General features: G+C 64.5%; 52 protein-coding genes (1 of these 52 only partly in view). 5 read left to right on the top strand and 47 right to left on the bottom strand.

From position 1 onward, the window contains the following. From JSV08_05130 to JSV08_05040, 19 genes are all read right to left on the bottom strand, one after another. A protein-coding gene (locus JSV08_05130; protein UCF81797.1) for an HAD family hydrolase crosses the window boundary here: on the bottom strand, positions 1 to 683 show its 5' portion. It extends 109 nt beyond the left edge of the window; 683 of the gene's 792 nt are visible here — the first part of the coding sequence; it begins with the start codon at positions 681 to 683; the stop codon falls past the left edge of the window. 76 nt (positions 684 to 759) lie between these two features. Next, positions 760 to 1,716, bottom strand: coding sequence for a carbamate kinase (locus tag JSV08_05125; GenBank protein ID UCF81796.1), 957 nt, complete (start codon positions 1,714 to 1,716; stop codon positions 760 to 762). A 34-nt stretch (positions 1,717 to 1,750) separates the two neighbouring features. Then, complete coding sequence (gene coaBC / locus JSV08_05120) at positions 1,751 to 3,010, bottom strand: bifunctional phosphopantothenoylcysteine decarboxylase/phosphopantothenate--cysteine ligase CoaBC (protein ID UCF81795.1); 1,260 nt, start codon at positions 3,008 to 3,010, stop codon at positions 1,751 to 1,753. After that, complete coding sequence (locus JSV08_05115) at positions 3,003 to 3,275, bottom strand: DNA-directed RNA polymerase subunit omega (GenBank protein ID UCF81794.1); 273 nt, start codon at positions 3,273 to 3,275, stop codon at positions 3,003 to 3,005. The genes coaBC and JSV08_05115 overlap by 8 nt, the downstream gene beginning before the upstream one ends. A gap of 90 nt (positions 3,276 to 3,365) precedes the next feature. Next, positions 3,366 to 3,992 (bottom strand): guanylate kinase, encoded by a 627-nt coding sequence (gmk, locus tag JSV08_05110; protein UCF81793.1) that lies wholly within the window; start codon positions 3,990 to 3,992, stop codon positions 3,366 to 3,368. 50 nt (positions 3,993 to 4,042) lie between these two features. Then, positions 4,043 to 4,936, bottom strand: a complete 894-nt coding sequence (locus JSV08_05105) for a YicC family protein (GenBank protein UCF81792.1) — start codon at positions 4,934 to 4,936, stop codon at positions 4,043 to 4,045. A gap of 15 nt (positions 4,937 to 4,951) precedes the next feature. Next, positions 4,952 to 5,635 carry a DUF374 domain-containing protein gene (locus tag JSV08_05100; GenBank protein ID UCF81791.1) on the bottom strand — a complete coding sequence of 228 codons (684 nt, stop codon included), beginning with the start codon at positions 5,633 to 5,635 and terminating at the stop codon, positions 4,952 to 4,954. Positions 5,636 to 5,637: 2 nt separating this feature from the next. Beyond that, complete coding sequence (locus tag JSV08_05095) at positions 5,638 to 6,237, bottom strand: hypothetical protein (protein UCF81790.1); 600 nt, start codon at positions 6,235 to 6,237, stop codon at positions 5,638 to 5,640. Further along, complete coding sequence (locus tag JSV08_05090; protein ID UCF81789.1) at positions 6,234 to 6,470, bottom strand: hypothetical protein; 237 nt, start codon at positions 6,468 to 6,470, stop codon at positions 6,234 to 6,236. Before JSV08_05090 ends, JSV08_05095 begins: the two co-directional genes overlap by 4 nt. Continuing rightward, entirely contained in the window at positions 6,467 to 7,639 is a 1,173-nt protein-coding gene (gene lpxB / locus JSV08_05085; protein ID UCF81788.1) for a lipid-A-disaccharide synthase, read from the bottom strand. Before lpxB ends, JSV08_05090 begins: the two co-directional genes overlap by 4 nt. After that, a complete protein-coding gene (locus JSV08_05080) occupies positions 7,621 to 9,111 on the bottom strand; it encodes a hypothetical protein (protein ID UCF81787.1) in 1,491 nt (496 codons plus the stop codon). The genes lpxB and JSV08_05080 overlap by 19 nt, the downstream gene beginning before the upstream one ends. A 1-nt stretch (position 9,112) precedes the next feature. Next, on the bottom strand, positions 9,113 to 9,940 hold the full coding sequence (locus JSV08_05075; protein ID UCF81786.1) for a TIGR02757 family protein: 828 nt from the start codon (positions 9,938 to 9,940) through the stop codon (positions 9,113 to 9,115). A gap of 5 nt (positions 9,941 to 9,945) precedes the next feature. Then, the gene (locus JSV08_05070) at positions 9,946 to 11,748 is read right to left on the bottom strand and encodes a M2 family metallopeptidase (GenBank protein ID UCF81785.1); all 1,803 of its coding nucleotides are present in this window, start codon (positions 11,746 to 11,748) and stop codon (positions 9,946 to 9,948) included. Continuing rightward, a complete protein-coding gene (locus tag JSV08_05065; GenBank protein UCF81837.1) occupies positions 11,745 to 12,713 on the bottom strand; it encodes an acetyl-CoA carboxylase carboxyltransferase subunit alpha in 969 nt (322 codons plus the stop codon). Before JSV08_05065 ends, JSV08_05070 begins: the two co-directional genes overlap by 4 nt. A gap of 76 nt (positions 12,714 to 12,789) precedes the next feature. Beyond that, positions 12,790 to 13,680, bottom strand: coding sequence for an aminotransferase class IV family protein (locus tag JSV08_05060; protein ID UCF81784.1), 891 nt, complete (start codon positions 13,678 to 13,680; stop codon positions 12,790 to 12,792). Between the two features lie 84 nt (positions 13,681 to 13,764). After that, positions 13,765 to 15,216, bottom strand: a complete 1,452-nt coding sequence (gene gatB / locus JSV08_05055) for an Asp-tRNA(Asn)/Glu-tRNA(Gln) amidotransferase subunit GatB (protein UCF81783.1) — start codon at positions 15,214 to 15,216, stop codon at positions 13,765 to 13,767. Further along, positions 15,216 to 15,707, bottom strand: coding sequence for a purine-binding chemotaxis protein CheW (locus JSV08_05050; protein ID UCF81782.1), 492 nt, complete (start codon positions 15,705 to 15,707; stop codon positions 15,216 to 15,218). Before JSV08_05050 ends, gatB begins: the two co-directional genes overlap by 1 nt. 13 nt (positions 15,708 to 15,720) lie before the next feature. Beyond that, a complete protein-coding gene (locus tag JSV08_05045) occupies positions 15,721 to 17,178 on the bottom strand; it encodes a methyl-accepting chemotaxis protein (protein UCF81836.1) in 1,458 nt (485 codons plus the stop codon). An 854-nt stretch (positions 17,179 to 18,032) separates the two neighbouring features. Further along, positions 18,033 to 19,226: an aminomethyltransferase family protein gene (locus JSV08_05040; GenBank protein UCF81781.1), complete on the bottom strand. Its 1,194-nt coding sequence runs from the start codon at positions 19,224 to 19,226 to the stop codon at positions 18,033 to 18,035. 155 nt (positions 19,227 to 19,381) lie between these two features. Between JSV08_05040 and JSV08_05035 the strand changes: the two genes are divergently transcribed. Beyond that, on the top strand, positions 19,382 to 20,971 hold the full coding sequence (locus tag JSV08_05035) for an NAD(P)/FAD-dependent oxidoreductase (protein ID UCF81780.1): 1,590 nt from the start codon (positions 19,382 to 19,384) through the stop codon (positions 20,969 to 20,971). A gap of 115 nt (positions 20,972 to 21,086) precedes the next feature. Here the strand turns inward: JSV08_05035 and scpB are convergent, their stop codons facing one another. The 4 genes from scpB to JSV08_05015 are packed head-to-tail and all read right to left on the bottom strand — an operon-like array spanning position 21,087 to position 24,148. Next, complete coding sequence (gene scpB, locus JSV08_05030) at positions 21,087 to 21,758, bottom strand: SMC-Scp complex subunit ScpB (protein ID UCF81779.1); 672 nt, start codon at positions 21,756 to 21,758, stop codon at positions 21,087 to 21,089. Next, positions 21,745 to 22,506 (bottom strand): segregation/condensation protein A, encoded by a 762-nt coding sequence (locus tag JSV08_05025; protein ID UCF81778.1) that lies wholly within the window; start codon positions 22,504 to 22,506, stop codon positions 21,745 to 21,747. Before JSV08_05025 ends, scpB begins: the two co-directional genes overlap by 14 nt. Further along, a complete protein-coding gene (gene trpS / locus JSV08_05020) occupies positions 22,503 to 23,519 on the bottom strand; it encodes a tryptophan--tRNA ligase (GenBank protein ID UCF81777.1) in 1,017 nt (338 codons plus the stop codon). The genes JSV08_05025 and trpS overlap by 4 nt, the downstream gene beginning before the upstream one ends. Next, positions 23,516 to 24,148 carry a site-2 protease family protein gene (locus JSV08_05015; protein UCF81776.1) on the bottom strand — a complete coding sequence of 211 codons (633 nt, stop codon included), beginning with the start codon at positions 24,146 to 24,148 and terminating at the stop codon, positions 23,516 to 23,518. Before JSV08_05015 ends, trpS begins: the two co-directional genes overlap by 4 nt. A 93-nt stretch (positions 24,149 to 24,241) precedes the next feature. On the opposite strand from JSV08_05015, the gene rpoN reads away from it, so the two are divergent. Further along, the gene (gene rpoN / locus JSV08_05010) at positions 24,242 to 25,840 is read left to right on the top strand and encodes an RNA polymerase factor sigma-54 (protein ID UCF81775.1); all 1,599 of its coding nucleotides are present in this window, start codon (positions 24,242 to 24,244) and stop codon (positions 25,838 to 25,840) included. Positions 25,841 to 25,871: 31 nt separating this feature from the next. Here rpoN and JSV08_05005 read toward each other — a convergent pair whose 3' ends face one another. The 15 genes from JSV08_05005 to JSV08_04935 all read right to left on the bottom strand — a co-directional run bounded on the left by JSV08_05005 (position 25,872) and on the right by JSV08_04935 (position 45,357). Next, positions 25,872 to 27,524, bottom strand: coding sequence for a hypothetical protein (locus JSV08_05005; protein ID UCF81774.1), 1,653 nt, complete (start codon positions 27,522 to 27,524; stop codon positions 25,872 to 25,874). A 251-nt stretch (positions 27,525 to 27,775) separates the two neighbouring features. Continuing rightward, positions 27,776 to 28,276, bottom strand: a complete 501-nt coding sequence (locus JSV08_05000) for a cyclic nucleotide-binding domain-containing protein (protein UCF81773.1) — start codon at positions 28,274 to 28,276, stop codon at positions 27,776 to 27,778. Positions 28,277 to 28,286: 10 nt separating this feature from the next. Further along, the gene (locus JSV08_04995; GenBank protein ID UCF81772.1) at positions 28,287 to 29,360 is read right to left on the bottom strand and encodes a type IV pilus twitching motility protein PilT; all 1,074 of its coding nucleotides are present in this window, start codon (positions 29,358 to 29,360) and stop codon (positions 28,287 to 28,289) included. 77 nt (positions 29,361 to 29,437) lie between these two features. Next, a complete protein-coding gene (locus JSV08_04990; GenBank protein UCF81771.1) occupies positions 29,438 to 32,884 on the bottom strand; it encodes a S8 family serine peptidase in 3,447 nt (1,148 codons plus the stop codon). A gap of 147 nt (positions 32,885 to 33,031) precedes the next feature. After that, the gene (locus JSV08_04985; GenBank protein ID UCF81770.1) at positions 33,032 to 33,829 is read right to left on the bottom strand and encodes a prolipoprotein diacylglyceryl transferase; all 798 of its coding nucleotides are present in this window, start codon (positions 33,827 to 33,829) and stop codon (positions 33,032 to 33,034) included. A 3-nt stretch (positions 33,830 to 33,832) separates the two neighbouring features. Continuing rightward, a complete protein-coding gene (lspA, locus tag JSV08_04980; protein UCF81769.1) occupies positions 33,833 to 34,345 on the bottom strand; it encodes a signal peptidase II in 513 nt (170 codons plus the stop codon). Positions 34,346 to 34,350: 5 nt separating this feature from the next. Continuing rightward, on the bottom strand, positions 34,351 to 37,191 hold the full coding sequence (gene ileS / locus JSV08_04975; GenBank protein UCF81768.1) for an isoleucine--tRNA ligase: 2,841 nt from the start codon (positions 37,189 to 37,191) through the stop codon (positions 34,351 to 34,353). Positions 37,192 to 37,298: 107 nt separating this feature from the next. Next, positions 37,299 to 38,042 carry a pyridoxine 5'-phosphate synthase gene (locus tag JSV08_04970; protein UCF81767.1) on the bottom strand — a complete coding sequence of 248 codons (744 nt, stop codon included), beginning with the start codon at positions 38,040 to 38,042 and terminating at the stop codon, positions 37,299 to 37,301. Between the two features lie 145 nt (positions 38,043 to 38,187). Further along, positions 38,188 to 39,753 (bottom strand): Gldg family protein, encoded by a 1,566-nt coding sequence (locus JSV08_04965; GenBank protein ID UCF81766.1) that lies wholly within the window; start codon positions 39,751 to 39,753, stop codon positions 38,188 to 38,190. Next, positions 39,741 to 40,529 (bottom strand): ABC transporter permease subunit, encoded by a 789-nt coding sequence (locus JSV08_04960; GenBank protein UCF81765.1) that lies wholly within the window; start codon positions 40,527 to 40,529, stop codon positions 39,741 to 39,743. The genes JSV08_04965 and JSV08_04960 overlap by 13 nt, the downstream gene beginning before the upstream one ends. Before the next feature lie 6 nt (positions 40,530 to 40,535). Further along, a complete protein-coding gene (locus JSV08_04955) occupies positions 40,536 to 41,468 on the bottom strand; it encodes an ATP-binding cassette domain-containing protein (GenBank protein ID UCF81764.1) in 933 nt (310 codons plus the stop codon). A gap of 89 nt (positions 41,469 to 41,557) precedes the next feature. After that, positions 41,558 to 42,655 carry an alanine--glyoxylate aminotransferase family protein gene (locus tag JSV08_04950; protein UCF81763.1) on the bottom strand — a complete coding sequence of 366 codons (1,098 nt, stop codon included), beginning with the start codon at positions 42,653 to 42,655 and terminating at the stop codon, positions 41,558 to 41,560. A 75-nt stretch (positions 42,656 to 42,730) separates the two neighbouring features. Next, positions 42,731 to 43,348 carry a riboflavin synthase gene (locus JSV08_04945; GenBank protein UCF81762.1) on the bottom strand — a complete coding sequence of 206 codons (618 nt, stop codon included), beginning with the start codon at positions 43,346 to 43,348 and terminating at the stop codon, positions 42,731 to 42,733. Then, positions 43,348 to 44,487, bottom strand: coding sequence for a bifunctional diaminohydroxyphosphoribosylaminopyrimidine deaminase/5-amino-6-(5-phosphoribosylamino)uracil reductase RibD (gene ribD / locus JSV08_04940; GenBank protein ID UCF81761.1), 1,140 nt, complete (start codon positions 44,485 to 44,487; stop codon positions 43,348 to 43,350). Before ribD ends, JSV08_04945 begins: the two co-directional genes overlap by 1 nt. Positions 44,488 to 44,565: 78 nt before the next feature. Beyond that, complete coding sequence (locus tag JSV08_04935; protein UCF81760.1) at positions 44,566 to 45,357, bottom strand: tetratricopeptide repeat protein; 792 nt, start codon at positions 45,355 to 45,357, stop codon at positions 44,566 to 44,568. A 207-nt stretch (positions 45,358 to 45,564) separates the two neighbouring features. Here JSV08_04935 and JSV08_04930 point away from each other — a divergent pair, with 207 nt between their 5' ends. Then, a complete protein-coding gene (locus JSV08_04930) occupies positions 45,565 to 46,821 on the top strand; it encodes a protein kinase (GenBank protein UCF81759.1) in 1,257 nt (418 codons plus the stop codon). Between the two features lie 89 nt (positions 46,822 to 46,910). On the opposite strand, the gene JSV08_04925 is transcribed toward JSV08_04930, so the two are convergent. The 9 genes from JSV08_04925 to JSV08_04885 all read right to left on the bottom strand — a co-directional run bounded on the left by JSV08_04925 (position 46,911) and on the right by JSV08_04885 (position 55,062). Further along, complete coding sequence (locus JSV08_04925) at positions 46,911 to 47,942, bottom strand: glycoside hydrolase family 3 protein (protein UCF81758.1); 1,032 nt, start codon at positions 47,940 to 47,942, stop codon at positions 46,911 to 46,913. Continuing rightward, the gene (lnt, locus tag JSV08_04920; GenBank protein UCF81757.1) at positions 47,939 to 49,525 is read right to left on the bottom strand and encodes an apolipoprotein N-acyltransferase; all 1,587 of its coding nucleotides are present in this window, start codon (positions 49,523 to 49,525) and stop codon (positions 47,939 to 47,941) included. The genes JSV08_04925 and lnt overlap by 4 nt, the downstream gene beginning before the upstream one ends. 103 nt (positions 49,526 to 49,628) lie before the next feature. Continuing rightward, a complete protein-coding gene (locus JSV08_04915) occupies positions 49,629 to 50,573 on the bottom strand; it encodes an ankyrin repeat domain-containing protein (GenBank protein UCF81756.1) in 945 nt (314 codons plus the stop codon). A 73-nt stretch (positions 50,574 to 50,646) separates the two neighbouring features. After that, the gene (locus tag JSV08_04910) at positions 50,647 to 51,882 is read right to left on the bottom strand and encodes a molybdopterin molybdotransferase MoeA (protein UCF81755.1); all 1,236 of its coding nucleotides are present in this window, start codon (positions 51,880 to 51,882) and stop codon (positions 50,647 to 50,649) included. Between the two features lie 8 nt (positions 51,883 to 51,890). Further along, positions 51,891 to 52,571, bottom strand: a complete 681-nt coding sequence (purQ, locus tag JSV08_04905) for a phosphoribosylformylglycinamidine synthase subunit PurQ (GenBank protein UCF81754.1) — start codon at positions 52,569 to 52,571, stop codon at positions 51,891 to 51,893. A 28-nt stretch (positions 52,572 to 52,599) separates the two neighbouring features. Beyond that, entirely contained in the window at positions 52,600 to 53,040 is a 441-nt protein-coding gene (locus tag JSV08_04900) for a cupin domain-containing protein (protein ID UCF81753.1), read from the bottom strand. Positions 53,041 to 53,071: 31 nt separating this feature from the next. Next, positions 53,072 to 53,320: a phosphoribosylformylglycinamidine synthase subunit PurS gene (gene purS / locus JSV08_04895; protein UCF81752.1), complete on the bottom strand. Its 249-nt coding sequence runs from the start codon at positions 53,318 to 53,320 to the stop codon at positions 53,072 to 53,074. A gap of 48 nt (positions 53,321 to 53,368) precedes the next feature. Next, positions 53,369 to 54,799: a sodium:solute symporter family protein gene (locus JSV08_04890; GenBank protein UCF81751.1), complete on the bottom strand. Its 1,431-nt coding sequence runs from the start codon at positions 54,797 to 54,799 to the stop codon at positions 53,369 to 53,371. Beyond that, a complete protein-coding gene (locus tag JSV08_04885) occupies positions 54,796 to 55,062 on the bottom strand; it encodes a hypothetical protein (GenBank protein UCF81750.1) in 267 nt (88 codons plus the stop codon). Before JSV08_04885 ends, JSV08_04890 begins: the two co-directional genes overlap by 4 nt. A gap of 134 nt (positions 55,063 to 55,196) precedes the next feature. Between JSV08_04885 and rsmD the strand changes: the two genes are divergently transcribed. After that, a complete protein-coding gene (rsmD, locus tag JSV08_04880) occupies positions 55,197 to 55,859 on the top strand; it encodes a 16S rRNA (guanine(966)-N(2))-methyltransferase RsmD (protein UCF81749.1) in 663 nt (220 codons plus the stop codon). Positions 55,860 to 55,938: 79 nt separating this feature from the next. Beyond that, the coding region (locus tag JSV08_04875) for a hypothetical protein (GenBank protein ID UCF81748.1) at positions 55,939 to 57,178 on the top strand (1,240 nt) is incomplete at its 3' end.

Raw genomic sequence — 57,178 nt, 5'->3', positions numbered from 1 at the left:
TCGACAAGGACCGGGGTCATCCCGGCCGCCGCGGCGCCCTCAAGCTCGTTCCCGCCGCCGTCGCCGACGTAGAGGCACTCGAAGGGCTGCAGACGTAGCTTGTGGCACACGCGCTTGTAGAGACGGGGGTCGGGCTTTCGCGCGCCCTCACGACACGAAAAGATCGAGGCGTTGAAATACGGAGCAAGCGGCGTCTCGAACCACCCGCTGGCCGCCGTCTGGTAGCAGTCGCTCATGAGGGCGAGGAGCAGGTCGCACTTTCTGATCGCGCGGACGGTATCGAGCGCGTCGGGCTTGAAGTTTTGGAACATGCCGAGCACGAACGACTCGTTAATCCTGACGGCCTCCTGCACCCCTTCGTCCCGCGCCTCGAGGCCGAGAGCTTCCAAAACGAAGCGGATGTTGTCCTCGAGCGAGGCGAATTTTCCCACCAGGCGCTCGTGGCGCGAACGAAACCATGCGTCTAAAAAACCGCTCCCCGACGCGCCCACGGCGTCCGCCATCCGCTCCACCATCGCGCGGTAGCTCTCCAGTGGCAGCACCTCGACAAGCGTTCCGAACAGGTCGAAAACCACGGCGCGAAAAGGCATCTTCCCCGACGTGCCCACGATCTCGCGCCCCCCGATCATAACGGGCGCGCTTCCAGGATAAAGCCTCGGAGGGCCCGGTGCGTCTCGTCTCATAGGGGTTTATTATAGCCCGTAACGGAAGAAAGGGTTAGGGACGCGGTGCGGTCACCCACCGCAAGGGGGAGCCGGCTCACCCACTCCTCACAATCCTCGTGCCGCTTTGGCCCCGCAGGGCGCGCTTCCAGGCCCGGGCGGAGGTAATGAGCACCTCGCGCCCGCGGCCCCGCCGAATGAACGAGAGCGTCGACTCGATCTTGGGCCCCATGCTTCCCGGCGGGAAATGCCCTTCGCGCAGGTGGCGGCGCGCCTCGCGCGCGGTCATTCGCAGAAGGTTTTCCTGACGCGGCGTGCCGAAGTGAAGCGCCACCTGCGGCACTTCGGTGAAATTTACGAGCCACGCGGCGTCGAGGGCGTGGGCAAAAAGCGCCGCCGTCCAGTCCTTGTCCACCACGGCCTCCACGCCGCGCAGCTCGCCCCGGCGGGTGCGGACGACGGGAATGCCCCCGCCTCCTCCGGCAAAGACGGAATAACCCGCGTCCAAAAGGAGGCGCACGGCGGCCAGGTCCAGAATCTCCAGGGGCTTGGGCGACGCGGCCACGCGGCGAAACCCGCGCCCCTCCACCTCCACCATCGGCCAGCCCTTTTCCTGCTGAAGGTGCCGCGCGCGGTAGCGCGTGTAGTAGGGGCCGATGGGCTTCGTGGGGCGGCGGAAGGCCGGGTCACGCGCGTCCACGCGCACCACGGTGAGCACCGTCACGACCGGCGACGACTTCTTCCGCCGCGCCAGCTCGTTGCGAAGCGCCTTCTCGAGAAGATAGCCCATCTCCCCCTTGGTCTTCGCCACGCAGTAGTCGAGCGTGACGGGCGGAAGCTTCGTGACGGCCTCCTCGGAGCGCAGGAGCTCGTTGCCCGCCTGCGGGCCGTTTCCGTGCACCACGAGGAGGCGGGAGCCGCCTTTCAGGATGTCCCCCATGATGCGCGCCGCCTGGGCCGCGAGGCGCTCCTGCTCCTCCTGCGTTCCGTCTATATTGGCCGGAAGTATTGCGTTTCCACCGAACGCGAAAACCGTGAGGCGCCGTTTCTTCATCAGAATACGCGTGAAGGCCGACGAGAAATGATTTCTATGAATTCTTTGAAGAGGGTTTTTCCCGCTTCCCGCGGGCGGCGCTTCGCCCCCGGCCCAGGGCCTCCTCGACGGCGTCCCATATGCGTCCGGCGACCTCGGCCTTCGAGCCCCGCTCAATCCGGACGCGGCGCCCGGAAGCAAGAAGGAGGATTCCCTCGTTTTCGTCACTCTCGAACCCGACGCCGTTCTTGGACACGGGATTGGCCAAAACGGCGTCGAGGTGCTTCTTGCGCAACTTGCCAAGCGCCCCCTGCTCCAGCCGGGAAGATTCCTCGGCCGCGAAGCCGAGCGTCCAGACGCGCTTTCGAAGCGGCGCCGTATCCTCAAGGATGTCGCGGACGGGCGCCATCGCGACCGTTTGGGGCAAATCCCGTTTCTTGGCCTTCGTGCGCCGCGGCGTTTTCGGGCGGACGTCCGAGACGGCCGCGGCCATCACGAGAACGTCCGCCTTGTCCCGGCCCGCCGCGGGCTTGCGAAGGAGCTTCTTGAGGGCGGCGAACATTTCCTCGCCCGAGGTGACGCGGACGACTTCGACCCCCGCCGGAGGCACGAGGGGCGTCGGGCCGGAAATGAGCGCCACGTTCGCGCCGCGGCGGTAGGCCCCCTCGGCGAGGGCGTAGCCCATCTTGCCCGACGAGCGGTTCGAAAAAACGCGCACGCGGTCGAGCGGCTCGGCCGTAGCACCCGCCGTGACGAGGACGTTCTTTCCGGCAAGCCGCCCCCGGGCCAAGTGATGCTCCACCGCGTTTGCGATGCCTTCGACCTCGGCCAGCCGGCCGACGCCCTCCTCGCCGCAGGCCATGACGCCCGGCGCGGGGGCGACGAACCTGACGCCGCGCGCTTCGAGCGTCTTGCAATTTTCGCGCACCGCCGGATGCCTCCACATCGAAGGGTTCATGGCGGGCGCCACCATGACGGGCCCCTCGAATGCGAGGCAGAGCGTCGTGAGAGAATCGTCGGCGATCCCGCAGGCCATCTTCGCGAGCACGTTGGCGGTGGCGGGGGCGACGACGAGGGCTTCGCCCCAGCGGGCGAGGCCCACGTGCTCGACCGACCACTCCTCCGGCTGCTCGAGCGCATGGGTGGTCACGCGCTCGCCCGAGAGCGTCTCGAACGTAAGCGGCGAAACGAACGCCTGCGCCGCCCGCGTCATGACGACGCGCACGCGGTGACCGCGGCGGCGGAACTCCCGCACCAGGTCGGCCGCCCGGTAGGCGGCGATGCTTCCCGTGACGCCCAAAACGACGTTACTCATCCCGGGCCTTGTCCTCGTGCGGAAGCGACGCGGCCGGAGCGCGCCGAGAAGAATCTTCTTGGCCGGCCTCGGAAGCGAATCCCCCGGACTTCGCCGGCGGCCGGGGATTCGAAACGTCCACGCGGACGAGCCCCCGGCGAATTTCCTCGTACGCGATATCAAGGGGCCGCTTGAGCTTTCCCCCGAGATCAATGAGAGGGTGGCTCCCCTGAAGCAGGATTTTGGCCCGCTCGGCCACCACGCGGGTCAGAAGGTACCGGCTCATACCTGCTTGCTCAGACAAATCGGAAAGCCCGTCGGACTTTTCCGCAGACTCTGAAGGATTTTCCTTCTTGCTCATATGTGCATGACTCCTTTAGGAGGCGTTCGAGAGCTCACGGACAAAACGCTTCACCCTAGGTTCTTGTTTCACGCGGCGGAGGCGCTCGGCCTCGACGATGGCCCGAAGCGCCGCCGCGCACTCGCCAATCCTTTCGTTCACGACGATGTAATCGTAGCGCGGCCAGGCGCGCACGAATTTTTTCGCATCCCGCATCCTTCGCTCAAATTCCTCGGGCGAGATCCCTCCGCGGCCCCGAAGGCGGCGGCGGAGGTCCGAAACTGCCGGCGGTATCATCAGCGCGAGCACCACGTGCGCGCGGCCCCGAAGCGCCGCGCGGACGGCCCGCGCCCCCCTGGGATCGACCTCCAGGAGCACGTCCCGCCCCGCCCGAAGCGCCCGCTCCACAGGCTCCCTCGGCGTCCCGTAGAGACAGCCGTGCACCTCGGCCCATTCGAGGAATCTTCCCTGCTTCACCCTCCGCCGAAACATTTTCTCCGAAAGAAAGCGATAGTCGCGGCCTTCCCTTTCGCCCCGGCGGGGCGGCCTCGTGGTGCAGGAGACGGAAAAAGCCAAACGGTTCACCCGCCGCAGAAGGCGCTTGCGGATCGTCGTCTTTCCGCTTCCCGACGGAGCCGAGAGCACGAAGGCGATGCCCCTCATCCGCGCAGCGCGCGGAGTAATCCTTTTTTTTCCAACCCTCGAGGGTGGGGTCATTCGATGTTGCGCGCCTGTTCGCGGAGCCGCTCGATGCTGGTTCGCAATTGCAGAACTATGGGCATGAGGTTGTCAAAACGGGCCTTCACGGAGAGGGTGTTGGCCTCGCGGTGCATCTCCTGGAGCAGAAAATCGAGCGATCGTCCGGCGTCCCTCTCCTCCGAATCGATGAGGGTGCGAAATTGGCCGAGGTGGCTGCGCAGGCGCGCCACCTCCTCGGCGATGTCGCTCCGCTCGGCGTAGAGAGCCGCCTCGCGCAGTATGCGCTCGTCGTCGGCCTGGAAATCCCCGGCCTCAGACCACTCGCGGAGGCGGTCGGAAAGCTTCTGCGCGTGGGCCGCGACCATGCCGTCGGCGCGCGCGCCGATCGCGTCTACGGTCTGCTCCAAAGCATCGAGGTGGGTGAAGAATTCCCGCTCAAGCGCCTTGCCCTCGGCGCGCTTCATCGAGAGCGCGCCTTCGAGCGCCTCGTCGAGCGCGGCGAAAATCACGGACTTGTCCTCTTCCCGAAGCTCGATTTCACAAGGCAGGACTTCGACGGCGCCCTGCACCCGGAGCGCCTCGGCGAACGGCACGCGCTCGCGGACGCCGAGGTCCTTGCGGAGCTCGTTCACTTCCTGCAGCCACGCTTTGACGAGCGGCGCGGATACGCGCAGCTGCGCCGGCGCCTCTTCCAGGGACTCGATCCGAAGCACCGCGTCCACCTTGCCGCGCGAAAACGCCTTCTCCAGCCGAGCCCGCGCCTCCGGCTCGAGGGACTCGAACGGCTCGTTGAGGTTCACGCGAACCTCGAGATGGCGGTGGTTGAGAGAGCGGACGCTCGCCGTCGCCCGAAAGCGCTTGCTCTGCGCCCCCCCACGGCCAAAACCCGTCATGCTACGAAGAGGCATGGTCTTTCCTGCTCCCTAGGCTGCGCCTCGCATCGCCCATGACGCTTCACTACACGCTCCGGTCCGCATAGTCCGTGAGCTCGTTGAGCGCGCGCTCCAGTGCGGCGCGCTTTTCCTCCAAGAGCGCCTCGCCCGCGTCCCGCGGCACGAGGATGGGCTCTCCGTAAACGAAGAGTCCCCGCGAGAACGGATACGGCAACAGAAACCGGTCCCACGATGAGAAGACTTTTTTTTTGAGGCGGAAAAGGAAGCGGGCAGAATCGGCGCCCCGCTCAAGCGGGCCGCCTGCACGACACCCGGCTGCGCGCGGTGGCGCGGCCCGCGCGGGCCGTCGGGCGTAAAGCCCACGGTCGTGCCGCCCTGGAGCGCGCGCACCACCTCGCGCAGCGCCGTCACGCCGCCCCGCGTGCTGGAGCCCCGGAGGACCCTGTGGCCGAAGCACTCCATGGTGCGGCCGATGAGCTCGCCGTCCCGGTGGCGGCTGACGAGCGTGGTGATGCCCTCCGGCCTGTCCCGGTAGGCGTAGCGCATAATAAAGAGGCGGGCGTGCCAGAACGCGAGGATGAAAGACCTGCGCTCCCGGAGCAGCGCGTCCATGCGCTCGGCGCCCTCGCTGCGAAGACGCATCGAGCGGTACAAAAAGCGCATGTATGCACTCGCAATCCTGGGGACGACGGCGAGTATGAGGGCGTCTCGCACCGTCACGCTCCTTCCTCGCCCTTCCCGCCTGCGCCGGCACGTTGTTCCACCCGCTGCAAAACGGCCTCCCAGACGTCCGCAACCTCCAGGCGCTCCGCCCACTCCGAGACGTAGGTCCGGTCCACCTCGTCACCAGAGATTTTGAGGATTCCGGCAACGTCGCGCAGGTGCTTGTCGGAAGAGCCTTTTTTGTAGAAATCCAGCTTGGCCAGGATGACGTCCTCGGGCGAGGCGAAATAAACCTTCTGATCGGCGATAACGGGCAGGCGCCGGCGGCGCTGGAATTGGCGCTTGTCGAACGGCTGCCCCTTCGAAACTACGAAGTCAATCTTCAGTGCGGAGGGAATATGAATCACATTGAACATGCGTTTTTGGCGCACGGCATCCAGAGCCATCGTTTCATCGAAATAAAAATCCTTTTCCGGAAAGGAAGACTTGAGGGCGTACACTTGGTCTTCCCGCAGCTTCACAACGATGTCCACGTCATGGGTTTCGCGGACTTCCCCATAGTACATCGAGGCCACGGAGCCGGCCACGACGTATTCCACCCCGACGCGCTCCAGCGCCTGCGCGGCGAAACACAAAAGCTCATTCGGATTCACGCCCCCCGTCCGTATCGCCTATGAATTTCTTCCAGGAGCGCCCGGTCCGACCACTGGGGGTGATTTTCCCGAAGGTAGGCCTCGATGCGGGAGCGAGCGCTTTCCCAAACTTCGGAGGCGAGGCGCAGCCGCTCCGCTCCGCTCATACGGCGCAGGATCTCGGCCACGCGGTCGTCCACCACCTCGATGCGGCGCGGGTCAATTCTCGACTTGTTTGTCAAGACAAGTTTCACAGCCGCCTCCCCTCGGAGGCCGCGGCCTCCTCCACCGTGCGCAGCACCCACTCGGCTGCGCGCCGGGCCGCGCCCGATTCGCCGAGCGCTTTCCGCACTTTTTCGAGTCCCTTCAGCATCACTTCGCGCCGTGTCGAGTCCTCCAAAATGGCGCGCACCTCGCGGGCGAGCGGCCTCGCCCGAAATTTCTCCTGAATCAACTCCGGCACCACCGCCTCCCCGGCGAGCAGGTTGGCCATCGCAATCCAGGGAACGTCCACAATTCGCCGCGCCACAAAATAGCTCAGCCTCGAAAGGCCGTACACCACGACCATGGGAACCCCGAGCAAGGCCGCCTCCACCGTGGCCGTTCCCGACGTCACCATGGCCGCATCCGCCGCATTCAGAACATTATACACGCAGTCGCGGGAGAGGGCAATGCGCAGGCGCTCCGCCCGGCGCCATGCCGGGTGAGCGGGGATAAAGCCGCGCTCGAGCGTCGGGGCGGAGGAGAGGACAAACTGCATCTCGGGGCGCTCCTCCGCGAGGCGCGCCGCGGCGCCGAGCATTCCCTCGATGTGGCGCCGCACCTCGCTCTCGCGGCTGCCCGGAAGCACGGCCACCGTGGGCCTTCCTGGGTCCAGGCCGGCGGACTCGAGAAAATCCTCACGCGAGGCAGTCGGGCGCGCCTCGTCCACAAGCGGATGGCCCACGTAGACGGCCTCGACGCCCGCGTCGCGGTAGAACTCCTCCTCGAACGGGAAAATCACGAGCACCCGCCGCGCGAACGCCGCGATGTCGTGGACGCGCCCCCGGCGCCAGGCCCACACCTGCGGGCTGATGAAATACACGATGGGGATGTCGGGCGCGCGGACCCGTATCTCGCGCCCGAGGCGGAGGTTGAAGTCGGGAAAATCCACCAGCACGACGCCGTCGGGCCGCCTCGCGGCCACCGCATCGGCCATCTCCTGAAGAACCCTCCGATATAACGGAAGTTTTCTTACAGCCTCCGTGAGCCCTACTACGCCCATGTCGCGCGCGTGGTGGAGTACCTCGAAGCCCTGCGCGGCGCACTGGTCGCCCGCGACGCCGAAGGCGCGCACGTCGGGGCGCATTTGCCGAACGGCCCGCAAGAGGCTCGCCGCGTGCGCGTCCCCGGAGGCCTCGCCCGCTAAAAGAAAGAGTTCCATTCCACCGAAAGCCGTCCCGTCAGATAATCCAGGGAAACGTCGCCGGGAGGCGCCTCGACTTCGAAGCTCGCGTGCTCGATGCGGGCGAGCGCTTCGAGAACGGCCGGGGGCACCGATTCCTTGCGCCCCACGAGCGCCGCCAGGTCTTCGAGCGCGCGGAGGCTCTCCGAAAGCGGCGCGCCCCGGAGTTCGACGCGAAAGAGCTCCCAGGCCGGAGCGGGCGAGCGCGGAATCTCCAGAAGCGAATCGAGCCGGCCGCACTCAAGCGACGCGACGATAAGCCCCTCGCGCTCGGCGTAGCACGGCTCGATCATCCCGAGCGAAAAGCTCGCCACGGTGAAGCCGTCCCTCTTCTCCCGGCGAATCTCCGGAGACAAAATGCCGCCGCTCTGCTCCTCCACGAGCCACGTCCCAAGGTATAGAAGCGAGTTCAGGAATCCCGAAAGCTCTTTCTGCCTCGCGGGCTCCGGGACGAAATAAAGGGCGGTCCCGGGGAGCGTCGCACCTCCTTCGGGAGCGAAGACGCACAGTGCGCGCAGCGCCGCGACCGCGTCGAGCGCCGTCCCGAGGTCGAGCGGTAAATTGTGCTCGAAATCGCCCGGATCGAGCACGCCGAACGAGAGCGCATGCTGGACGAGAAGCGCGGCCTCCTCCTCGGCCTCGGGGGGAAGCGAAAACGGTCGCGCGGCTATCCGGCAAAGCGCGGCCTCCTCCTCGGCGAGCGTCGCGCTCCAGCGGGACTCGAGCCGCCCGGCCTGAAGGTGAAAAATCCCCCAGGCCCGCTGCTCGCCGAAACGGGCCGCGGTGACGCCCGAGATGTCCCGGCCGCTTTCGCCCTCCTCCCCCAAAGCGGCCAGCCAGCCATCGCGCGCCTGCTCGTCGAAAAGGGGCTCGCCGGCGCGCGCGCCCTTCTGAAGCGGGGGAAAGGCGGCCGCATAGAACGTGCCGCGCCGGTAGTCCAGGTAAACCGGCGTGCCGTCGGGAAGCCTTTTGTCGGGCAGCGACTTTTTCGACAAGGCGGCCTTCCAGAGGGCCCACGCCTGCGTGCAAAGCTCCGTCAGCCGGAAAAGCGAGCGGACCGACGGGCGCGGCCGCGCCGCGAGCCAGAACGCCGGGCGCTCCTCCCCGCCCTCGCCCGGATAGAGCGCGAACGCCACCTCGCCTCCGAGCATGGGCCTAAGCTGCGCGTACCTCCGCTCGAAGACCTCGCGAGAGAGCGCGATATTCCCCTGCTCGGCGAGCAGCTCCATCCCCCGCCAAAGGGTTTCATCGGGGGGAAGCGCCCCGGCGACATCGTAGCCGAGGACGGCGAAGGCCGCGCCCTCGGGCATCTCCCGCCACAGCGCGTGCGAGGAGAAATCCTCGAGCGTCCGGAGCGGCTTGTGCCTCAAGAAAGCCAAGCCCCAGAGCGCGGCTTCCAGGGCCGCGACCGCGATGAGCAGGGTGAGAACGATCCACAGCGCGCGCTTCACGTCACCGACCCCCTCCGCCGCCGCGGCTCCCAGCGCCGTCGAGGAGCGCCCGGGCCGACGTGGCCGTCCTCCACGCGCCCTCCACGCCCGCCCACGCGATGGCGAAGTCGTAGCGCACGGGGTCATGCGGGCAAAACGCGCGCAGGCCGCCCGTAATCTCCTCGGCCATCCGCCAATCCCCGGTCTTGCGTTTCGTGAGGCCGAACAGGCGCCCGAAGCGCGCCACGTGGGTGTCGAGCGGCATCACGAGATCGGCCGCCCGCACACGTTTCCACAGCCCCAGGTCAATTCCGTCGTCTCCGCGCACCACCCAACGAAGGAACAGGTTGAGCCGTTTGCATGCACTTCCATTTCTCGGCAAGGGAAGCAGGTGTTTGAGGAGATCTGGATGCGAAGAACGCTTGTAAAACACTTCGGCGAAGCGTGCAAGCGATTCCATCATATCCCGAGGCCGGTAGCCTTCGAGGAACAAGGCTTCGAGCGAACCATGCTCGCGCAAAATCTCTCCCACCAATTCCAGCGCCTGCGCCATGCTTGCCCCTTTTGTGACGCGATGGCGGAATCCGCAAAGTGCTTGGTGCCACTGCCTCGGTTTTGTTGTAATGATGGCTTGACAAGGTTCCTCACCCAAGATATCTATAATCGCTTTGACGCTTCGGAAAATTTGTTTGATGTTTCCGTACGCAAGAAGTGCCGCAAGGAACGCAACAACTTCCTTATCACGTGGTTCAGCGTAGCAGTGAGGGAAATACTCTGGGTCATTTTTAAGATATTCGCGGCCGTAGCGCCTCGCGAGCGCATCCAGGATCTCTTTGCTCAAAACGTGCATGGCGGCTATTTTCCCAGGCGGTAGCGAATGTACGCGTCGGCGCCCAGCTTCTTTCCGAGCGCCTTCCGGTAGAGCTTCCGCCACGGCTTTGCGGCCCCGTGCCGGAAAAAGGTTTCATCAAGGTAAGAAGCGAGCCGCGCGCTTCCGACCACGCCGCCCGCGTTCTCCTCGACGTGCTCCCAGAGGGAATCGCAAATCATGTCCGCGAGCAGGTAGTTCTGAAGGTACACGGGATGCGTCGTGAAATGCACGATGCCCCCCCAGGGGAAAACCTCGTCGCGGCGGGCGACGCCCACAGTTTTCTCCACAAGGTCCCACCAGAGCTTATTGAGGTCCCGGGAGGGACTCTCGAACATCGCGCGCTCGAAGCGGAGCAGGGCGAGCGTAAAGCGGAGGCGGTAGAGATTCTTTTTTCTCGCGTGCGCGCCGAAGCGGCTCACGAGCTCCGCGGGAGCGCCGGCCACGTCGCGCAGCCAGCGCTCGTCCTCGACGACGCGGCCGAAGAATTGCCCCATCCCCTCGGTCATGGGGCCGCCCGCGTCGTCGCGCATGTCCCACGGCTCCGCGGGCACGTGCTTCGAGTACACCGCGTGGCCGAACTCGTGGAAGAGCGTGCGCGCCGTCAGAAAGCCGTCGTTCAGGTTCGCGAGGATGCGCACGTCCACGGGGGGGTCGATGGCGAAGGAATAGGCGTGCTGGGACTTGTTCGGGCGCGGCTCGAGGTCGCAGACAACGCCGAGCGCGTCTATGTCGAACCCCATCTTTTGGTAAGAATCCTTGATGCGCGCCTCGAGCGCGGCCTTCGGGAAAAATTCCTTCATCTCCTCCTCGACGCGCTCCGGGTCGTAGCTCATGTCCCACGGCTCAAGGCGCTCGACGCCGAGGGCGGCCTTCCTCTCCTCCAGGTATTCTCTATACGGCTTGCGCGAGAGGCGGTCGAGGCGCTTCAGCAATTTCTCGATTTCCTCCACGTCCAGGTCGTTCAGCTCGAACTTCATCTCGTAGAAGCTGCGGTAGCCGAGGCTCCGGGCGTGCTCGTTCCGCATCCGGACGAGCGAGCGGACGCCATCGGCCATCTTCTCGCCTACGGCGTAGAGGGCGCGCCACGCCCGCTCGCGCTCCGCCCGGTCGGCGGAGTAGCGCAGGACGTCGCGCAATTGCTCGTTCGTTTTCTCCTCGCCGTCGAGCACGGCGCGGTGCTCGATGAGGATGGCGTGGGTGTCGTTTTCGAGCTTCTTGAGCGCCTCGAGAAAATCCTTCTCCCCCTGGTATTCCAGAAAGTCGCGGTACTGCCGCTCGACGCGCCATTTCAACAAAGGTTCGTCGTCCAGTTGTTTCAGGCAGCGCAGCGCCTTGAGCGTCTCGAACGTTTCCTTGTCCGAATAGAGCGCAATCTGCTGCGCCTCGAGCTCGTCGAGCTTCCCGCGCTCGCCCGTGGTGTAGAAGTCCCAGAGCTCGTTCCCGTAGGCGATGTCGAGCGGGACGATTTTTTGGCCCAGGGCCTCAAGGAAGCTTCCGACGGCTTCTTTCCAGTCACCATGAATGTCCAACGACAGGCCCGGGCCCGGAAAGAAACTTGATTTGGCGACGTGATTCACGTCTATCTTGGTATCCTCGAGGTTATCGTAAAAGCTTACGATCACATACGTGTTCCCGCATTCGACCACGCTGAAAAAAGAAACGGATTCGACGTCAGCCCCGCTCAATTCGGGCGTCTGTTTTTCCCCCAGCGCTTGTCCAAAACCGAGCGTGGCAAAAAGCGTCCCAAGCACCATCGCCACCCGGAGGCAGGAAAGGGCTTTCTTCACGCGTCGGCTTCTTCGAGGAACGCGCCCATGCGGCGGAACTTGGCGTAGCGGCGCTCGCGGCGCTCCTCGGGCGGGAGGGCCTCCAGCTCCCCGAGCTGGCGCTCCAGGGCGTCGCCCAGGCTCTTCGCCATCCCCTCGGGGTCGGTGTGGGCGCCGCCCTGGACTTCGGAAATAACCTCGTCAACGAGGCCGAATTTTTTCAAGACGTCGGGCGTAAGCCCCAGGTATTGAGCCGCCTCTGGGGCCTTGGCGGCGTCCTTCCACAAGATGGCCGCGCAGCCTTCGGGCGAGATAACGGAGTAGACGGAAAATTCGAGAATATTCACGACGTCGCCCATGCCGATGGCCAGCGCCCCGCCCGAGCCCCCCTCGCCCGTGATGGTCGCGATGAACGGCGTCGTGAGCGAGGCCATGAGGCGCAGGTTGCGCGCGATGGCCTCCGCCTGGCCGCGCTCCTCGGCGTCGATGCCGGGGAAGGCGCCCGCCGTGTCGATGAAGGAAAGAAGGGGGAGCCGGAATTTTTCGGCGAGCTCCATCACGCGCGCCGCCTTGCGGTAGCCCTCGGGGCGCCCCATGCCGAAGTTTCTGGCAATTTTCTCCGTCGTGGTGCGGCCCTTCTGGTGGCCCACCACGGCCACCTCCCTGCCACGAAACGTCGCAAATCCCGCCACGATCGCGCCGTCGTCGGCGAAGCGGCGGTCGCCGTGAACCTCCGCAAAATCCTCCGTCATGTGCTCGAGGTAATCGAGCGTGTAGGGGCGGTCGGGATGGCGCGCCACCTGGACCTTCTCCCATGGGGAAAGGCGCGAATAAATTTCCCCGGTCTTCTCGTGCAGCTCGCGCTGGAGCTCCTCAAGGCGCTCCCTAGCGTCGTGGTCGTCGAATCCGTCCAGGGCAATGAGGTGCCTAATCTGCTCTCGAATCTCGAGAAGTGGGGTTTCAAAATCGCCCGCTTTGCGGTACATCATCACGGGTTCGTCTCTCCACCACCATGATAGCCCAGGGGAGGGCTAAGAGTCAACGTTACGCGGACACCGGCCCTTACCGGCCCGCTTCATCCGCGTAATACGCGCGGAACGCCGTCAGGAGCAACCGGCACACGGGCCCCATACGCCGCCCCTTGCCGACGCGCCGGCCGTCGAGCCGGGTGACGGGCATCGCCCACGAGGAGCTGTTCGTGTAGAAAATCTCGCCGGCGCTGTCGAGAACCTTTCGCTTCGCCTCGACCTCGCGCACCTCGATGCCCATGGCCCGGGCGAGGGCCATCGCGCGGGCGCGGGTGATTCCGGGAAGAATCCCCGTACCGAGCGAGGGCGTGTAAACGACATCCTTCCGCACCCAGAAAAGGTTGCTGCGCGCGCCCTCGGCCACGAGCCCTTCGGCGGTCAGAAGGAGCGCCTCGTCTGCGCCCTGCCGGGCGGCCTCCTCCGCGGCCAGGATGTTTTCCAAATAGTTGAGAGACTTGAGGGTCGGGGGAAGAGCCTCGGGAGGAACCATTCGAATCGCCGAGGTCCAGAGCGAGGCCCCTCTTTCATACTTCGCTTCGGCGTACCCCTTGAAGGCAACGGCGAAGGCCGCGACGGTGGGCGGCCCTTTCGCGTTCTTGAAGGAAAGCCCCCACGCCGAGGCGGCGCCGCGCGTGACGGAGAGGCGCACCATGGCGTTTCGCAGTCGGTTGCGCCGGAGCAGGCGCCTCAGGCCGCGCGCGAGTTTTTCCTTCGGATAGCGCCGGCCCAGGGGGATGCCGAGCCGCCTGGCCGACCCGTAGAGGCGCCGCGCGTGCGCGTCCCACTCCAGGATGACTCCTTCCATGGCGCGCATGGATTCGAAGGCCCCGTCGCCGTAGAGGAACCCCCGGTCGAGCGGCGAGACGCGGGCCTGCGCGCCGCGGACGACGCGGCCGTCGAGGTAGACGAAGGGGGCGAATTTCATGGGAGTATCGAGTATGAAGAGTGGGAGGCAGTTGCAGGGTTTTGCAGGGGAAGTGGAAAGTTACTAAGGACTATACTCTGCACCCTACCCTTTCCCTATCGCCTCCCTCATAATCTTCTGCACGGACTTGGGATTCGCGCGGCCGCGGGTCTTCTTCATGACCTGCCCCATCAGGAACCCGAACGACTTCTCCTTGCCGCCGCGCACCTCCTCGGCCACGGAGGCGTGTTCCTTCAAGACCTCCTCGACGACGCCCCGGAGGGCGCCTTCGTCGGAGATCTGGCCGAGGCCCTTCTTCTCGACGAGCGCCCGCGGCGAGGTGCCGGCCCGGAAAACCTCGGGAAAAATCTCCTTCGCAATCTTTCCGCTCACGGCGCCCCCGGCCACGAGCTTCAGGAGCTCCGCAAGGAGCGCGGGCGTGAGCTTGGACTCCCGGAGCGCCACTCCCGACTCCTTCACCTCGCGCAGCGCCTCCGTCATGAGCCAGTTGCTCGCGGCCTTCGGGTCGCCCCCGAGGCGCGCCGTCTCCTCGAAGAACGCCGCGAGCTCGGGCTCCTGCGTGAGCACGTCCGCGTCGTACGCCGGTATGCCGAAGTCGCGCACGAAGCGCTCGCGCTTCTTCATGGGAAGCTCGGGCAGATTCTCCTCGATCTCCCGGAGCCACACCTCATCCACCTCGACGGGCGGCAGGTCGGGCTCCGGAAAGTAGCGGTAATCGTGAGCCTCCTCCTTGGAGCGCATGGAGCGGGTCTCGCGCTTCTCGGGATCGAAAAGAAGCGTATCGAGGACGACCTTTCCGCCTTCCCGTAGAATCTCTTCCTGGCGCTCGATCTCGTACTCGAGCGCCTGCCGGAGGAAGCGCATGGAGTTCAGGTTCTTGATTTCCGTTCGCGTGCCAAGTTCTTTCGAACCGGCCGGGGCGATCGAGACGTTGGCGTCGCAGCGGAGGTTTCCCTCCTCCATGTTGCAGGCGCATACGCCGAGGTGAAGAAGAACCAGGCGAAGCTCCGACATGTACGCCTGCGCCTCCTCGGGCGAGTTGATGTCGGGCTCGCTGACTATCTCGATGAGGGGAACGCCGGCGCGGTTCAGGTCCACGGCCGTGCCCGTGCCGGTTCCCTCGTGCGCCAGGTGAACCAACTTTCCCGCGTCCTCCTCCATGTGGACGCGGTGGATGCGGACGCGCTTCGAGGCGCCGCTTACTGGAATCTCGATAAAACCCTCGACGGCGAGCGGGAGCCGGTACTGGCTTATCTGGTAGCCCTTGGGAAGATCGGGGTAGAAGTAGTTTTTCCTGGAAAACCGGGAGCGCCCGTTGACGCGGCAGCCAAGCGCGCGCGCCGCGCGAATGGCGTAGCCGAGCGCCTGGTGATTAAGCGCGGGAAGCGACCCGGGAAAACCCAGGCACACGGGGCACGTGTGGGTGTTCGGCGGGTCTCCGAAGCGCGTCGAGCAGAAGCAAAACAGCTTGCTCTTCGTGAGGAGCTGGGCATGGATCTCGAGGCCGATGGTGGCGCGGTATTCTTGCTCCGTCATCAGCTTCCTTCCGCGGGCATCTGGGAAGTAGAAAGCTCGCTCTCGAGCTGCCGCCTCTCGACGGGCGTGAGGATGCGCCCGATGTCGAGCACCATGTAGAGTCGCTGCTCCGCGTCCTGATAGACATCGCCGCTGTAGGCCGCATCCCCCTCGGTGAGGACCTGGGGGGCGCGCAGGAACTTTTCCGTCTCCGTGCGAATGACCTGCGTCGCCTCGTCCACGACGAGGCCCAGGTGCTGCGCGTCCTCGCCCGAATCAAGCCGCAACACGATGATGCGGTTTTTGCGCCGCTCCGACACCTCGACGTTGAAGCGGCGGCGCAGGTCGACGACGGGAATCACGAGGTTCCGCAGCCGTATGACGCCCTCGACGAAGGGTGGCGCCTGCGCCACCTTGACGGGCTCCCGGGGAAGAATAATCTGGACCACGGAGAGGATGTTGACGGCGTAGTACTGGGAGCCCACGCGGAAGCCGATGAGCTGAACGTCCATTGCGCCTTCTCTCCTACTGGCCGCGCAGTCGGAACGTGCGAATCTCCTCCTCGAGGGCCCGCGCCTGGTTTTGGAGCACGCTCACGACCTCCTGGAGTTCCTCGACGCTCCGGCGGCTCGCCTCGATGACCTCGTTGTGCCGCTCGAGTGAGTGCAGAATCTGCTGGCTCCCCTGGGCCTGCTGCTGCGTCGCGCTCTGGATGTTGCCGACCTTTTCGTTCACGACCTCGACGGCGGCCGTGATGAGCTGGCTGCCCTGGTGCTGCTCGACGGTGGCGCGCTTCACCTGGCTCGTCATGTCGCGCATGCGCTCGAGCACGCGCTGGATCTGCTCGCTTCCCTGCGTCTGCTCCTGGGTGGCGCGGCGGATTTCCTCGACCATCGTGCGCACCTGCTCCACGGCGCGGCGGATGGACTGGCTCGACGAGGCCTGCTCCTGCGTGGCCCGGGCGATGCGCTCGGCCATCTCGGCCGACTGCTGCGCGCCGCTGAGGATGTCCTCGAGGCTGTTGCCGGCCTCCTGCGAAAGCGCCACGCCCTCCTCCACGCCGCGCGAGCCTTCCTTTATGAGCTTGATGGTCTCCCCGGTCTGCTCCTGGACGCCGCCGATGAGATCGGCGATGTCCTTCGTGGACGAGGCCGTGCGCTCGGCGAGCTCCCGAATCTCGTCGGCCACCACGGCGAAGCCCCGGCCCTCCTCGCCCGCCTGCGCCGCTATGATGGCGGCGTTCAGGGCGAGAAGGTTCGTCTGCTCCGCGATGTCCTCGATGACGTTCACGATTTTTCCGACCTCCTGCGAGCGCTGCCCGAGCTGCGATACCATGTCGCTCGAGCGGGTCACGAGGCCACGGATGTTCTCCATGGAGTCCGCCGTCTTCGTGACCGTTTCGCGGCCGCGGCGGGCTTTTTCGGAAACCTCCACGGAAAGCGTGTTCGACTGCCCCGCGGACTGCTCCACCTGGCGGATGGAAACGTCCATCTCCTCCACGGCCGACGAGGTGCTCGCGACGAATTCCTTCAGGTTCTCGACGTTCTGGTCGATCGCCCTGATGGACTGCACCATCTCGGTCGTCGTGGCCGCGGAGTCGTTGACCGAATCGGTCAGGGACTCCGTGCTGTTCGACACCTGCTCGATGGTCGCCGCCATCTCCAGGATGGACGACGACGTCTCTTCCGAGGAAACGGACAGGTCGTTAACGCTGTCGGCGATGCTCTGGATGGACTGGTTCATCTCCTCGATGGAAGCCGAGATGTTCTCGAAAGTCGTGGCCTGCACCGAGGTGCCCTGGCCCAGCCGCTCGGCCGCCTCGCCGATCTGGTTCCGCACGCCGCCCAGGCGGCGGTTGCCCTCCTGAATGCGGCCGATGATGGTCTCGAGCGTGTCCGCCATGGTGTTGAAGCTCTTGGCCAGGTCGGCGATCTCGTCCCTGGAAAGCGCGTGGACGCGCTGCGTAAGGTCGCCCTTGGCCATGGAGCCGACGGCATGGCTCAGGCTCTCGAGCGGGCGCAGAATGACCCCGGCGAGAAACCGCACCGTCACGACGCCCCCGACGAACACGACGGCGAAGATGAACGCCGTCCACGCCAGAAGCTGCACGCGCGCCTCCCGGATTCGCGCGAGCGAGAAGACGAGCCGGATTTCCCCGATGGTCGCAAGCTTGATCTCGGGCTTCCCCTCCCCCAGCTCACCCCCAGTAGCCGGGGCGGCCTGCTCTTGCTGAATGGGGTGCGTAAAGATGAGGACGTGGCTTCCATCCGGGGCGTGGGACGACTCGAAGCGGGGCCGGCCGGAAAGCCCCTGCTTGTCGAAGACGTCGAGCAACGCGGGGCGGTTCTCGGGATCGCTCTGCGCCAGCTTGAGTCCCCCGAATCCCAGGAACTCCATGTAGGTGACGTCAGGGTCCTCCTCGAGGTGCTCGATGGAGCTCCGGAGCGTGTCCCCGAGGCCGAAGCTCACGTAGTGGGTCGCCATGCGGGCGAGCGCCCGGCTCTGGTTGGTCCCCTTGATTTCCATCTCGCCGGTGATCCGCCCCTCCAGGAGGAAGAAGAACGCCGTCGCGAACAGCGCCGCCATGAGCAAGAGGCCCCCGGTCACGACGGCGAGTATTTTCGTCCTGAGATGCAGGCGTTCGAGGAAATCGTGCAATCGGGCGATTGGCTTCATGGGAGACACGTTTTTTTATGGCCGATAGAGCGTTTTACCACAAACACCGCGATATTGCAAAGCGGCGGCGAGCGCCGCCCCCTCGCCGGGAGCGCCGGTGCGCGCACGTAATCCTGAAGGATTTTAAAAACGGAGAACTCTTCTCGAAGGGCGCCCGGAGGCTACGCCTTCTTGCGGGGCGGATCGAAGAAGGGAAGCTTGACCACCTTCACCGTCACCAGTCGGGGCACGTGCTCGAAGGTGAGCTCCATCTTGAGCTTGGTGCCGAGCTGGGCGTAGGCGGCTTCCACGGTCCCGAAGGCCACGTATTGCGACGCCATCGGCGACCAGGTTCCGCTGGTCGCTTTGCCGATCTGCGTTTCTTCGTCGCGGGTGTAAACCGGTGTGCTGTCGGTCCAGGCGGTGTCGGGCACCTCCGCCGAAAGCCCCACGGCGTCGTAGTAATTTTCGTACTCGCCCCAGTCCACCTGGAAGCCGGCCAGCTTTCTCGGCGAGCCCCTGCGCTTTTCCTCGGCCAGGGCCCGGCGGCCGACGAACATCTCCTTTTTGAGATTCACCGTCCAGTCGAGACCGATCTCAAACGGGGAATGCTTCTGCGAGGCGATCATCGCCTTCAAAGCGCCGATGAAGTCCAGGTCGATGATGACGAGCCCGGCCTCGACGCGGGCGATGAGCATCGCATCCTGGCCGGCGGGGACGATGCCGTAGTTCTTTCCACCGTCCATCAGGGCGTCCCACACCCGCTCGGCGCCCTCCGCCGGCACCCAGACCTCGTACCCGAGGTCGCCGGTGTAGCCCGTGCGCGAGAGCTCGACGTCGACGCCGCCGATCGCGGTGCGCGTGACGTGAAAGTATTTCAGGGAATCGAGATCGGCGTCGCATACCTGTTTCAAGATGTCGCGTGAGAGGGGGCCCTGTAGGGCCGCGGCGGCTACGCTGTCGCTTTCGTCCTCGAATTTCACGTTCATCCCGACGACGTTCTCGTGAAGCCACCACCACGTCGGGTCCCCCGTCACGATGCGGAAATCGTCCTCGCCGAGGCGCAGCACGGTCCCGTCGTCGATGACCTTTCCGTCCCCGTCGCACCAGGGCGTGTAGAACACCTGCCCCACCTTGCATTTCGTGATGTCCCTCGTGATGAGCCGGTTGACGAAGCGCTCGGCGTCGCGGCCGCGAATCCTGTACTTGAAGAGGGGCGTGACGTCGATTAGGCCGGCAGTGTTGCGAATGGCGAAGTACTCGCACTCCTGGGCGTGCTGGTAGGATGCAGCCACGAAGTAACCCGCCCACTGGCCCCAGTATTGGGTCTCGCACAGGGCCGAGGTCCGGGAGTGGAATGGAGTTCCTGTTGGCATATTGAGCTAGGCCGGAGTGTACATTAAGCGGGGGGCCGTGTCAAGAGAATTTTAGACATTAAGCTTGATTTCCAAGGGGCGCTTCCCGTATCATAGGCTCCTGGTTTTTCCACCCCGAATCAAAGTATCCGCCACAGGCGGAAAGGAAGCAAACGATGCCTAAAATCTACGATGCCGTCGTTATAGGCGGCGGGCACAACGGGCTTGTGTGCGCCGCGTACCTTGCAAGAGGAGGAATGAAAACCCTGGTTGTCGAGCGGCGCCACGTCCTGGGCGGCGCGACCGTGACGGAAGAAATTTATCCCGGCTACAAATACACCGTCCTCTCTTACGTTATAGCGATGCTGCGGCCCGAGATCATCAAGGATCTGGACCTCACCAGACGCGGCCTCGTCATTCTGCCCATGAAGGGCTCCTACACCCCCCTGCCGAACGGGGACAGGCTCTTCGTAGATGGCACCGAAGACGACGTCCGCCGGGAAATGAGCCGCTTCTCCAAAAAAGACGCCGAGGTCTTTCCGCACTTCCAGAACATCATGGTGAAGCTAGGGAAATTCGCCAAGCGGTTCCTCGAGATAGTCCCTCCCGACCCGACGTCGTTCCGCCCGCGCGACCTCCGCAAGTTCCTAGACCTCGGCAAGCACTTCCGGGCGCTGGACGACGACGCCTTCTCCTTCGTCCGGCTCATGACGATGAGCGTCAGCGACTGGCTGGACCTGTTCTTCGAGTCGGACACGATCAAGGCCCAGATCGGCATCAACGGCATCATCGGGACGCACCTGGGCGTCCGCTCCCCCGGGACCGCTTACGTGCTGCTTCACCACTACATGGGGGCCGAGGGCAGCGGTGCGTGGGGCGTTCCCCGCGGGGGCATGGGGGGCATGATCGAGTCCATGGAAAATGCGGCGAAGGCTTTCGGCGCCGAGATCCGCACCGAGGCTCCGGTGGAAAAAATTCTCACGAAGAACGGCAAGACGGTCGGCGTCGTGCTCAAAGGCGGCGAGGAGATTCGCGCCAAGACGGTCGTCTCGTCCGTCGACCCGATGCTCACGTTCACGAAGATGCTCGGCCCCGACGACACGCCGCCGGAGTTCCAGGACCACCTCCGCAAATTCAAGCTGCGCGGCTCCTCGGGCAAGGTCAATCTGTCCCTGGACAGGCTTCCGACGTTCCCGAGCCTCCCGGATCCCGAGAAAGTCGGATTCGCGGACATCTTGATATCTCCGAGCATGGAGTACATGGAGCGGGCCTACGACGACGCGAAGTACGGAGATTTCTCCCGCGAGCCTTTCGTGGAGACGATCTTCCCTTCCGTCTACGACCCCACGATGGCGCCGAAGGGCAAGCACGTGGCGTCCATGTTCGTCCAGTACGCTCCCTACAAGCTCAGGGAGGGCCTCGTATGGGACGAAAAGCACCGCGAGGCGTTCGGCGACGCGGTGGTGAACGCCGTGGCAAAATACTCGCCCGACCTGAAGGACCTGATCCTGCACCGCCAGGTGGTCTCGCCGTTTGACATGGAGCAGGAGTTCGGCCTCGGGGAGGGCAACATCTTCCAGGGCGAGCTCACGCCGGACCAGCTTTTCTTTCTCCGCCCCGTGCCCGGCTATGCCAAGTTCCGGATGCCCGTGAGGAAACTCTACATGTGCGGCTCCGCCGTCCACCCCGGGGGCGGCGTGATGGGGGCCCCGGGACGGCTTGCGGCGCTCGAGATGCTCAAGGACTTCGGAAGCGCAAGCGCCTGAGGCGGGCGGCAGGCACCGCGCCAGCAGTTGGCGGTTAGCAGTTAGCCGTTAGTGGTTAGCGGCTAAACTCCTTACTCCTCACCCCGCTCCCCACGGGCGGCGGCCGCTCTTCCACCTACTCCCGCTCCGCGTCCTCCTCGCCGCTTCCGAAAAGCGGCGAGAGCTTTTCCTCCTCCTGCTGCGGGAAGAGGCCCTCGAACTCCTCGATGCGCGGGAGCTCCTTCAGGTTCTTGAGGCCGAAGTGCTCCAGAAACTCGCGCGAGGTCTTCCAGAGAATGGGGCGCCCGACGATGTTCTTGCGGCCCGCCATGCGCACGAGGCGGCGGTCGAGAAGCGACTTCAGGACGCCGAGCGTGTCGACGCCGCGGACCGCCTCGATCTCGGGCGTCGTGACGGGCTGGCGATAGGCGACGATGGCGAGCGTCTCGAGGGCCGCGCGCGAGAGGCGCCGCGCGCTCTGCGACTCGAGAAGCTTCCTTATGGGCGCGTCGCAGGCAGGCTTGGTCACGAGGCGGTGGCCCCCGGCGACCTCCTCGACGCGCAGGCCGCGCCCGTCGCGCTCGCAGGCCGCCCGGAGCTCGCACAGCGCCTGGAAGACGCGGCCCCGGTCGGAGTGCCCGAGCGCCTCGCACAGGGCCTCGAGCGAGAGCGGCTCGGGCGTGACGAAGAGGAGCGCCTCGAGCGAGGCGCGGAGCGCGGAGAGCTCCTCGCTCAACGCCGCGTCCTCCCCTTCGGGAAAAGCTTCCTCGATATTCCGCGCGGTGTCTTCGGCTTCAGTGTGCTGCATCGGCCATGTCTCCTTGTTCGAAAGAGTATAACAGAATTTCTCCGAAAATTTCTCCCTGCTGCGCGCGAATCTTTTTTTGGCGCATCAGCTCGAGGAGCGCCAGGAAGTATACCAGCAACTCGACGAGCGAGCGGGCCTTCTCGAAAATTTTCCGGAACGCTATCGGGCTCTGCTCGCGGAGCATGAAAAGTATGGCCTGCGCCTTGTCCTCTACGCGGTGCTCCTCGCCCTCGACGGCGGCCACGCCGCGCTCCTTGCGCCGGGAAAGCACCTCCTGGAACGCAAGCGCCAGGTCCCACGCCGTGGCCTCGACGCCCGCCTCGAAGGGGTAGCGCTCGAGGACGCGGTCGGAGCGCACGTGCGTTTTCAGAGATTCCTCCTCGCGGCGGCGCAGCGCGCCGGCCGCCTTCTTGTAGCGCTCGTATTCGAGGAGGCGCTCCACGAGCTCCTGCCGCGGGTCCTCGACGACGTCCTCCTCCTCGAGCGGAAGGCGCGGAAGGATCATCCGCGACTTGATGTGAATGAGCGTAGCGAGCATGACGATGTACTCGGAGGCGATCTCGAGGCTCAGCTCCTCCATCGCGCGGAGGTAGGCGGAGTACTGCTCGGCGATCTCGGCGATGGGGATGTCGGTGATGTCGAGCTCCTGCTTGCGGATGAGGTACAGCAGGAGGTCGAGCGGCCCCTCGAACACCGGAAGGTGCAGGACGTGGCGCTCGGCCTGGCGGGGGACGAGCGCCGGGGTCATGGCTTCACCAGCCCCATGGCGTCGCGCACCTCCTGCATCGTGCGCTCGGCCTCCTCGCGGGCGCGCTCGGCGCCCCTGCGGAGGACGTCCCGCAGCGTGTCCTTGTCTTTAATGAATTGCCCGCGCCGCTCGCGCATCGGCGCCAGGCGGGGCTCGAGGTTTCCGAGCATGATTTTTTTGCAGTCCACGCAGCCGATGCCGGCCGTGCGGCACTCGCGGTTTACGAGTTCGAGCTCGTCCGGCTTGGAGAACGCCTTGTGGAAGTCGTAGACGGGACACACGTCGGGGTTGCCGGGATCGCCGCGGCGCATGCGCGCCGGGTCGGTCTTCATCGTGAGAATTTTTTCGCGCAGCGTCGCCCCGTCGTCCTGGAGATTGACGGAGTTGCCGTAGGACTTGCTCATCTTGCGCCCGTCGGTTCCCGGAAGGCGCGGCGTCTTCGTGATCTTGGGCTCGGGCTCCGGAAAGACTTTTCCGAACAGGTGGTTGAAGCGCCGCACCATCTCCCGCGAGAGCTCGAGGTGGGGAATCTGGTCCTCGCCCACGGGCACGACGTCGGCCTTGTAGAGGGCGATGTCGGCCGTCTGGAGCACGGGATAACCGAGGAAGCCGTAGGTCGAGAGGTCGCGCCCGGCGAGCTCCTGCTGCTGCTCCTTGTAGGTGGGCACGCGCTCGAGCCAGGGCACGGGCGTCACCATGGCGAACGCCAGGTAGAGCTCCGCGTGCTGCGGCACGTGCGATTGCACGAAGACGACGCTCCGCTCGGGGTCGACGCCCACGGCGAGCCACTCGGCGAAAAGCTCGAGGACGCTCGCGCGGATGGCGTCGGGCTTCTGGTACTCGGTCGTGAGGGCGTGCCAGTCCACGATCGTGTAGAAGCACTCGTAGTCGTCCTGGAGGCGCACCCAGTTCTCGAGCGCGCCCACGATGTGCCCGATGTGCGTGAACCCCGTCGGGCGCAGCCCCGAGAGAACGCGGCGCTTTCCCTTGCGGGCGGTGGTTGCCCGGCTCATAGCGGCACCGTCATGAGGAAAAGCACCAGGGCCTGGATGGGCATGATGATGAGATGAAGCAGGCCGAGCAGCAGGAAAGCGAACAGGATAAGCATGCCGAAGGGTTTGATCATCTCGAACTTTTGAGCCATGGCAGGCGACAGGAATCGCTCGATCACCCCGCCCCCGTCGAGCGGTGGGATGGGAATGAGATTGAACGTGCCGAGCACGGCGTTCAGGATTGCGCCGTAAAGGAGGAAGTCATGCAGGAGACGGGAGCCGCCTCCGAGCGAGGTCTCGACGAAAAAAATGCGGTACAGGAGAATCCCGACGAGGCAGAGCGCGAAGTTGCTGAGCGGCCCGGCCGCGGCGACCCACATGTGGTCGCGCCGGGGATTATGGAGGTTGTAGGGATTGACGGGCACGGGCTTCGCCCACCCGAAGAGAGGAACGCCGCCGAAAATCATAAAAAGCGGAAAAATTACCGTTCCGACGACGTCGATGTGCGGGATGGGATTGAGCGTGACCCGCCCGAGGTAGCGCGCCGTCGGGTCGCCGAGGCGGTAGGCCGTCCATGCGTGCGCGCACTCGTGCACGGAGAGGGAAAAAAGAAGCACGAGGTAAATGAGAAAACCGAGCGCCAGCGACATCAGCGCTCTCTCCTGTGTTCCGCGAAAGTCCCTTGCATCAACACGTGTCGACCTATGCCGTAGCGTAGCACACGACGGAAAAGCGGGCAAGGAATGATTCCAATCTACATGTGCGGAAACCAAGTTGAGGAAAGAATCGCGCCCGAGGCGGAATTTCCCCGCTTCTTGTGGTATCCTGGAATTACGAGGGTATACGCTGTGGCTTTGGAAACGAAACTTCACCTCACCCTGGGTCAGCGTCTCGTGATGACGCCCGCTCTCCAGCAGGCCATTGCGCTTCTCCAGAAGAACCGCGCCGACCTGATCGAGACCATCCGCGAGGAGATGGAAGAGAATCCGGCGCTGGACGCCGAGGAAAGCGGCGCGATTCTGCCGCGGGAGGGCGCCGGCCAAGAGCAACCCGGAGGCGACGGTGAGGCCCAAACCGAAGGCGGCGGCGAGGCCCCGACCGAAGTCTCGGACTTCGAGGCCTACTTCCGCTCCCGACTCTCCGATTTCGAGCCGCCGCACGCCCGGGAGGACATGGACACGCCGCCCGCCTACGAAGAATTTCTGCGCGCTGAAACCACCCTCGCCGACCATCTGATGTGGCAGCTCAACGTGAACGCCTCGACGCCCCGCCTCCGCGAGCTGGGGGCGTTCATCATCGGCCACCTCAACGAGGAAGGCTACCTCGCGGTGCCGTTCGAGGAGGTTGCGGCGCTCGCGGGCGTCGTGGGCGAGGAGGAGCAGCGGGAGATCGAGGAGGCGCTCCGCCTGGTGCAGTCCATGGACCCGGCCGGCGTCGGCGCGCGCAGCCTGGAGGAATGCCTGCTCCTCCAGATTGAGGCGCTCGGCCTCAAGGCCACGCTGGTCGAGGTGCTGGTGCGTGAGCACTTGCCCGAGGTTGAGGCCCAGCGATGGGAAGACATCGCTGGCGCCCGGAACGTTTCCAAGGAGGAAGTGCTCGAGGCCTACGACTCGCTGCGCCACCTCCATCCCAAGCCCGGCCTTCAGTTCAGCTCCTCGCGCAGCGTCACCGTCGTCCCCGACGCCTACGTCCGCAAGGTGAAGGGGGGGTACGAAATTACGCTCAACGACGAGGGGCTCCCCAAGCTGCGCGTCAACCCGGCCTACGAGCGCATGCTCGCGGGCAAGGCGGGGGAGGACGTGCAGGGGTTCCTGCGGGAGAAGATGCGGCGCGCCGAGTGGCTCATCCGAAGCATCTACCAGCGTCAGCGAACCATCCAGCGGGTGGTCGAGAGCATCGTGCGCCGCCAGCGCGATTTCCTCGAGCACGGCCCGGCGTTTCTCAAGCCCCTCACGCTCCGCGACACCGCCGAGGACGTGGGCCTTCATCCCTCCACGGTGAGCCGCGTCGTCCAGGGAAAATACGTCCAGACGCCGCGGGGGCTTTTCGACCTGCGCTTCTTTTTCCACGCGCCGCTTTCCTCGAACGGCGGGGAGGCGTTCTCCTCCGTTCAGGTCAAGGAGGCCATTCGGAAAATCGTCGAGAAGGAAGAGGCCGAAAAAACCCTGAGCGACGCCCGGCTGACCGAGCGGCTCGAGGAGCTCGGCTTCCACGTCGCGCGCCGCACCGTCGCCAAGTATCGCGACCAGATGGGCATGTCGTCCTCCAGCCAGCGCCGCAGGAAAAATCTTCAGGCCGGCGCGACCCGTTCAACCGCCCGGCCGACTCACGGCAACCGGTAGGCTCGCCGCGTTGGCCGATACCCTTCGACCGTCAAGGTCGTATGAAAAGCAGATAGGAGGGCTCTTCCTCTCGAAGCGAAAAACCATGCTGTCTCAACGCGTCCTGCAGCTCCGGCCGGTCTCTCATCGTGGCATCAATCACCACGTTCCGAAGCCCGGGCAAGGCCAACACCTCTTTCAGGTCTTCCAGCCCCTGCTCGTCTTGGCCTGAGACATACGCCGCGGCGCGCCCGCGGGATTCGCCCAGTTCCCGTTGCCCATTGGCCGCCGCGGCATGCATAAGCATATGATTTTCTTCTCGGATGCAAATTTGCGGATTTTTTTGGGTGAACATGGGAATCAAGGAGTTGTATTTGTACGGTGCAATCATAGGACCAGGCAAACTCGCTGCGATGATTTTCTGCGCCTGCGGCTCAAGGAGTTGATCCACCTTATGCGTGAAAAAGCCATAATGAACAAAGACAGAAAACCTTTTGTTCGATAGATTGAGCACCAGCGCAAGGGACAGCAGGATGGCGCAAGCAAGGTGCGCAGGCTTTAATCCCGAGGTTTTTCTGTTTTGCAGCAATTCCGAAGTTGCGATGCCGACCGTCAACGGGAATGGCAGAACGTAGAACAGCCGCCAATAGGCATTAATGGTGGAGAGGTGGTAAGCGATCCAAGACATGGCAAGGGGATTCAAGACCAGCACGATCGTGGAGATGAGCCATCCCGCCAAAAACCGCTTGCCGGGCCGAGGCAACAACATCAGGCTGACGACCGTGGTGAGGTAAAAGGTCCAACTGGAGCGGCTAAGCCAACCTTGGAAAACCAGCATGTGCTGGCCAAGGAACGTGAAGGGAAATCCCTGCTCAAAGCCTATGATTTGCATGTGGGCTGGATCCATAAGGAGCCTCATATACAGCGCGACACCCACCAGATAACCCAAGGAAGCAAAATAGCCCGCTAATCCTTTTATCGTTCGCAGGGAAACCCCTGCAGCACACACATAGCCCAGGGCCAGCACCAGGGATAGAAGGGGGACCAGGAATACCGCCGTTGACGTAAGTCCGGCGGCCAGCATGCCGAGGACAAAAAGCTTAAACCAGTTATATGGACTTGACCGGTGGAACCAATCGAGGGAAAACGCGGCAAATAGGGGTACAAAGACGGACATCAACAAAGCTTTTCCCTGCCAAATCCGCACGAAAGCAAAGTTTCCAAACGTTCTATGGGTTTCTCCATCCATGGCAAGATAGGCGAGGATCGCGATGACCCCCGCGATCACAAGCAGTTGGTTTTTCGGCCTCGCGAATCTGCTTAGGGCCAAAAACCATGCGGCTGGAATAAGCATCCCTCCCAAAAAGGAACCTAGAAAATGAAAGATGTCCAGAACAGGAAGGCCCCCCACATACGCGAAGTATCCCCAAAGGAGATCCATGGTATGAGCGAATTGCAGAAGGTAGTAGACGGGAAAATCAACCAAAGCGTTGTGATGATAGTTCAAGTCCAGCGGGACCGTGTCGTTGGCCAAAAAATATACGGCCCTCCCCCCTATGAGATTTACGTCATCCAGATCCGGCCGAACGGCCAAAAAGCTCAACACGCCGCCCAGCAAGCACAAGAAGAGCAACAGAAAACAAGCTCGGTAATCCCCTCCCTCGGGCCGCAAGGATATGCTCTTCCTGCCTTTCGTGAGCACCATCCATAGGATCCCTAGGAGGCCGGCGGTCAGAGCGCTGTAGGTTACGCACAAGCTTCGAAAAGAACACCCGGTCAAAATGGAAACATGTGCCGCCAAATTCCACAATGCCGCCAGTAGAACCAGTGCAAGTACCAAGCTCTCCGTGAGTGGAAGCAGAAGCAATTCTCGCGGAGCCCCAGGTGCTTGGCTTTGCTTGTCGAAAGGCGATGGGCTTCCCCCCACGCTTCGTTGGGGGAGAGCGGAAGACATCCTTACTCCGGCTTGATCAGCTCGCCGAACATGCGGAACTTTTGCGTGCTGTCGGCCGTGAGCATGCGCTCGAAAATCTTTTCGTTCGTGCTGCGGAGGCGCTCCGCGAGGACCTGCGCCACCGTCCGCCAGAGCCGCATCCCGAGCGCCGTGTTCCAGTTCAGGATGATGTCGAGGTCGAGGCGGTTGATGGTGAGGATCTCGCACTCCTCTTCCGCGACGATGCGGGCGGAATGCGGCGCGTCGTCGATGAGCGACATCTCCCCGAAGAACATCTTGGGGCCCAGCTCGGCGAGCTTCACCTCCGTGCCGCTCCGGCGCTTCTCGACGCGCACGCGGCCGCGCTTGATGAGATAGAGCGAATCGCCGGGCGTCCCCTCCTCCACTATGACCTCCCCCGTCGGCACCGTCCTTTCCTCGACGGAGCGGCTGACCTCCGCGAGTTCCTCGTCCGAAAGCCCCGCGAACACCTTGATCTCTTTTAAAAATTCGCCGTGCTCCATGGCTCGTCCTCTACTCGAACTGGAGCGCGCGCTCGAAGTCGGCCGGGTTAGCGGAGTTTTCGACGGCCACCTCCCGCGTGATGACGCCCTCCTGGAAAAGCTCCGCGAGGTGCTGGTCGAAGGACTGCATGTGGTAGACCTCGCGGCCCTTCTCGATCACGTCCCTGATGAGTGCCGTCTTCGTATGATCCGTGATGCAGTTCCGGATGGTCGCCGTCGAGCGCATGATCTCCATGGCCGGCACGCGCTTCTTGCCGTCCTTCGTGGAGATGAGGCGCTGCGAGATGATGCCCTTGGCGTTGGCCGCGATCTGGTGGCGCACTTCCTGGTGCTGCTCCGGGGGGAACACGTTGATGATGCGGCCGATCGTCTTGGCGGCGTCCACGGTGTGGAGCGTGCTCATGACCAGGTGGCCCGTCTCGGCGGCCTTGAGGGCGATGTCCACGGTCTCCAGGTCCCGCATCTCGCCCACCATGATGACGTCGGGGTCCTGGCGCAGCCCCTTTCTGAGCGCCTCGGCGAACGACTCGGTGTCCACGCCCACCTCGCGCTGGTTGATGGACGAGAGCTTGTCCTCGTGCACGTACTCGATGGGGTCCTCGATGGTCAGGATGTGCGCGCGGCGCGTGTGGTTGATGTGGTTGACCATGGCGGCGAGGGTCGAGGACTTTCCGCTTCCCGTTATGCCGGTGACCATGACCAGCCCGCGCGGCTCGGCCGCGATGTCCTTCAGGACAGGGGGAAGCCCCAGGGATTCCACCGTGGGAATCGTTTTTGCGATGACGCGCATGACGATGGAGAACGTCCCCCGCTGGCGGAAGAGGTTCACGCGGAACCTCTGGCCGTCCGGAAGCGTGTAGGCCGTGTCGAGCTCCCTGACAGAGCCCATGTTCTCGCGCTGCGCCTTCGTGAGGAACACCGACGCGATTCGCTCGGTGTCCTCCGCCGCGAAGGGGCGGAACTTCGCGGGCCGGATGTTGTTGTTGATGCGAAGAAGCGGAGGGCCTCCGACCTTGAAGTGGAGGTCCGAGATGGCGTCCGGCGCGACCTTGAGGAGGGAGACCACGAAAGCGTTGAAATCCATAGGAGGCTATTTTATCAGATTCGCGGTCGGCCGCCAAGAATCGGGCGCCTTGAGATTCAGGCCAAGAAGCGTTTAATCTACGGCCCGCACATCGGCGCCCACGTCCCGACCGTGTTCCGCTCCGTCGCCGCGCTGTCCACTCCCACCGTCGACTCGCTTCCCGGAGAACCGGTCGCCGCCGTCACCAACAGCCAGCTGTTGTCCAATCCCACCGTCGGGGTTACGGTCGCCGTCCCGTCAAGGTTGTCTATCCAGCCCGCTATACAGTCGTTTGCCACCGTCGCACCGTTATCGTACCTGTCGTCCGCCAACGCCTGTCCGAAGGAAGTCAGCGGGTTGTAGTACACGTAATACTGCGTCGTCGCCGGATCATGGTTTCCAACCATCCATGTGTTCCCCTTCGCATCACCCGCCGTCACCGGATCAGGCTCGGGCAGGGGCCCGCCGTTGCAGGGGCACGTGTTCACCGGCGCCGACGTGTCCGAGCACCCGAGCGCCCCCGTCACCGTCACCGTGTACGGCCCCGTACCGCACGGCGCGGAAATCGTCTCCGTCGTCGCTCCCGTGCTCCACAGGTACGTATACGGAGGCGTCCCGCCCGTCGGGTCGGCGTCCAGCACCGAGTTCGGATTCCCGCACGTCTCCGTAATCGCCGCCGTCGGGGCGACGTTGAGATAGAACGGCCCCCACCAGGCGTAGCCGGAGGCCCAGTTGCCGGCGTTGTCCACCGAGCGGATGTTGAAATAATAGGGGCTCACGGATGGCGCAAGCGTCTCGGTGTAGGTCGTGACCTCCTCGATGTCCTTGACCGCCGAGGGCAAGCCGTGTGCGCTCACACTCCACCAGATGCCGTAGCCGTCTATGCCGCAGCCTGTGCCGTCCAGGGCCGCCGTCCACGTCATCGTGACGGACATGTCGCTTGAGCACGTATCGAGAGTGTGAGAAGTGCTGTCGAGGTCGGTCACGGCTCCCGGCTCGGTGCCGTCCACCGTGACCGTGACGGTTTCGCTGATGGTGGATTCTCTGGCTGCGGTCGCGTAGACGTAGAAGTCGTACGTTCCGTCGGCTGTTCCGGAGTCAACCTGAAGGTTCCACGTCGCGCTGCGCGGGACGTCCTGGTTGACGATTCCCGTCGCAAGATAGTAGCTGTTCGACGGCACGTCGCGCCAGAGCTCGCTCTCCAGGAAGGTGTGGCCGCGGCCGGCGTCCCCGGTCGTCATGTCCACGTCCAGGAGCGGGAAAAGCAACGGGTTGTCGGGCATATCCAATTGGATCTGGGAGCCCACAACGGAGTACCCCGTGTTCGAGTGCGTGGTGCTGATCGTGAACGTCTGGCCGGGCTGGAGGCAGGCGGCGCTCGCCGAGGCGCTCAGGGAGCGCGAGGGGGCGTTGAGAACGACGACGGCGATGATGCCGTATTTCTGGTCCGGCTGCGGCACGTTCTCCCCCCGCACGTTGGCGCGCCATGAGCCGGCCGCGCCGCTTGTCAGGCGCACGTACTCGACGGTGTCGTCAAGGCTTAGTGAGGACCCCACGAGCGCGGCGGTGTCATCGTAGACCCTCAGATTGAGGTCGTTCACCACCTCGGTGGTGGTCGTCGCCGGGTCGCTCCAGGTGAGGTAGACGCGCACCTCCGCGAAGCCCGCGGATACGGTGAAGATGTGGTCGTCCTCCTCGCCAGTGAGGGTGATGGTGCTTCCCGCCCAAAGGGCCGTGTCGAGACTCGAGGAATCGTAGACGGCGTGGAGGGCGTCCACCATACCGTGCCCGTAGAAATCCGTGTTTCCCAGGTCCACCGCCGTGGCGAGGAGGCGCGCCTTGAGGCGTTCGGGCCAGTCCTCAAGGCCGGGATACGCGTCCAGCATGAGCGCCACGGTGCCCGCCGCCATGGGCTGTGACATGCTGGTGCCGTCATAGGCGACATAAAAGCCATCGATAAGGTCGGCGGGACTTTCCATATGTACTGCCGCCGTTGACGTGATGCGTGTACCCGGGGCCACGACGTCGGGCTTGATGCGGTAATTGCCGTCGCCGTCCGTGTCCACGGGCCCGTAGTTCGAGAAGCAGATGCGGCCCGTGGGCGGCCAGTAATTGTCCGGCCCGCAACTCGGACTGGGAGTGCAGCCCTTGGCCCCGCAGTTTCCGTTGTTCGTGCACCAGCACCAGTCGTTCCCCTCGTAGGGCCAGTTGCCGTCGCGCATCGCGCCCACGGCGATGACGTTCTTGCCCGTGCCGGGGCGGGAGCACAGGTCGTTGTCGTTTCCGGAAGAAACCGTGACGTTCATATACTGGGGACTGGCGTCGCTTCCGGGCCAGTTGCCGCGCACGGCGTTGTCGGCCGCTTCGCTTGCCCAGTTGTAGTCGTTGTTCCCGCCGCCCCAGCTGTTCGCCACGACGTTCGCGTCGTTCAGGGCCGCTTGGGTCAGGACATCAGTGAAGTTTCCAAAGCCGAAACCCTTATTGTCGCAACAGTCCTTGTAAATCAAAAAAGTCACGCCGGGAGCAATCCCCGTCCAGTCGCTCGTGTTCGTGCCGTCGCCGCCGATGCTTCCCGCGGTGTGCGTGCCGTGGCCGTCGTCGTCGCAGGCGTTCGAGTCATTATTTTCGAAGTCCCATTGGTCCGCGATGCGGCCCGAGCCGAGGTCGGGATGATAGGCCGCTCCCGCCACACCGCACTCCGCCTTAGTGCCCGTCCGCGTGATTCCCGAATCGTCCACGGCCACGCGAATACCCGTGCCGTCGTAGGTGCCCCATCCCACCACCCGGTCGGCGCCTCCGCTCATCGAGCCCTCGATGTTATGGGGCTCGCCGGGAACGTACTCCTCCACCCACTTGACGAACGGAAGCCCAGCAATCCGCCGAAGCTGGCCCGGCTTGACCGAGCCCCTCGCGAACGGCATCACGGGATCGTCCTCCCACTTGGCGACCGCCAGGATGTCCGAAACCGCCTCCTTCTGCGCTTTCGAGGGAACGTCGAAAAAGCGCGCCGTGATCTCGATGTCTTCCCCCGCCGGGCGCGATTTTGCCGCCTGCTGCAACCCCCAGGCGATCCTGGCCTCAGCGGGGTACGGCCCGAGGTAGCGCAGGAGTCCGCTTTGGGCAAGCGCCGCGACGTCGCTGGAAGACGCCTCCGGAACCTCGATGATGTACGCGTAGTTTTGGACGTAGTCAAGGACGCGCGCGCCGGAGGCCTCGAGCGCCTCGCGCCATTCCTTCAGGATGGGGCCGCGAAACTGCGCGACGTAGACGCCGCGCAGGGGAAGGCGCGCCTCGGGATCGACGCCGTCCGCGGGCCGCAGGGAGTATCGGTTTGCGAACCAAATTTCTTCGGCGTTGACTTGCGCCCGCTTTTCCCGCCCGGGCCCGTCGTCCCTTTCCACGCGCTTGCCCGAGGGAGCAACGATGGTGGGCGCCGCGAGGCGCAGGCCGTACTCGCCGGGTTTTTCCGGGACATCGCCGCCGCAGACGGGCAAAGCGCATACGGCGAAAATGCCTCCCGCCGCGAGAAGCGCTCTTTTTGTCATGACACATCCCCTTTCAAAAGGCTCATCTTGCGTTCCCCCATGGAGCTATACGCCCCGGCCGTGCTTGAAAGTGCGACCTTGTAGGATAGCACAAAAGAACGGCGTCTGCACCCCCGGCATTCCTCACGCGGCGCCCTGCGGCCCGCGTCAGGCCGGTGCCTTTCGGGAGGCGTGCCGATGCGCCTTCCTCAAGTACAGAAGAAGGGCGGCACCGAGCAAAGCCAAAATCAAGCTCACCCCCTGCGATGTGGAAAGCGCCGTGCTCATGAACGTGCCGCGCGGGTCGCCGCGCAGATACTCGAGCGCGAAGCGAAACACCGAGGAGACGACGAGAAACCACCCGAAAACCCGACCCGCATAGGTGCGGCGGCCGAAGAGGAGGCACATCACGGCGAAGACCAGAAGGTCCGTGACCGAGAGGTAGATTTGCGTGGGATAGAGGGGAATGTTCATGGGGACCCCGATGTAGCGGTGGGCGAACGCGTCGCGGAAGGTGATGGAAAAACCCCACGCGGCGGGCTTTCCGTAGCAGCAGCCCGCGGCGAGGCATCCGACGCGCCCCACCGCTTGCCCCAGGGGGAGCGCTACGGCGAAGATGTCCGCAACGCGCCAAAACGGGAGTGCGTGGCGGTGGATGTACCAAATCCCCGCCAAGGCGGCGCATAAAAACCCCCCGTAGAACACGCCCCCGAGGCGAAGCAGCCCCACGAGCTCACGCGGATATTCCATGTAGTACTCCCAGTCGACGAAGACGGAGAAGAGTTTTGCGCCCGCCAGGGCCGCAATGAGCATCCAGAGTCCCATGTCGAAGATTTTCTGGCCGTTGATGCCGTCCTTTTCCGCCAACTTGACGCTGACCCTCAGCGCCAGCAGATAGGCAAGCACGAGCAGGACACCGTAGGTGGGAAGAAAAAAGCCGCCGATCTCAAGAAGCTTCGGGTGCATGGCTTATGGCTTTCGCCCCGCTCGCCGAGCGCTCATAAGATAATCCAACAGCAAAAGCCCGGCGCCCACGGTGACGGCGCTGTCGGCCACGTTGAACGTCGGCCATGCCACGCCGTCGTACCAGTGGAAGTCGAAGAAATCCACCACGTAGCCGAGCGCGATGCGGTCGAGGAGGTTCCCCAGCGCGCCGCCCACGATGAGTCCGAAGGCCGCCGCGAGCAGCACGCTCGTGCGCGCATACGCCAAAAAATAGGCCACAAACATCACGATGGCCGCCAGGGGAAGAACCAGGAGAAAAACGTTTTGGTAGGGGTCGGGAAGCGTCGCGAAAAGCCCGAACGCGCCGCCCTCGTTGTGAACGAGCGTGAGCGAGAAAAAGTTTTCCACCACCGGAAGACTCGTTCCGTGCGAGAACGCGTCCAACATCCGCGTCTTGGTGTGCTGGTCCAGGGCGAACACCGCGGCCACGAGCAGCAAAAAAAGAAAAAGGGGAAGCGCTTCGCGGCGAACGGCCATCTTTTTCAAGCGCCCAGCTCCCCCAGCACCCCGGCGCAGCGCGCGCAGGCGTCGGGATGTTCGGAGTCGCCGCCCACGCTGGGTGAATGCATCCAGCAGCGGGCGCATTTTTCGCCCTCCGCCGGAAGCACCCGCACCGAGAGGCCCGGAAAGTTCTCGCTTTGGTGCGCCGGCTCTCTCGGAGCAGGATTCTCGTTCGAGCCGTTTTCGACCTGCGAGACAATGAAAAGCGACGGCAGGAAATTTTCCGCTTCCCGAACCCAGTCGGGCGGCGCGCCGTCCCACGTAAGCGCGACCTTCGCAGTCAGGGAATTTCCGACCGCCTTCTGAGCGCGCGCCAGCTCAAGCGCCTTGAGGGCGTCGTCCCGCAGCCGGAAGAGATTGTCCCACCGGGCGCGAAATTTCTCGTCGCGTTCCAGGCCGAAGCTTTTGAATTTTGCTAAATGAACGCTCTCCTCTCGACCTTCCTTCGCCGGAAGATTCTGCCAGACCTCCTCGGCGGTAAACGGCAGGATGGGCGCCATCAGGCGCGCGAGCGACGCGCCGATGAGGTGAAGCGCGTGCTGCGCCGAGCGGCGCTCCGGCGCGTTCGCCGAGGAGCAGTACAGGCGATCCTTGAGGATGTCGAAGTACTGCGCGCTCAGGTCCACGGAGCAGAAGTTGACGAGCAGGTGATAGACCCGGTGAAACTCGTACGCGGCGTAGGCGCGGCACATGGTTTTTTCGAACTCCCCGAGGCGCGTAAGCGCCCACCGATCGAGCGGCTCGAGCTCCTCGCCCGCGCAGCCCTGCTCGTAATCGAAGAGGTTGCCGAGGAGGTAGCGGCAGGTGTTGCGAATCTTTCGATAGGACTCGGCGCAGCGGCCCAGCATGGCATGCGAGACGGCCATGTCGCTCCGGTAGTCGGTCATGGCGACCCAGAGCCGCAGGATCTCGGCGCCGTACTTTTCCTCCACCTCCTGCGGCGCGATGACGTTCCCGAGGGACTTCGACATCTTGTGCCCCTGCTCGTCCACCGTGAAGCCGTGCGTGACGACGGTGCGGTAGGGCGCCTCACCGCGCGCCCGAAGCGCCACCATGAGCGACGAGTTGAACCAGCCGCGGTACTGGTCCGTCCCTTCGAGGTACACGTCCGCGGGCCAGTGCAGATCGGGATGCGCCTCGAGCACCGTGAGGCTCGACGCGCCCGAATCGAACCAGACGTCGAGAATGTCTTCCTCCCTGCGAAATTGCTTATGGCCGCATTTCGGGCACGCGGCGCCGCGGGGGAGAAAATGCGCCCCCTCGCGCCGATACCACGAGTCGGCGCCTTCCTCGCGGAAAATCTCCGCAATGCGCGCCAGGGTCTCCTTCGTGGCGTAGGGCTCCTCGCAGCCCGCGCAGTAGAACACGGGAATGGGCACGCCCCATGCGCGCTGCCTCGAGATGCACCAGTCGGGGCGCTCCCGGACGGTGTTGTGCATCCGCTCCTCGCCCCAGGGGGGAATCCACGTCGTTTTCGCCACGGCCTCGAGAGCCTTCTCGCGCAGGCCGTCGTGCTGCATCGAGATGAACCACTGCGGCGTCGAGCGAAAGACGATGGGCCTCTTGCAGCGCCAGCAGTGGGGATAGGAGTGCGAGAGATCCGACTGCGCCAGGAGGAATCCGTCCTCTCGGAGCCGCGCGCATATGGGCGCGTTGGCGTCGAACACGTTCATGCCCTTCCACGGCCCCTCGAGAAAAACGCCGCGGTCGTCGAGGGGCGCATAGGGCTCAAGGCCGTACTTTTGGCCGGTGACAAAATCCTCGAGGCCGTGCCCCGGCGCCGTGTGCACGCAGCCGGTGCCCTGCTCGGTCGTGACGTAGTCGGCGAGCACGAGAAGCGAATCGCTCTCCATAAATGGATGGCGGCACGCACCTCCCTCGGCCTCCTTGCCCTCGAACGTTTCGAGCACCTCCACGCCGTCCCACCCGCACGCGGCGCGCACCGATTCGACGAGGCCTTCATAAAGGATGTAGAGATTTTCTTCGCCGCCCTTTGCGGCGCGCACGACGGCGTAGCGAAGCTCCGGGTGAAAGGCGATCGCAAGGTTCGCGGGAAGCGTCCACGGCGTCGTGGTCCAGATGAGAACGGACGCGCTCCGCTCGACGAGCTCGGTTTTGAAGAATTTCTTGAGGGGGAAGGCCACGTAGACGGAAGGCGAGGTGTGGTCGTCGTACTCGACCTCGGCCTCGGCGAGCGCCGTCGCGCAGGAGGCGCACCAGTAGACGGGTCGGCGGCCGCGATAGACGTTTCCGTTCAGATAGAAGTGCGCGAACTGCTCGACGATGGAGGCCTGGTAGTCGGGATCCATGGTCAGGTAGGGTTTTTCCCACGCCCCGAAAACGCCCAGGCGCTTGAACTCGTCGCGCTGGACGCGGATGAAGCGCTCTGCGTGCTCGCGGCAGCGGCGGCGCGCCTCGAGCCGCCTGTCACCGGAAGGCGCGGAAAGTGCGCCCTCCGCGCCTTTTTCTTTTCTCATCGCCTCCTCGACCTTGAGCTCGATGGGAAGCCCGTGGCAGTCCCAGCCCGGAACGTAGGGGCAGAAGAGACCCTCCATGGTCTTCGCCTTGACGATAAAGTCTTTCAGAATTTTGTTGAGCGCCGTGCCGAGGTGAATGTTTCCGTTCGCGTAAGGCGGGCCGTCGTGGAGGACGAAGGCGGGCGAGCCGCGACGCGCCTCGAGAATCTTTTCGTAAAGGCCCATCGCCTCCCAGCGCTCAAGCTGCTCCGGCTCACGCCGGGGAAGCTGGGCCTTCATGGAAAATTCGGTGCGGGGGAGGTTGAGCGTGCTCTTGTAGTCACGCTGCTTTACGTTATTCGCCATGGCAGAATTTTCTAAATTTCATGCGCACTTTCGCTCTGTATTGTAGGAAGTTTCGGGGAGGCAGTCAACGCAGACGCAGCCCGAGGGGGGCTACGGGTGCCGGATTCTCAAAACGCCGTGTGCATCGCCTCGAGCATCTCGCGCACGGCGCGCTCGAGTCCCACGAGCGAGGCGCGCGCCACGATGGCGTGGCCGATGTTCAGCTCCACGACCTCCTCCATGGCCGACACGGGCCCGACGTTCCGATAGTTGAGGTCGTGGCCCGCGGCGACGCGGATGCCGAATTTCACGGCCATGCGCGCCGCCTCCCGTATCTTCTCAAACTCCTCGGCGAGGTCGGAACGGCGCGGCGTCTCGCTCCGGGGAGCGGCGTGCGCGGCGTAACGCAGGGTGTTGATTTCCACCGTGTCGGCGCCGAGCCGGTGTGCGGCCTTGATCTGGTCCAGGTCCGGGTCCAGAAAAATGCTCGTGCGTATCCCCGCGTCTTTGAGAATCTGCGAGAAGGAGCGCAGCGCGTCGCCGTGGAGCATGGCGTCGAGGCCGCCCTCCGTGGTGACCTCGTTCGGGCGCTCGGGGACGAAGGTGACGATGTCGGGCCGGAGCGCCGCGGCGATTTTCATCATCTCCTGGGTCGCGGCCATTTCGATGTTGAGCTGCGTCTTGATGGTTGCGCGCAGGAGCTCCACGTCGCGCTCCTTGATATGCCGCCGGTCGCCGCGCAGGTGCACGGTGATGCCGTGGGCGCCCGCAAGCTCGGCCAGAACGGCGGCCGCCACGGGGTCCGGCTCCGTGCCCTTGCGCGCCTCGCGGAGCGTCGCGATGTGGTCAATGTTTACGGCAAGGCGGGTCATCGCACATCCATGGTAGAGGGATAAGGGAGAACGGTCAAGGAGAGCGAAAAGAAAGAATGGTGCGGAAGGTTCGGAAGGTGCAGACAACGCAACGCATCTTCTGCACGCGACGCAATGGCAGGTAACCTCGCCCCTGCGTTTCCGCTTAGAGATTCCTCCGCCGCCACCACACCACGCCGCCCGCGAGGAGAGAGGCGCCGGGGAGCCCGAGCACGACCACACACAACAGGAGCAACACCTCGGAGCGCGACATTTCGATCATCGAAGCCTTGGCCTTGTTCGGAGCGATGCCGAGGAGCGATTCCTGCTCCGCGAGCCAGTTCACGAAGTTGGCGAAAAGGTCGGCGTTTCCCGAAAGGTGCTGGTAGCCGTTCGACGCGAAGTCGGCGTCGCCCACGACAATCACGCGGCCTTCGGGCCGTTCCTCGGTTTCCTCCGCTTCGCTTGCGGGCGGGTCGACGCGGGCGTAGGCGGCGATGGGAAGCGGGCCCTCCAAGTCGACGCCCTCGTCGAACTGAAAGACCGCCTTGTCGGTGTCGCCCCATGCGGCCTCGCTCGTAAAGACTATCGCCTCCGCATGGCCGCTCACCTCGTCCTTCATGGCCTGCAGGTCGGCCTCCACGGGAACGGCTATGGGAAGGAACGCCGCGGCGGAAAAGGCTTCGGTCGCGGGATGCGTGGTCGAGTAGCCGGAGGCGGCGGCCAGTAAGTAATTTCCGAAAAGGGACGCCCCCACCGGGTCCAGCACCGTGGCGTCGAGGACGCGGAGGCCCCAGCCGAGGAGCCACTCGCGCCACTCGGCGGGGCTGTAGCGCTCAAGCAGAACGAGAAGCCGCCCCCCCCGCCGCTCCGCGTACTCCGTGAGGATATCGCGCTCCTTGTCAAGGAGCGGCTTCCTGGGCGCGGCGATTACGACGGCCGCGGCGTCCCCGGGAACGGCCAGATCGGGAATGAGGGAAAATTCCTTCACCTCGCAGTTCATGTTCCCGAGGCGCTCCGCGGCGAGGCTGAACCCGGTCATCTCGTCGCTGTCCTCGAAAGAAAGCTCCTCGTGGCCCGCGAGGAAATAGACCGCCCGCGTCTCGCCCGTCGTGAGTTCGATTAGCGTCTCCGTGAAGGATTCTTCCGAAATCTCCGTGGTGCGCTTCGTGTCGCCCGCCTTGTCGAACACCACCGTTCCGAACTCCGTGATGTTGTGCAGCTCGGCCAGATCGCGCCGCTCGATGGGATCGACGACGCGGGGGCGGAGGTGCGGCGTCTCGAGCCGGTAGGCGTCCATCAGGTCGTCGAACTCCTGCCTCGAGTCGGTGTCGGCGGTGCGGAGGAAGGCGTAGACGTCCACGGGCGCCTCAAGCGAGCGGGCGACGTTCCGGCTCTGCTCGGCGAGCGTGAAGAGCCCGCTCGACGTGAGGTCGAAGCGCTTGTTGTGCTGCGCGGCGAGGTAGTTCAGAACACCCAGAATGGCGAGCGACGCCGCTACCACCACAAGCGTGTTCACGGCGGACTGCGTCCGCCCGCGCGTGAGCGCTTTTACGATCCTTTCCCGTTGAAAGACGGCGTAGAGGACGAACAGGAGAAGCGCCGCCGATAGGGCCGCCGTCACGCTCCAGGGGTGGCTGTCGAGGAGCAGCCGGTAGCAGAACGCCGCCGCGACGACGCAAAGAAGCGCCAGCCAGCCGAAGTGCCGGGAAAGATTCCTCAGCCCTTCCATCGCCGTGCCGCCACGAGTTGGTGCGTGAGGACGAGGCCGAACGCCGCCACGCTCAGAAAGTAAACGATGTCCCGAATCTCCACGACGCCTTTAGAAAAATTCTCGAAATGCTCCATGGACGAGAGTGCGCGCAGGACCTGCCCCGTTTCGTAGCTCGACAACTCGGCCGCCCAACCGATGATATGCAGGAAAAGCAGGACGCTGAACGCAAGTATATAGGCGACAAGTTGACTTCGCGTGGCGGCGGACGCGGCAAGTCCAACGGCTACATACGCCGCCACCAGGAACGCAAGACCCGCGTAGCCCGTCCACACCGGCCCCCAGTCGGGCGCGGCATGCATCGCAAGGAACCCCGTATAGCTCAGCGTGAGCGCAAGCGGCGTAAGCACCGCCAGAAGCCCGCCCAGGTATTTCCCTCCGACGAGATGCCAGTCCGAGATGGGCGACGTAAAGAGCAGTTCGTCGGTGCCCGCGCGTTTCTCTTCTGCGAAGAGGCGCATCGTCACCGCGGGAACAACAATCAGGAAAATCACAGTCACGCTGCCGAAGAAGTTTCGGACGACGACGTCGTTGATGTTGAGGTGTTCCGTCATGTACTCGAACTCGGGTTGCCCAACGAACCCCGACGCCTGAAGGCAGAACTCGTTAAAGGCGCGCATAAACACGCCGAAGAAGTAGCCGCCAAAGAGCAAAAGCGCGGCGCCGCAGACGTAGGCAAGGACGGAAACGAAGAATTGTCTCCACTCCTTAACGGCGATGACCCAGATGTTATTCATGGTCGGCTATCGACCTTCTTCCTTCGTTAATTCGAGGAACACGTCCTCGAGTGAGCGCGCGGCGGAGCGCATCTCGTGGAGCGCCCAGCCGCGCGAGACGACGGCGCGGGCGAGCTCCGAGCGGGCGCCCGCGTCTTCGAGCGCCGCCTCGACGCCCCCGTCGCGCGCCGCGATGTCCTTGACGCCCGCGACGCCTTCGAGGGCCGAGCGCACCGCCTCGTCCGAATCGGCGCCGCGCACGTCGAGCCACACGCGGTCGGCGGCTTTGAGAAGATTTTCGATGCGGTCCTCGGCGCGCAGCCGCCCCCGGTGGACGATGAGCACCTTCTCGCACGTGACGGTGACTTCGGGAAGAATGTGCGTTGAGAGGATGATGGTGCGCTCGCGGCCGAGCTCCTTGATGAGCGAGCGAATCTCGACAATCTGCTTCGGATCGAGGCTCGCGGTCGGCTCGTCGAGAATGAGAATGGGCGGGTCGTGGATGAGCGCCTGCGCGATTCCCACGCGCTGGTGGTAGCCCTTCGAGATGTGCCCGATCAGCCGCCCCCACACCTCGGAAAGGCCGCAGGCGTCCGTAACGTAGTCCATGCGCGAGCGCACGTTGCGGCGCGCGACGCCCTTGATGCGCGCCGCAAATTTGAGGTACTCCCTCACCGTGAGGTCGCTGTAGAGAGGAGGGTGCTCGGGAAGATAGCCCATGAGGCGCTTCGCCTCGATGGGGCGCTCCGACACGTCGTAGCCCCCGATGACGGCACACCCCTCGTTGGGGGTGAGATAGCCCGTGAGGATGCGCATCGTCGTCGTCTTGCCGGCCGCGTTGGGTCCGAGAAAGCCCACGACCTCGCCGCGCTCGATGTGGAAGGAGATGTCCTGCACGGCGACGGTCGTGCCGCCCCTCGGGGCGGGATAGATTTTCGTGAGATGACGGGCTTCAATCATCGGGCTGTAAGATAGCACGCGCCCGTAAGCCGTTCAATGCGGCCGGGCTATGGGAGCATGGGAGAAACGCCCGCCGAGGCGGACGGGTTTCACGCGCCGAGGATCTCGTCCGCCGTCCGGAGGAGCGTGTCCACCTCCTCCAGCGTCAGGTCGCCCATGTGGCCGACGCGGAAGCACTCCCCCTTGAGCTTTCCGTAGCCGTTTGCGATAAGGAGGCCGCGCTCGCGGAGAGCTTTCCGGAAATCGTCCGTCGAGATTTTCTCCTTGCGCGTGTTGCGGACGTTCGTGATGGTGGGGGAAAGGTATTTCTCGTTGGCGAAAAGACCGAAGCGCTTCCGCGCCCAGTCCTGGACGCGGGCGGCCATCGCGCGGTGGCGGCGCTCGCGCGCCTCGGCGCCCTCGTTGAGCATGCGCCCGAGCTGCTCATGGAGGCCGCTGATAAGCGACATCGTGGGCGTCGTCGGCGTCTGCGCGTTGCGTTGGGCGTATTTCTCGAGCTCCTCGAAATTGAAATAGTAGCCGCGGTTCGGAATATTCTTTGACTTTTCGAAAAGCCGCTCCGACACCGTACAGACGGCGATGCCGGGCGGAAGCGCGAAGGCCTTCTGCACGCCGGCGAGCGTCATGTCGAGCCCCAGGCCGTCCATGTCCACGCGGACGGCGCTGAGGCTGCTCACGCAGTCCACGAGGACGACGACGTCGGGATATTTTTTCGCGACCGCAGCAATGTCCTCGAGCGGGTTCATGACCCCCGTCGAGGTCTCGTTGTGCACGACGGTCATGGCATCGTAGCGGCCTGAGGAAAGGTGCTTTTCCACCAACTCGGGCGTCGTCGCCTGTCCCCACTCGACCTCGACCAGGTCCGCCTCGGCGCCGCAGAGCTTGGTGATGTCGTGCCAGCGCTTCGAGAAGGCGCCGCAGGCGAAGTTCACGACGCGCTTTTGCGCGCCGTTCCGTATGGCCGCCTCCATGAGGCCCGTTGCCGAGGAGGTGGAGACGTAGACACGGTGCTTAGTGTTGAGGAAGGTGCGCAGGCGTTCCAGCACTTCCTTGAAGAACGCCGTGAATTCGGGGCTTCGGTGCGAACCCCCGAGGCGCGTGAGCATTTCCATCTGCGCCGTGGCATCAAGGATTTCTTTGCGGATTTCGACGGGACCGGGGACGAAGCTTAGGAGTTTATTTGCCATGGGGGCATGTTACCCGAAAATGCAATCGTTAGCCAGTTTCCAGAAGAAAAATTTCAGCTTTTTTTTCGGCGGGCGTCAACCGCGCCGGGGCGTCGCGGCGGCGCACTCCATGGCGCGGAGCACGTATTTTCCCAGAATATCCGCTTCGAGGTTTATTCGGCTTCCGACGCGGAGCCCGGAAAACGTCGTCTCGCGCAGCGTGTGGGGGATGAGGCAGACGTCGAGGGCGTGGCTTTTGGGAAAAACCCTCGCCACGGTGAGGCTCACGCCGTCCACCGCCACGGAGCCCGTATAGACCATGTAGGGCGCGAGCGCCCTGGGGTAGGCGATGCGCAGGTAGAGCGACTCGCCCTCCCGCCACCGGCGGCGCACCGTTCCGACGCCGTCCACATGCCCCAGCACGAAGTGGCCGCCCAGGAAATCCCCCGGGCGCATGGACGCCTCCAGGTTCACGCGCGAGCCGGTTCGGAGCGCGCCGAACGTCGTCTTCTTGAGCGTCTCCGAGGCGATGTCCACGAAAACGCCGCGCTGGGTCTTCCTCGTCACGGTCAGGCAGCAGCCGTGCACCGCGAGGCTGTCTCCCGTCTTGAGCCGGCGGAGGAGCCGCTTCATGCGGATGAAAAGGACGCGCCCCTTGGGAACTTTTTTCACCTTCCCGATCACTCCCACCTCGCGGACGATGCCTGTGAACATCAGCGTGCATCCTCGGGGTAGAGCTCGAGCATGACGTCGGCGCCGATGCGCTCGACGCTCTCGAGGCGGAAGCGCGGCGCGTCGGCGAGCGTCCACGCGTCCCCGTCGGCGAAGGCCGGCCGTCCCTTCGCGCCCAGGAGGCGCGGCGAGACGAACAGCACGATTTTATCCACGAGGTTTTCCTCCGCCAGGGCGGTCGCCAGGCGAGCGCCGCCTTCGACCAGAACGCTCGTGACGTCCCGCTTCCCGAGCGCCTCGAGCAGGGCGCGCAGGGGAATTTTTCCCTGTCCGGCGGGTTCCCCGGTCCCCATTTCGAGCACCTCGACGCCGCGCCGCTCCAACGAGGCGCGCGCTTCGAGGCTCGCGCCCTCCGCGGCGGCGAGAAGAATTTTTCCCTCCGGGAGCGTGTCCCAGAGGCGCAGCGTCGGGGGAAGCTCGAGCCCGGGATCGAGCACGACGCGCAGGAGGGGCTTCGCGCGGTCGTCGTCGAGACGGACGGTCAGGAGCGGATTGTCCTGCGCGACCGTCGCCGCGCCCGCGAGCAGGGCGTCCGAGGCGTAGCGCATCTCGTGCACGCGCTTTCGGGATTCCTCCGAGGTGACCCAGCGCGACGCCCCCTTCGCGTCGGCGATGCGCCCGTCGAGGGACATACCGAGCTTCAGCGTGACGAAGGGGAAACCCGTCGTGATGAACTTCGTAAAAACCTCGTTGAGCCGCTTCGCCTCGGCCCCTCGCAGGCCAGCGTCAACGTCGATCCCGGCGTCGCGGAGCTTTTGAAATCCTTTTCCAGAAACGGCCGGGTTCGGGTCCGCCATGGCCGCCACGACGCGGCTCACGCCCGCCCGAGCGAGCGCTTCGGTGCAGGGCGGCGTTCGCCCCTCGTGGGCGCAGGGTTCGAGGTTGACGTAGAGCGTCGCGCCTTTCGCCTCGGCGCCGGCGCGCTCGAGGGCGACGATTTCCGCGTGCGGGCCGCCGGCGCGCCCGTGGGCGCCTTCGCCCACGATCCCGCCCGACGCCGGCGACACGAGCACCGCCCCGACCATGGGATTGGGGCTCACGGTGCCCGCGCCCTTTCGGGCAAGCGCGAGGGCCCAGTCCATGTACTTGGCGTCGTCTCGCGGCGTCGCTTTCGTCCGCATTCGATTCTTCAAAGGAGGGCCTCAGCGAAGGCTTCCGTAGAAATTTTCCAAATCTTCGAGCGTGCCCCGGACCGGCGTCTATTCGCGCTCGCCGAGCATCTTCAAAAATTCAAACGCCCGCTCTCCGTACTCGCTGTTCGGGGCCATGATCAGCGTTTTTCTAAAATACTCCAGCGCCTCGGCGCGATGGTTCAACCGGAAGTGAACCAAGGCCACCTTGTAGGTGTATTCGGCCGAGCCCGGCTCGCCCTCGAGCGCCTCGAGGTAGTACTCGAGGGCCTCTTCGTTCCGCCCCATGCGCTCCAGGGCTTCCGCCATCTTGGCGTGCACCAGGACGGCGTCGGGGTAATCGCTCAGGGCCTTGCGGAACGAATAGTACGCGCGCTCGTATTCGTCGGCCTCAAGCTGCAGGAGGCCGAGATGATAATTGGCCAGGCCCGTGATCTGCATGGACGGGGAATCGAGCGCCTTGTGGAGCACCTCCTCGGCTTTCTCGCGTTCTCCCAGCTCGCTATGGACGATGCCCATGCTGATGTAGACTTCGTCGTAGTCGGGACGGTGGTGAAGGGCCAGCTCGAACGATTCAAGGGCTTCTTTATATTCCCCTTGGCTGAGGTGGCACAGGCCGAGGCCGTAGTGGGATTCGGCGTGCGCGGGAAATTGCTCCAGGGCCTGCCGGTAATTGTAGGAGGCCTCATCCAGTTTGCCCTCCTGGAAGCGAAGGACGGCAAGGCGGTACAAGTTGACGTACGCTTCCGCTTCCGGAGGTTCGCTCGGGCGGGGCGGCTTTTGCGCTCTGGTGCCTCCTCCGCACCCTAGCGCGCACCCCAGAACGAGCGCCAAAGCGCACGCGGCGGTATAGTTTCGCATCGGAAAAAGCATAGGAAATTCGGGGCGGAAAGTCAAAAAGATGCGGCGCTCGGACTCGCCCCGACGAAGTGTTTGGGTGGGATACTTGCTCTCGGCCACCGGGGGCGCGTGCGTTTCCTGATTTGAACGTTTCCGTGCTATACTCCGTGTCTGGAAAGTAACCCTTAAATAAAGAGCCTCTTTTCCTGTAGACAAGGCGCGCCGTCCATGCCAGAAGCCGAAGCACCCAAGCCTTTCGCCAAGGGCGCTCTCGTCAACGAGCGCTACGAGCTTCTCGAGCTCGTCGAAACGGATGATTCCATCTCCGTGTGGGAGGCGGTTGACAGGCAAACGAACGAGAAGGTAGCTATCAAAACCCTGGAGACCGCGTCCCTCGACCCGACACAGGTCGTGGAGGCGAAAGAGAGATTCTTGCGCGAGGGAAAAGTCTGCCGGCTCATGAAGCACGAACACATCGACCGGGTTTTCGCCGTGGGCGGAGCGGATGCGGCTCCCTACCTGGTCATGGAGTGGCACGAGGGGACGCCCCTCGACCGGAGCCTCCAGGAGAAGAAAACGCTTCCCGTGGGGCACGCCCTGGTCGTTGCGCTCAAGGTGGCGAGGGCTCTCACCTACGCCCATGGTTTGCGCATCTACCACCGCGACCTGAAGCCGCACAACATTCTGTTTCAAGAAGACGGGGGCGTGAAGATCACGAATTTCGGGCTGGCCAAGAAGCTCGACGATGCCATGGGGGGAGGCGTCCTCACGCGCCCGGGCAAGATTCTGGGTACCCTCGGGTATCTGGCGCCCGAATACATCGAGCGGGGGCAGATCAGCTCGGCGTCCGACCTGTACTCGCTGGGCGTGGTTATGTACGAGATGCTGACGGGAGAGCTTCCATTCCAGGGGAAGACGCCGCTTGATTTTATGCGCGCCCAGTTCAGGGGGACGCCTGAGCTACCCTCCCGCAAGAATCCTGACGTGTCAGCAACTCTCGACGCGGTCGTGTTGAAGTGCTTGAGCAAGGCCCCGAAGAGCCGGTACGCCAGCGGCTCCGAGCTCCTTCACGACCTGGGCTCCGCGGCCAGCCTGAAGGAAGCGCCGGTGGAAGAGGACAAGGTGCGTCTCGCCGGGGTCTACTACCAACAGGCGCTCGAAGCTTTTTCGAAATCCGATAACTGGGCATGCATCCAGCTGTGCACGGCCGCCACCAGGACCGATTCGAAACGGGCGGATTTCTACGTTCTGCTGGGCCGGGCGCAGGGAAGAATTTCGAAGTGGCGCCGCAAGGCCGTCACTTCGCTGGAGCGCGCCGTCGCCATGGACGACACGATGGAGGAGGCGTGGGTGGAGCTCGCAAGAACCTACGCCGAGCAGGGCATGAAGCGGGCGGCGATCAAGAAACTCAATGAATTCCTGAACCGCCAACCCGAGGCGAAACAGGCCGCCGCTCTTCTTAAAAAGATTACAAAAAAAGGCTGAGGCGCCGCCACCTCCTCAAGTGCAGAAGCTTGTCCTGGCGGACAGACCAGGGGTGCGGAAAGTACGGGAGGTGCGGAACGGTAAACGCATCAGACAATTTCCATCTCGCGCCGGAGCGCCTCGAAGGCGCGCGCGGAAAAGCGTCCGGGGGGCGGGGGCAGGCGGCGCTTGAGGCGCGCGATTCTTTTCAGGCTCTCCCGAAGGTGGGCGGCCAGCGGGGCGTCGCAGCGCCCGAGCGCCTCGCGGAGGCGCGCCGCGGTCGGCTCGACGTCCCCGGGGCGGCAAACCAGAAGCATGTCGCAGCCGGCTCGGAGGAAGGCCTCGGGCCGCCTCCGCCGCGCCCACTCGGGGACCGCGCGCATCGCAAGGTCGTCGGAAAGAACGATCCCGCGGTAGCCGAGGCGCCCGCGCAGAAGGACTCTTCCAACGGCGGGATCGAGGTCGGCGGGAACCCTCCGTTTCGAAAAGGCGGGATAGTAGCCGTGGCCTACCATGAGAAACGGGGCGCGCCCCGAAAGGCGGGCGAAGGGGGAAACGTCCTCCGCCAGGATGCGCCGGCGGCTTTTCCGCACGGTGGGAAGCACGCGATGGGAATCCCTGGAAGATGCGCCGAGGCCGGGAAAGTGTTTCAGGCAGCCGAGAACACGCTCTTTCTTTAAGCCGCGGAGGAACGCCGCGGCGAAGCGCGCCGCCACGTCCGGCTGCGTTGAGAACGAGCGCACGCCGATCCCGTTTCCCGCCTCCGGCGGCGACAAGTCCAGGACGGGCGCGAAGTCGACGTTGACGCCCAGGAGCCGAAGCGCGCGCCCGGTGAGGGAGCCTTGCCGCTCGGCGAGGGCGGGCCGGTTTGTTTGAGAAATTTCCCACGCCGAGGGAGCGCGAAAGGAGAACGCGCGGAGGCGGTTGACGGGGCCGCCCTCCTGGTCGACGGCGATGAAGGGGGGCGAGTCGAGAATTTTTCGAATTTCCGAAAGGAACGTCCGGAGCGCCGCAGGCGTGCGTAGGTTCCTTTCAAAGAGCACGACGCCGCCTGGCTGGACGCGCTCAAGAAGCCGGCGAAGCGGCGGCGTCATGGCCGCCCCTTCAACGCCGATGAAAAGGAGCGACCCCCAATGGGTCATGGGGGGGTGCTTTCCCTGGGCTCGTCGCCGCCGAGCCATTCATTCTTCTTGCGGCGCACAAAGGCGAGCAACGGCGGCCACGCGACCCGGACGAGAGTGAGGAACGCGACGAGGAGGGAAAACTTGGGCAGCCAGTCGCCCCAGCGCACGTACACGGTTTTGTCCTCGCGCGGACGGATGGTTTCCACGAGGGCGGTCTCTTCGAAGATGGCGCTTTCCTGCCGGATGCGGCCGTAGGCGTCCACGAAGCCGCTTATGCCGGTGTTCGCGGCGCGGACGACGGGGCGGCGGGTCTCGACCGCGCGGAACACCGCGTGCGCGAAATGCTGGTAGGGTGCGGAGGAGCGTCCGAACCATGCGTCGTTCGTTATCGTGACGAGGAACTGCGCGCCGCGCTCGACCGAGGCGCGGCTCAGCTCGGGAAAGATAATCTCGTAACAGATGACGGTGCCGAAGGGGTAATAGCCCACCTTCCCCAGGGGTCGCGAAAGGCCCGGCCGGAAATTTCCCACCTCGCGGACGAGCGGCTCGACGAAGAACAAAATCTCCCCGAGGGGCACGTACTCCCCGAAGGGCACGAGGTGCATCTTGTCGTAGCGCGCGGACGGCTCCCCCTCGGGCGTGACCGTGATGGCGCTGTTGTGGACGTAACTTCCGGCGAACGTGACGCTCCCGAGGGTCACAAAGACGCTCATTTCCTTTGCGAGCGCGGCCACCTCCCGCCGGTACACGTCGTCACTCCCGTAGGTGAACGGCACGCTCGATTCGGGCCAGACGAGGTAGCGCGGCGCGAGCGGAGCCGTCCCGCGCGAGAGCTCGATGTGGCGCTCAAGCTGGCGAAGGGCGTCCCTGCCGGCGAGCTTTTCATCCTGCGAGATGTTCGGTTGCACGACGGCGGCGCGGACGAACGCGGAACTTTCCCCGGCGTGCCCGAGCGCGACCGCGCCGCCCGCCGCCGCGAGGACGGGAATCAGCACGCACACGGCGACCCCCGCCCATGCGTTGCGGCGGGACCTCGCTTCGGCCAGGGCGAGCATGGCATAGGCCAAGGCGGCGCTCGACGAGGCGACGAGCAGAGAGACAGCGTAAATGCCGCCCAGGGAGGCCACTTGGATTAACGCTGGCCAGCGGTGCTGGGTGAGGGCGAGCGGATTCCACGGGAAACCCGTGATGCAGTAGTTCCGGACGTATTCGAGCGCGACCCATGCGAAAGGCGCCGTCCAGAGCGCCGCGCGGCCCCCGCGACTCACGGCGGCCTGCGCGAAGGCGGCGAACGCCGCGACATAGCACGCAAGGTAAGCAACGAGGAGGCACGCCACGAGAACGCTCGTGAGGTAGGAAAGGCGGCCGTAGCGCGCCATGACGCCCACGACCCAGTACATCGTGAGCGCGTACAGCAGGAGCCCGCATGCGAAGCCCAGCAGCGCCGCGTCGCGCGCCCGGGGCGCCCGCGCCGCCGCGTAGAGCAGGGGCGCGAGCCCCACCCACCCGAGAGGCACCGCGTTCACGGGAGGGAGTGCCGCGGCCAAGAGCAGCGCGGAGAGCGCGACGAGGACGAGAGGAGGGAGGGAAAGAAATTTCACGGCAAGTATTTGCTTCCAGCAAAATGACCAATGACCAATGACCGATGACCGATTGAATTGGTCATCGGTAATCGATAATCGGTCATCGTGTTTACCGTTCCCGTCATTCCTCTGCCCCGGCCTGTCTAAGAATTTCCACAATCCCGGTGCGTCCTTCTGTCTCCGCAAACTTTAGGGCGGTCCAGCCACCTTTGTTCTTCGCGTTCACGTCGGCATCCGCCTCAACCAGGGCCTTCACCGTCTCGGTGTGGCCCTCGACTGCCGCACCCATGAGAGCGGTCCAGCCGTTGTTGCCCTTCCTGTTCACGTCGGCACCCGCGCCAATCAGGGCCTTCACCGTTTCGGTGTGACCCTCGTATGCCGCCGCCATCAGAGCGGTCCGGCCACCCTTGTTCTTCGCGTTCACGTCGGCATCCACCTCGATCAGAATCTTCACCGTCTCGGTGTGGCCCTTCCGCGCCGCAAGCATCAGGGCGGTTTGGCCGGTGTTGTTCTTCCTGCTCACGTCGGCGCCCGCGCCGATCAGGGTCTTCACCGTCCCGGTATGGCCCTCAGACGCCGCAAGCATCAGGACGGTTTGGCCGTGTGCGTCTTTCGCGTTCACGTACGCCCCCGCTTCTATGAGGGCTTTCACCGTCTCGATGTGGTCTTTCGCTGCCGCAGCCATCAGGGCGGTCCCGCCGTCTCGGCGTTTCGCGTTCACATCCGAGCCCGCGTCAATCAGGATCTTCACCGTCCCGGTGTGACCTTCCTGTGCCGCAAACATCAGGGCGGTCGTGCCTTTTTTGTTCTTCGCGCTTACGTCCGAGCCCGCGTCAATCAGGATCTTCACCGTCTCGGTGTGGCCCATCGATGCCGCAAACATCAGGGCGGTCGTGCCTTTTTCGTTCTTCGCGCTTACGTCGGCGCCTTTTTTAAGCAGTTGCTCCACTTTGACGGTGTCACCGGCCTGTGCCGCCTTGAGCAGGTCTGAATTGATGTCCCCGTAGGCCGCCTGCGCGAAAAGCAGCGGGAGCAAAAACAGGATTGTCTTAAGGAAAGATTTCATTTTCGTTGTTTTTGCGCTCCGTGCATGGGAGCGTTTGAGGAATTAATTTATCACAAATCTCGGCGAAGTCCCACTACGGACGCAGGAGGGCGCGCGTCCACGCGCCGAGCGGAATCGCCGGTGCTTTTTCCCCTTTTTCCCACCCGCTGGAATCGGGCGGAACCTCGACCAGGGCGTTCGCCTCGGAGAAGTGAAAAATATCGGCCGAGCCGCGTATCGCGACGGGCGCGGCCGTGAACGCCCCCTCACGGCAGCTCAGGGCGGCCGGCAGGTACTTCGTAAGCTCGTTCGGCTTGACGCGGAGCGGAGACTCGAGCGCGGCCCCGACGCGCGGGTTGTCCCAGGGGCGAACGCCCAGGCGCTTGCGAAGCGCCGGGAGCACGAAAAGATGCATGAGCACCACGCTCGAAACCGGATTGCCCGGAAGCGAGAAGATTAATCTGCCGTCCGGCGCCGTGCCGAACACTAAGGGCTTGCCCGGCTTGACGGCGACCTTGCGAAAAAGCACCTCTACGCCCGCATCTTCGAGCGCGTCCACGACGTAGTCGAACTCGCCCACGGAAACGCCCCCCGTGAGCACGACGACGTCGTGAGACTCGAGGGCCGCGCGGACGGCCGCACGGATCTCTTCGGGGTCGTCCCTGAGGGTTTTCCTCTCGGAAACCGAAAGACCCGCCTCGCGGAGCTGCGCGGGGAGCGAGAATGCGTTCGTGTTCCGGATTTTACCGGGCTCCGGCGTCTCGAAAATTTCCACGAGCTCGCTTCCCGTCGAGAACAGCGCGATGCGCGGCTTGGGGTGGACGGAGATTTCCGCCGCGCCCACGGAGGCGAGGACGGCCATGACCGCGGGCGTGACGAGCGCGCCCGCGGGCGCGACCGTGTCCCCTTTGTGAAACTCCTCGGCGCGCGGCGAGACGTTCCGGCCGCGCTTTGCGGCCTCCAGTATCTCGACGCGCCCCCCGTCCGCCTTTTTCGTTTTCTCGACCATCTGGACGGCGTCGGCGCCCGGGGGAAGCGGCGCACCGGTCATGATTTGCGCGCACTCGCCCCGGCGGATTTCCTTTCGAGGATACGCGCCCGCCGCGATGACGTCCACGACGCGCAGGGTTCGCTCCGCGTCGTCGCTTCGCAGCGCGTAGCCGTCCATCATCGCGCGGTCGAAGGGCGGGGAGTCCGCGTCCGCCGTGACGCCCTCGGCGAGCGCCATGTGGAGCGCCTCCTCGAGCGGCGCGCGCACGGGGGGCGGAGTCTCCACGGAATCGATGACCGCGCGGTAGGCTTCGGCAACGGGAACCAGAGCGGGGCCCATGCGCCCTCTCAGGCCAGGAGCGACTCGAAGATCACCCGGCCGTCGGTGTTTCCCAAAATATTTTCCGAGCAACGCTCCGGATGGGGCATCATGCCGAGGACGTTCCGCCGCTCGTTCACGATGCCCGCGATGTTTCGCACGGAGCCGTTGGGGTTCGCCTCCTCGGAAAGGCTTCCGTCGGGCGCGGCGTAGCGGAAGACGATCTGGCGGTTTCGCTCCAGGCGGTCGAGCGTCGCGTCGTCGGCGTAGTAGTTTCCGTCCCCGTGCGCTATGGGCATGCGGTACAGGCTGCCCGCCGAGCCCTTCCCGGTGAACGGCGTCTCCACGGTCTCCAGTCGAAGGGTCACCGTGTCGCAGATGAAGCGCAGGTCGCTGTTGCGGCGCATCGCGCCGGGAAGGAGCCCCGCTTCGAGAAGAATCTGAAACCCGTTGCAGATGCCGAGCACGAGGCCGCCCCCCTCGGCGAAGTCCACGACTTTCTCCATCAGGGGGGAAAAACGCGCGATGGCGCCGCTCCGCAGGTAGTCGCCGTAGGAGAAGCCGCCGGGAAGAACGACGCAGTCCACCCCCGTGAGGCTTTCGTCCTTGTGCCAGAGCCAGACGGCCTCGTGGCCGAACCCCTTCTTCACCACGTGGTAGACGTCGTGGTCGCAGTTCGAGCCGGGAAAAACGACGACGCCGAATTTCATTCCCGCCCGCGCTCTCCCGTTCCGGGGCTCATTCCTCTTCCCATTCCTTCACGACTTTTTCCGGGGTGTGGTAGCCCGTTCGGCGATTTTCCTGATAGATGCCGTCCGGGATGACTTCGAACTTCCCTTTCTTGACCTTGTGGGGCATCGCCCCGACCACCAGGAACACGCAGTCCGGTGAGGAAGGGTTGCCGATGGCGCGCGACACGCCCGGAGCGACGCGCACGGCGTCCCCCTTTCGCAGCTTGACCGTTTTGTTGTCCAAGCGGATGACGCCCGAGCCCGAGAGCACGATGTACACTTCCTCCTGCCTTCGGTGTTTGTGGAAGGCGGAAAGTCCCTGACCCCTTTTGAAGTGAAGCGCGTTTATGGCCACGCTCCGACAGTGAAGGTCGATTCCCATGGTCGCGAAAAAAGGAAGTCTGTCCAGGCGGTAGCGCGAAAGGGAGTAAGGCTTGGTTTTCGCCATGGCGGGCGTCTCCTGTGTTTTGGTGACGGGGTTATTTATCTTCTTCTATCTCGAACCGGTAGTCCTCGATGATGGGGTTCGCAAGGAGTTTTTCGCACATCTCGCGCAGGCGGCGCTCGGCGTCCTCGCGCGCAACGCCTTCGAGGCGGACCTCGATGTAGCGCCCCACGCGCGCGTCCCGCGCTTCCTTGTACCCGAGCGAGTGGAGCGATCCGAGAACGGCCTTCCCCTGCGGGTCGAGGACGCTCTCTTTCATCTTGACGTAAACCTTGGCAAGCATGGGCGTGGACTACATCATAGCACAGGGCGGGGAGGGACGCACCCGCCGCTAGCGATGGAGCTCCGCCATCCGGTCGAGCAAGGCCTTCTCCGGCGGGCACCCCAGGTAGCTTCCTATCGCCATGGCGACGGCGCTCGCGGGAAGGGCGTACAGGATGGAGGCGAAAGAGGGTGTGTCCGGCAGGAGCCGGCCCGCGAGGAAAACGGCGGCGCCCGTCACGAGCGCCGCGGCCCCGCCCGCCGTGTTGGCACGCTTCCACCAGAGGCCGGCCACGGTCGGCACGAAAAGCCCCGCCGTGAGAAGCCCGACGGCTTCCGTGTAGTAGCGGGTGATGAGCTCGGGGGGATCGTAGGCCAAAACCATGGCCAAAAGCCCTACGGCCCACGTCGAGGCGAACGCGACGCGGGACGCTAGCTTTTCCGAGCCGCGCCTTTTGATCCATCCTCCAAGGAGGTCGTGCCCGATGGCCGAGCTGCACGCGAGCAGAAGGGCGTCCGTCGTGCTCATGACGCTCGCCATGAGGGCCGCGACGGCGAAGCCGCGCATGACGGGGCCGAGGACGTTGTCCACCAGGCCGAAGAAGAGCATGTCCGCGTCCTTCAAGGCGGGAAGTACGGTCTTCCCGACGGGCACGAGCACCAGGAGCGTCATTATTATCATGAGGCTGTAGAGAAGCATCGCGACGTTCAGCGACAGGCGCGCGCCGTGGGCGTCCTTCGCCGTGTAGACGCGCATGATGATGTGGGGAATGATGCAGATGGCCGCCGACCAGATGACGAAGGAGCCGATGTAGCTCGAGGCGGGAGCGGCCGCGACCGTTCCCAGGGAGGGCGCCACCCCGACCGCCCGCTCCATGAGGTGCGCCGGCGTACCGTAGCGCGCTATCAGTACGCCGCCTAGGCCCCAGACGACGCTCAGCATCAGGAAGCCCTGCAGCATGTCCGTCCACGTCACGGCAAGCATCCCGCCCATGGAGACGTACAGGATGAACACCAGCGCGCTGAGCGTGACGGCGGACCTGAAGGAGATGCCGAAGAGAAAGCTGGCGGCGAGGCCCGCCGTCTTCATCTGTGCGACGGTGTACATCGTGAACGTCGCGACGATAAGGACCGGCACGAGGGTGCGCACAACCCCGTGGGGGAAGCGTGCGGCGAGGAAATCGGTGACCGTGAAGCGGCCGAAGTTTCGCAGGGGCTTCGCCACCAGAAGCGCCGCGAGCGGGAAGCCCAGGATCGCGCCCGCGAACAGGCTGAACGCGTAGGGCACGCCCTTGCTGTAGGCAAGGCCCAGTATGCCCACGAAGGAGCCGCCGCTCGCGAGGGCGGCCATGATGGCCAGCGAGTTCATGACCGTCCCGATGCGCCGCCCCGCGACCCAGTACTCGGCGCTCGAGCCGAGCGCCCGCCGTGAGGCGAAGAGCCCTATCGCCACGCACGCGAAGAGGTAGACGAGGACGATGCTCGCCTCGAACCCTCTCACGAGTCCTCCTTGCGCTTCCCCGGGCCGAGCCAGAGAAGAATCAGCGCCGCGAGCGGACCCAGGAACATCAGCGCCGCCATCCACCACCCGAAGAGCGCCATCCCGGCGAGCGTCACCGAGCTCTTCATGGTCAAAAAGCCGAGCGTGGACGCCGCAACGAGCGCCACGAGGAAGACGAGCTCGCCGCGCGGCATGGCGAAAAAGCCGGAGGGGCGGGCGTTTTCACGTCGCGCTTTGACGTCTTGATTCGCCTGGGATGCCATGACCCTTTTTTCTGAAAGTTCTTACTCCGCAATTCCGCTCGGAGAGCGGGACGGAGGATAGAGAAGCATTGTAGCGCACCGCGCCTCGGCCAGCCAAGCAACAGACTCTCTCAAACCCGACGAGTCCCCGCACGTTGACCGCCCGTTTCCCGCCCGTCATACTGGAGGGGATGCGCGTCATCACGGGAAAGTTTCGCGGGCGGAAGCTCCAGGCGCCCCCCGGACGCGGCGTGCGGCCCCCGCTCGACCGCGTCAAGGAGGGTTACTTTAACATCGTGCAGGGGCAGGTGGCGGGGAGCAATTTTCTGGACCTCTTCGCCGGCTCGGGCTCGATGGGTATCGAGGCGCTGTCGCGTGAGGCGCGGCGGGTCGTCTTCGTGGAAAAGCGCCGTGACGCCCAGGCGGTTCTCGAGCACAACCTCGAGCACGTGCGGCTTCTTCTGCCCTACGACCCCCACATCCGCATGCGCCCGACGGCGCCCGGCGTGGAAAACGACGCGTTCGAGATCCTCCCCCTCGACGCGAAAGAGGGCATCTCGCGCCTCGCCGTGCGCGGGGAGACTTTCCAACTTGCCTTCGTGGACCCGCCCTACGACTATCCCCACCACGAGTCCCTGCTTGCGCTTCTCGCCGAAAGCGGCACGCTCGACGCCTCGTCCCTCGTCACCATCCACCACCACAAGAAGCGACCCATGCCGCCCCGCGTTTCCAACGGCATACTGGAACAAGTCCGCACCCGCGCCTACGGCCAGTCCGTGCTGAGCTTCTACCGGCTGGCGGCCGCCGCGGAGCGTTGAAGCGCCCCGCTGTTGCTCGCCGCGATTGATTCGCAGAGGCGGAGTATCTATACTGAAATGATAGGAAGGGAACCACGAAATGAAAAGAGCGGCAACTTGGATTGGCTTCACGCTGGCGGCCGTCTCGGCCGTATGGGGAGGTGAAGCGCCCGCGCCCGCAGGGAAAGGCCCGCCGAAGGTTGGAGGGGAAGTCGAGATAGCCAACGTTCCCTTCGACGTAAACGAAGTCATCCGCACGGTAAGGAAGAACCGCGGCCTTCCCGAAGAAACTCCGCGCCAAGGATTCCGCGCCGAAGCACGCGGCGAGCGTCCGTTTTCTTCCAAGGGAGGCCGTTTTACCCACAGCACGCCGCGCTTTCAGGCGGAGATTGATGTAAACGGGTTAAGATATTTCGCTCAAGGAAGTAAGGAAAAACCTGATTTCGAGATTCTTTCGGTGAGCTTCGAAGGGGGAGGCAATACGCAGACGGTGTTTGGAAAAGGCCGCCTGGAGGAGCACGCGCCCGGACTTCTCAAAGGCGAAGCGCGCGGCGGCGTTACGCCTTACGTGCGAAACCGCGGCGAGGACGGGATAGAAATCTACTGGACGATCGACGGGCCGCTCAGCCCCGAGGCTTCGGCGTTGCGCGTGCGTCTTGCGATCCGAGCCGCGGGCGAGCCGCAGGTATTTCCGGAGGGACTGGTGTTTCCGGCCTGGCGAGAGGAAGGCCAGGTCACCTTATCCAACGTAACCGTGGCTGACAGCGGAGGAACAAGTTATCGAGTTGAGAGTTACCGAGTTGAGGATCTGCGAAACTCGCAACTCGCAAACCCGCAAACTCTGGAACTGGTAGCGGAGATTCCCGCAGGGTTTATAGCCTCCGCCCGGTATCCCATCCTGATTGACCCGACGGTGGGGCCGGAGTTTCTGGTGGAGCCGAGTCCGGTGATTGGGCCGGCGTCAGGCGAACAGTACGACCCCTCGGTAGCTTCGAACGGAACGAACTATTTCGTAGCGTGGCATGACCTCCGCGGCGGGAGCGCCGACATCTACGGAACGCGCGTGGCCCCGGATGGGACGGTGCTCGACCTCTTGGGCATTGTCGTCTCCACGGCGGTAGGCGCCCAACAATATCCCTCCGTGGCTTCGAACGGGACGGACTATTTCATGGCGTGGTATGATGGCCGAAGCGGCGCGGACTGGGACATCTACGGAACGCGCGTGGCCTCGGATGGGACGGTGCTCGACCCCACACCCACGGACATCGCCGTCTCCACGGCGGCAACCGACCAGTCCCGCCCCTCGGTAGCTTCTGACGGGACGGACTATTTCGTGGCGT

It is taken from the genome of Acidobacteriota bacterium (assembly GCA_020349885.1).
Taxonomy (GTDB): Bacteria; Acidobacteriota.
This window is presented reverse-complemented; position numbering and strand designations above follow the sequence as displayed.

Bases quoted from the DNA above. Each gene is read 5' to 3' on its own strand.
- JSV08_05125 (UCF81796.1), bottom strand. From the start codon at position 1,716: ATGAAGAAACGGCGCCTCACGGTTTTCGCGTTCGGTGGAAACGCAATA.
- coaBC (UCF81795.1), bottom strand. From the start codon at position 3,010: ATGAGTAACGTCGTTTTGGGCGTCACGGGAAGCATCGCCGCCTACCGG.
- JSV08_05115 (UCF81794.1), bottom strand. From the start codon at position 3,275: ATGAGCCGGTACCTTCTGACCCGCGTGGTGGCCGAGCGGGCCAAAATC.
- gmk (UCF81793.1), bottom strand. From the start codon at position 3,992: ATGAGGGGCATCGCCTTCGTGCTCTCGGCTCCGTCGGGAAGCGGAAAG.
- JSV08_05105 (UCF81792.1), bottom strand. From the start codon at position 4,936: ATGCCTCTTCGTAGCATGACGGGTTTTGGCCGTGGGGGGGCGCAGAGC.
- lpxB (UCF81788.1), bottom strand. From the start codon at position 7,639: ATGGAACTCTTTCTTTTAGCGGGCGAGGCCTCCGGGGACGCGCACGCG.
- JSV08_05075 (UCF81786.1), bottom strand. From the start codon at position 9,940: ATGCACGTTTTGAGCAAAGAGATCCTGGATGCGCTCGCGAGGCGCTAC.
- JSV08_05065 (UCF81837.1), bottom strand. From the start codon at position 12,713: ATGTACCGCAAAGCGGGCGATTTTGAAACCCCACTTCTCGAGATTCGA.
- JSV08_05060 (UCF81784.1), bottom strand. From the start codon at position 13,680: ATGAAATTCGCCCCCTTCGTCTACCTCGACGGCCGCGTCGTCCGCGGC.
- gatB (UCF81783.1), bottom strand. From the start codon at position 15,216: ATGACGGAGCAAGAATACCGCGCCACCATCGGCCTCGAGATCCATGCC.
- JSV08_05050 (UCF81782.1), bottom strand. From the start codon at position 15,707: ATGGACGTTCAGCTCATCGGCTTCCGCGTGGGCTCCCAGTACTACGCC.
- JSV08_05045 (UCF81836.1), bottom strand. From the start codon at position 17,178: ATGGCCAAGGGCGACCTTACGCAGCGCGTCCACGCGCTTTCCAGGGAC.
- JSV08_05040 (UCF81781.1), bottom strand. From the start codon at position 19,226: ATGCCAACAGGAACTCCATTCCACTCCCGGACCTCGGCCCTGTGCGAG.
- JSV08_05035 (UCF81780.1), top strand. From the start codon at position 19,382: ATGCCTAAAATCTACGATGCCGTCGTTATAGGCGGCGGGCACAACGGG.
- scpB (UCF81779.1), bottom strand. From the start codon at position 21,758: ATGCAGCACACTGAAGCCGAAGACACCGCGCGGAATATCGAGGAAGCT.
- JSV08_05025 (UCF81778.1), bottom strand. From the start codon at position 22,506: ATGACCCCGGCGCTCGTCCCCCGCCAGGCCGAGCGCCACGTCCTGCAC.
- trpS (UCF81777.1), bottom strand. From the start codon at position 23,519: ATGAGCCGGGCAACCACCGCCCGCAAGGGAAAGCGCCGCGTTCTCTCG.
- JSV08_05015 (UCF81776.1), bottom strand. From the start codon at position 24,148: ATGTCGCTGGCGCTCGGTTTTCTCATTTACCTCGTGCTTCTTTTTTCC.
- rpoN (UCF81775.1), top strand. From the start codon at position 24,242: ATGATTCCAATCTACATGTGCGGAAACCAAGTTGAGGAAAGAATCGCG.
- JSV08_05005 (UCF81774.1), bottom strand. From the start codon at position 27,524: ATGGTGCTCACGAAAGGCAGGAAGAGCATATCCTTGCGGCCCGAGGGA.
- JSV08_05000 (UCF81773.1), bottom strand. From the start codon at position 28,276: ATGGAGCACGGCGAATTTTTAAAAGAGATCAAGGTGTTCGCGGGGCTT.
- JSV08_04995 (UCF81772.1), bottom strand. From the start codon at position 29,360: ATGGATTTCAACGCTTTCGTGGTCTCCCTCCTCAAGGTCGCGCCGGAC.
- JSV08_04990 (UCF81771.1), bottom strand. From the start codon at position 32,884: ATGACAAAAAGAGCGCTTCTCGCGGCGGGAGGCATTTTCGCCGTATGC.
- JSV08_04985 (UCF81770.1), bottom strand. From the start codon at position 33,829: ATGCACCCGAAGCTTCTTGAGATCGGCGGCTTTTTTCTTCCCACCTAC.
- lspA (UCF81769.1), bottom strand. From the start codon at position 34,345: ATGGCCGTTCGCCGCGAAGCGCTTCCCCTTTTTCTTTTTTTGCTGCTC.
- ileS (UCF81768.1), bottom strand. From the start codon at position 37,191: ATGGCGAATAACGTAAAGCAGCGTGACTACAAGAGCACGCTCAACCTC.
- JSV08_04970 (UCF81767.1), bottom strand. From the start codon at position 38,042: ATGACCCGCCTTGCCGTAAACATTGACCACATCGCGACGCTCCGCGAG.
- JSV08_04965 (UCF81766.1), bottom strand. From the start codon at position 39,753: ATGGAAGGGCTGAGGAATCTTTCCCGGCACTTCGGCTGGCTGGCGCTT.
- JSV08_04960 (UCF81765.1), bottom strand. From the start codon at position 40,529: ATGAATAACATCTGGGTCATCGCCGTTAAGGAGTGGAGACAATTCTTC.
- JSV08_04955 (UCF81764.1), bottom strand. From the start codon at position 41,468: ATGATTGAAGCCCGTCATCTCACGAAAATCTATCCCGCCCCGAGGGGC.
- JSV08_04950 (UCF81763.1), bottom strand. From the start codon at position 42,655: ATGGCAAATAAACTCCTAAGCTTCGTCCCCGGTCCCGTCGAAATCCGC.
- JSV08_04945 (UCF81762.1), bottom strand. From the start codon at position 43,348: ATGTTCACAGGCATCGTCCGCGAGGTGGGAGTGATCGGGAAGGTGAAA.
- ribD (UCF81761.1), bottom strand. From the start codon at position 44,487: ATGCGGACGAAAGCGACGCCGCGAGACGACGCCAAGTACATGGACTGG.
- JSV08_04935 (UCF81760.1), bottom strand. From the start codon at position 45,357: ATGCGAAACTATACCGCCGCGTGCGCTTTGGCGCTCGTTCTGGGGTGC.
- JSV08_04930 (UCF81759.1), top strand. From the start codon at position 45,565: ATGCCAGAAGCCGAAGCACCCAAGCCTTTCGCCAAGGGCGCTCTCGTC.
- JSV08_04925 (UCF81758.1), bottom strand. From the start codon at position 47,942: ATGACCCATTGGGGGTCGCTCCTTTTCATCGGCGTTGAAGGGGCGGCC.
- JSV08_04915 (UCF81756.1), bottom strand. From the start codon at position 50,573: ATGAAATCTTTCCTTAAGACAATCCTGTTTTTGCTCCCGCTGCTTTTC.
- JSV08_04910 (UCF81755.1), bottom strand. From the start codon at position 51,882: ATGGGCCCCGCTCTGGTTCCCGTTGCCGAAGCCTACCGCGCGGTCATC.
- purQ (UCF81754.1), bottom strand. From the start codon at position 52,571: ATGAAATTCGGCGTCGTCGTTTTTCCCGGCTCGAACTGCGACCACGAC.
- JSV08_04900 (UCF81753.1), bottom strand. From the start codon at position 53,040: ATGGCGAAAACCAAGCCTTACTCCCTTTCGCGCTACCGCCTGGACAGA.
- purS (UCF81752.1), bottom strand. From the start codon at position 53,320: ATGCTTGCCAAGGTTTACGTCAAGATGAAAGAGAGCGTCCTCGACCCG.
- JSV08_04885 (UCF81750.1), bottom strand. From the start codon at position 55,062: ATGGCATCCCAGGCGAATCAAGACGTCAAAGCGCGACGTGAAAACGCC.